Annotated in this window: 43 protein-coding genes and 1 tRNA gene; 34 read left to right on the top strand and 10 right to left on the bottom strand. The window is 70.9% G+C overall.

What is annotated here, in order from left to right; all coding sequences use genetic code 11:
• Positions 1 to 34: 34 nt before the first annotated feature.
• The 12 genes from hisI (at position 35) to DEI84_RS13920 (ending at position 16,138) form a co-directional block, all read left to right on the top strand.
• Positions 35 to 463, top strand: coding sequence for a phosphoribosyl-AMP cyclohydrolase (gene hisI, locus DEI84_RS13975; protein ID WP_110891294.1), 429 nt, complete (start codon positions 35 to 37; stop codon positions 461 to 463).
• Positions 460 to 1,992 carry an anthranilate synthase component I gene (locus DEI84_RS13970; protein WP_110891293.1) on the top strand — a complete coding sequence of 511 codons (1,533 nt, stop codon included), beginning with the start codon at positions 460 to 462 and terminating at the stop codon, positions 1,990 to 1,992. The genes hisI and DEI84_RS13970 overlap by 4 nt, the downstream gene beginning before the upstream one ends.
• The gene (locus DEI84_RS13965; RefSeq protein ID WP_110891292.1) at positions 1,989 to 2,783 is read left to right on the top strand and encodes a Trp biosynthesis-associated membrane protein; all 795 of its coding nucleotides are present in this window, start codon (positions 1,989 to 1,991) and stop codon (positions 2,781 to 2,783) included. Before DEI84_RS13970 ends, DEI84_RS13965 begins: the two co-directional genes overlap by 4 nt.
• Positions 2,770 to 3,009, top strand: a complete 240-nt coding sequence (locus DEI84_RS13960; protein WP_110825049.1) for a DUF6704 family protein — start codon at positions 2,770 to 2,772, stop codon at positions 3,007 to 3,009. Before DEI84_RS13965 ends, DEI84_RS13960 begins: the two co-directional genes overlap by 14 nt.
• Positions 3,010 to 3,013: 4 nt before the next feature.
• Positions 3,014 to 3,811 (top strand): indole-3-glycerol phosphate synthase TrpC, encoded by a 798-nt coding sequence (gene trpC, locus DEI84_RS13955; protein ID WP_110891291.1) that lies wholly within the window; start codon positions 3,014 to 3,016, stop codon positions 3,809 to 3,811.
• Positions 3,812 to 3,854: 43 nt separating this feature from the next.
• Complete coding sequence (gene trpB / locus DEI84_RS13950) at positions 3,855 to 5,069, top strand: tryptophan synthase subunit beta (RefSeq protein WP_110825217.1); 1,215 nt, start codon at positions 3,855 to 3,857, stop codon at positions 5,067 to 5,069.
• Complete coding sequence (trpA, locus tag DEI84_RS13945; protein ID WP_110891290.1) at positions 5,066 to 5,860, top strand: tryptophan synthase subunit alpha; 795 nt, start codon at positions 5,066 to 5,068, stop codon at positions 5,858 to 5,860. Before trpB ends, trpA begins: the two co-directional genes overlap by 4 nt.
• 96 nt (positions 5,861 to 5,956) lie before the next feature.
• Positions 5,957 to 6,946: a prolipoprotein diacylglyceryl transferase gene (gene lgt / locus DEI84_RS13940; RefSeq protein WP_110891289.1), complete on the top strand. Its 990-nt coding sequence runs from the start codon at positions 5,957 to 5,959 to the stop codon at positions 6,944 to 6,946.
• A gap of 304 nt (positions 6,947 to 7,250) precedes the next feature.
• On the top strand, positions 7,251 to 11,768 hold the full coding sequence (gene gltB / locus DEI84_RS13935; RefSeq protein ID WP_110891295.1) for a glutamate synthase large subunit: 4,518 nt from the start codon (positions 7,251 to 7,253) through the stop codon (positions 11,766 to 11,768).
• A gap of 59 nt (positions 11,769 to 11,827) precedes the next feature.
• The gene (locus DEI84_RS13930) at positions 11,828 to 13,285 is read left to right on the top strand and encodes a glutamate synthase subunit beta (RefSeq protein WP_110825044.1); all 1,458 of its coding nucleotides are present in this window, start codon (positions 11,828 to 11,830) and stop codon (positions 13,283 to 13,285) included.
• Between the two features lie 99 nt (positions 13,286 to 13,384).
• Positions 13,385 to 14,830 carry a pyruvate kinase gene (gene pyk / locus DEI84_RS13925; RefSeq protein WP_110891288.1) on the top strand — a complete coding sequence of 482 codons (1,446 nt, stop codon included), beginning with the start codon at positions 13,385 to 13,387 and terminating at the stop codon, positions 14,828 to 14,830.
• 168 nt (positions 14,831 to 14,998) lie between these two features.
• Positions 14,999 to 16,138 carry a VIT1/CCC1 transporter family protein gene (locus tag DEI84_RS13920; protein WP_110891287.1) on the top strand — a complete coding sequence of 380 codons (1,140 nt, stop codon included), beginning with the start codon at positions 14,999 to 15,001 and terminating at the stop codon, positions 16,136 to 16,138.
• Positions 16,139 to 16,171: 33 nt separating this feature from the next.
• Here DEI84_RS13920 and DEI84_RS13915 read toward each other — a convergent pair whose 3' ends face one another.
• On the bottom strand, positions 16,172 to 16,711 hold the full coding sequence (locus DEI84_RS13915) for an HdeD family acid-resistance protein (RefSeq protein WP_181419531.1): 540 nt from the start codon (positions 16,709 to 16,711) through the stop codon (positions 16,172 to 16,174).
• Positions 16,712 to 16,816: 105 nt separating this feature from the next.
• Between DEI84_RS13915 and DEI84_RS13910 the strand changes: the two genes are divergently transcribed.
• The 3 genes from DEI84_RS13910 (at position 16,817) to DEI84_RS13900 (ending at position 18,178) form a co-directional block, all read left to right on the top strand.
• A tRNA-Leu gene (locus DEI84_RS13910) sits at positions 16,817 to 16,896 on the top strand.
• A 100-nt stretch (positions 16,897 to 16,996) separates the two neighbouring features.
• Positions 16,997 to 17,602: an ANTAR domain-containing response regulator gene (locus DEI84_RS13905; protein ID WP_110825040.1), complete on the top strand. Its 606-nt coding sequence runs from the start codon at positions 16,997 to 16,999 to the stop codon at positions 17,600 to 17,602.
• A 108-nt stretch (positions 17,603 to 17,710) separates the two neighbouring features.
• Complete coding sequence (locus tag DEI84_RS13900; RefSeq protein WP_110891286.1) at positions 17,711 to 18,178, top strand: GNAT family N-acetyltransferase; 468 nt, start codon at positions 17,711 to 17,713, stop codon at positions 18,176 to 18,178.
• 13 nt (positions 18,179 to 18,191) lie between these two features.
• On the opposite strand, the gene DEI84_RS13895 is transcribed toward DEI84_RS13900, so the two are convergent.
• Positions 18,192 to 18,623: a PaaI family thioesterase gene (locus DEI84_RS13895; RefSeq protein ID WP_110825038.1), complete on the bottom strand. Its 432-nt coding sequence runs from the start codon at positions 18,621 to 18,623 to the stop codon at positions 18,192 to 18,194.
• Between the two features lie 85 nt (positions 18,624 to 18,708).
• On the opposite strand from DEI84_RS13895, the gene polA reads away from it, so the two are divergent.
• The 7 genes from polA to DEI84_RS13865 all read left to right on the top strand — a co-directional run bounded on the left by polA (position 18,709) and on the right by DEI84_RS13865 (position 29,435).
• The gene (gene polA, locus DEI84_RS13890) at positions 18,709 to 21,381 is read left to right on the top strand and encodes a DNA polymerase I (protein ID WP_110891285.1); all 2,673 of its coding nucleotides are present in this window, start codon (positions 18,709 to 18,711) and stop codon (positions 21,379 to 21,381) included.
• A 78-nt stretch (positions 21,382 to 21,459) separates the two neighbouring features.
• Positions 21,460 to 23,139: a DUF885 domain-containing protein gene (locus DEI84_RS13885; RefSeq protein WP_110825036.1), complete on the top strand. Its 1,680-nt coding sequence runs from the start codon at positions 21,460 to 21,462 to the stop codon at positions 23,137 to 23,139.
• A gap of 194 nt (positions 23,140 to 23,333) precedes the next feature.
• Positions 23,334 to 24,791 (top strand): 30S ribosomal protein S1, encoded by a 1,458-nt coding sequence (gene rpsA / locus DEI84_RS13880; protein ID WP_110825035.1) that lies wholly within the window; start codon positions 23,334 to 23,336, stop codon positions 24,789 to 24,791.
• Between the two features lie 118 nt (positions 24,792 to 24,909).
• The gene (gene coaE, locus DEI84_RS13875; protein ID WP_110891284.1) at positions 24,910 to 25,512 is read left to right on the top strand and encodes a dephospho-CoA kinase; all 603 of its coding nucleotides are present in this window, start codon (positions 24,910 to 24,912) and stop codon (positions 25,510 to 25,512) included.
• Positions 25,509 to 26,576, top strand: a complete 1,068-nt coding sequence (locus tag DEI84_RS15770; protein ID WP_181420470.1) for a hypothetical protein — start codon at positions 25,509 to 25,511, stop codon at positions 26,574 to 26,576. Before coaE ends, DEI84_RS15770 begins: the two co-directional genes overlap by 4 nt.
• A gap of 22 nt (positions 26,577 to 26,598) precedes the next feature.
• Positions 26,599 to 28,164: a class I adenylate-forming enzyme family protein gene (locus DEI84_RS13870; RefSeq protein WP_181420469.1), complete on the top strand. Its 1,566-nt coding sequence runs from the start codon at positions 26,599 to 26,601 to the stop codon at positions 28,162 to 28,164.
• Complete coding sequence (locus tag DEI84_RS13865) at positions 28,161 to 29,435, top strand: acyltransferase (protein ID WP_110891282.1); 1,275 nt, start codon at positions 28,161 to 28,163, stop codon at positions 29,433 to 29,435. Before DEI84_RS13870 ends, DEI84_RS13865 begins: the two co-directional genes overlap by 4 nt.
• A 45-nt stretch (positions 29,436 to 29,480) precedes the next feature.
• On the opposite strand, the gene DEI84_RS13860 is transcribed toward DEI84_RS13865, so the two are convergent.
• On the bottom strand, positions 29,481 to 30,824 hold the full coding sequence (locus DEI84_RS13860) for an MFS transporter (RefSeq protein WP_110891281.1): 1,344 nt from the start codon (positions 30,822 to 30,824) through the stop codon (positions 29,481 to 29,483).
• Between the two features lie 143 nt (positions 30,825 to 30,967).
• Here DEI84_RS13860 and uvrB point away from each other — a divergent pair, with 143 nt between their 5' ends.
• The 11 genes from uvrB to DEI84_RS13805 all read left to right on the top strand — a co-directional run bounded on the left by uvrB (position 30,968) and on the right by DEI84_RS13805 (position 45,225).
• A complete protein-coding gene (uvrB, locus tag DEI84_RS13855) occupies positions 30,968 to 33,058 on the top strand; it encodes an excinuclease ABC subunit UvrB (RefSeq protein ID WP_110825030.1) in 2,091 nt (696 codons plus the stop codon).
• A complete protein-coding gene (locus tag DEI84_RS13850; RefSeq protein WP_110891280.1) occupies positions 33,048 to 34,025 on the top strand; it encodes an SDR family NAD(P)-dependent oxidoreductase in 978 nt (325 codons plus the stop codon). The genes uvrB and DEI84_RS13850 overlap by 11 nt, the downstream gene beginning before the upstream one ends.
• A gap of 48 nt (positions 34,026 to 34,073) precedes the next feature.
• The gene (uvrA, locus tag DEI84_RS13845) at positions 34,074 to 37,097 is read left to right on the top strand and encodes an excinuclease ABC subunit UvrA (protein ID WP_258365883.1); all 3,024 of its coding nucleotides are present in this window, start codon (positions 34,074 to 34,076) and stop codon (positions 37,095 to 37,097) included.
• The gene (gene uvrC, locus DEI84_RS13840) at positions 37,098 to 39,206 is read left to right on the top strand and encodes an excinuclease ABC subunit UvrC (RefSeq protein WP_110891279.1); all 2,109 of its coding nucleotides are present in this window, start codon (positions 37,098 to 37,100) and stop codon (positions 39,204 to 39,206) included. It begins immediately after the preceding gene.
• A 109-nt stretch (positions 39,207 to 39,315) separates the two neighbouring features.
• Positions 39,316 to 40,203 carry an RNase adapter RapZ gene (gene rapZ / locus DEI84_RS13835; RefSeq protein WP_110891278.1) on the top strand — a complete coding sequence of 296 codons (888 nt, stop codon included), beginning with the start codon at positions 39,316 to 39,318 and terminating at the stop codon, positions 40,201 to 40,203.
• A 78-nt stretch (positions 40,204 to 40,281) separates the two neighbouring features.
• Positions 40,282 to 41,262, top strand: coding sequence for a DNA-binding protein WhiA (gene whiA, locus DEI84_RS13830; protein ID WP_110825026.1), 981 nt, complete (start codon positions 40,282 to 40,284; stop codon positions 41,260 to 41,262).
• A gap of 217 nt (positions 41,263 to 41,479) precedes the next feature.
• Complete coding sequence (gap, locus tag DEI84_RS13825) at positions 41,480 to 42,484, top strand: type I glyceraldehyde-3-phosphate dehydrogenase (RefSeq protein WP_110825025.1); 1,005 nt, start codon at positions 41,480 to 41,482, stop codon at positions 42,482 to 42,484.
• Positions 42,485 to 42,488: 4 nt separating this feature from the next.
• Positions 42,489 to 43,706, top strand: coding sequence for a phosphoglycerate kinase (locus tag DEI84_RS13820; protein ID WP_110891277.1), 1,218 nt, complete (start codon positions 42,489 to 42,491; stop codon positions 43,704 to 43,706).
• Entirely contained in the window at positions 43,703 to 44,482 is a 780-nt protein-coding gene (gene tpiA / locus DEI84_RS13815; protein ID WP_110825215.1) for a triose-phosphate isomerase, read from the top strand. The genes DEI84_RS13820 and tpiA overlap by 4 nt, the downstream gene beginning before the upstream one ends.
• Positions 44,483 to 44,609: 127 nt before the next feature.
• The gene (secG, locus tag DEI84_RS13810; RefSeq protein WP_110825023.1) at positions 44,610 to 44,861 is read left to right on the top strand and encodes a preprotein translocase subunit SecG; all 252 of its coding nucleotides are present in this window, start codon (positions 44,610 to 44,612) and stop codon (positions 44,859 to 44,861) included.
• Position 44,862: 1 nt separating this feature from the next.
• The gene (locus tag DEI84_RS13805; protein WP_110825022.1) at positions 44,863 to 45,225 is read left to right on the top strand and encodes an RNA polymerase-binding protein RbpA; all 363 of its coding nucleotides are present in this window, start codon (positions 44,863 to 44,865) and stop codon (positions 45,223 to 45,225) included.
• Between the two features lie 258 nt (positions 45,226 to 45,483).
• Here the strand turns inward: DEI84_RS13805 and pgl are convergent, their stop codons facing one another.
• From pgl to tkt, 6 genes are all read right to left on the bottom strand, one after another.
• Positions 45,484 to 46,254, bottom strand: coding sequence for a 6-phosphogluconolactonase (gene pgl, locus DEI84_RS13800; protein WP_110825021.1), 771 nt, complete (start codon positions 46,252 to 46,254; stop codon positions 45,484 to 45,486).
• Between the two features lie 119 nt (positions 46,255 to 46,373).
• Positions 46,374 to 47,318: a glucose-6-phosphate dehydrogenase assembly protein OpcA gene (locus tag DEI84_RS13795; protein ID WP_110891276.1), complete on the bottom strand. Its 945-nt coding sequence runs from the start codon at positions 47,316 to 47,318 to the stop codon at positions 46,374 to 46,376.
• A complete protein-coding gene (gene zwf / locus DEI84_RS13790) occupies positions 47,315 to 48,853 on the bottom strand; it encodes a glucose-6-phosphate dehydrogenase (RefSeq protein WP_110825019.1) in 1,539 nt (512 codons plus the stop codon). Before zwf ends, DEI84_RS13795 begins: the two co-directional genes overlap by 4 nt.
• A gap of 18 nt (positions 48,854 to 48,871) precedes the next feature.
• Positions 48,872 to 50,470, bottom strand: a complete 1,599-nt coding sequence (locus tag DEI84_RS13785; RefSeq protein WP_110891275.1) for a glucose-6-phosphate isomerase — start codon at positions 50,468 to 50,470, stop codon at positions 48,872 to 48,874.
• Between the two features lie 2 nt (positions 50,471 to 50,472).
• Positions 50,473 to 51,585, bottom strand: a complete 1,113-nt coding sequence (gene tal, locus DEI84_RS13780) for a transaldolase (RefSeq protein WP_110825017.1) — start codon at positions 51,583 to 51,585, stop codon at positions 50,473 to 50,475.
• Positions 51,586 to 51,736: 151 nt separating this feature from the next.
• A complete protein-coding gene (tkt, locus tag DEI84_RS13775) occupies positions 51,737 to 53,833 on the bottom strand; it encodes a transketolase (protein ID WP_110891274.1) in 2,097 nt (698 codons plus the stop codon).
• 437 nt (positions 53,834 to 54,270) lie between these two features.
• On the opposite strand from tkt, the gene DEI84_RS13770 reads away from it, so the two are divergent.
• Complete coding sequence (locus tag DEI84_RS13770) at positions 54,271 to 55,200, top strand: heme o synthase (protein WP_181420468.1); 930 nt, start codon at positions 54,271 to 54,273, stop codon at positions 55,198 to 55,200.
• Between the two features lie 588 nt (positions 55,201 to 55,788).
• On the opposite strand, the gene DEI84_RS13760 is transcribed toward DEI84_RS13770, so the two are convergent.
• Positions 55,789 to 56,754 carry a heme A synthase gene (locus DEI84_RS13760; protein ID WP_110891271.1) on the bottom strand — a complete coding sequence of 322 codons (966 nt, stop codon included), beginning with the start codon at positions 56,752 to 56,754 and terminating at the stop codon, positions 55,789 to 55,791.
• Between the last annotated feature and the right edge of the window lie 189 nt (positions 56,755 to 56,943).

Below are 56,943 nucleotides of genomic sequence, written 5' to 3'. Positions count from 1 at the left end.
CGCCGACCGCGCCGGGCCGTAGGCTGGTGGTCTCATGACCGACAGCACCAGCACCAGCACCGGAGCGGTCCTCGACCGCGCGCGCTTCGGTGCGGACGGACTGCTCCCCGCCATCGTGCAGGAGGAATCGTCGAAGGACGTCCTCATGCTCGGCTACATGGACCGGGAGGCCCTCCGCCGCACCCTGACCGAGGGTCGGGTGACCTTCTGGTCGCGGTCCCGGCGCGAGTACTGGCGCAAGGGCGACACGTCCGGGCACGCCCAGTACGTCCGCGGTGCGGCCCTCGACTGCGACGACGACACCCTGCTCGTGACGGTGCACCAGGTGGGGGCCGCCTGCCACACCGGTGCGCACAGCTGCTTCGACGTCGACCCGCTCGACCCGGTGACGGCGTCCGCACCGGCCGACGCGCCGACCGGCCCCGGCGACGCCGCCGAGCCCGCGGCCGGGTCCGACCGGTGAGCGACGCACCCCGCACCACCAGCCGTGCAGACTTCGACCGGCTGGTCGCCGAGGGGCACCGCGTCGTCCCCGTCGTCCGTGCGCTCTTCGCCGACAGCGAGACGCCCGTCGGTGTCTACCGGAAGCTCGCCGACGGTCGCCCCGGGTCGTTCCTGCTCGAGTCCGCCGGACAGGGTGGGCTGTGGTCGCGCTGGTCCTTCGTCGGCGTGCGGAGCTTCGGCGTCCTGACGCAGGAGGGTGACCGGGCGGCCTGGATCGACACCGGCCTGTCGGCGGAACGTGCCGTCGGGTCCCTCGACGGCGCTCCGCTGGAGGTCCTCGCCCGCCTGCACGAGCGGTGGGCCACCCCCCGCGTGCCCGGGACCCCGCCGCTCGTCGGCGGCACGGTGGGGTTCATCGGGTGGGAGGCCGTCCGCCAGCTCGAGCACCTGCCCGACGCCCCGCCGGCGGACTTCGACGTGCCCGGCCAGGCGCTGTCCTTCGTCGCCGAGCTGGCCGCGCTCGACCACCGCACCGGGCTCGTGCTGCTCGTCGCGAGCGCCCTGCACGACGGCACGGACGACGCCGACACGCTGTGGTCCGACGCCCAGACCCGACTCGACCGGATGCAGGCCGACCTCGTGCAGCCGAGCGTCGCCACCGTCGCCGAGGCGTTCGACATCGCCGAACCGACCGCACGCTCCCGGTCCACCCGGGAGGAGTACGCGGCGGCGATCGAGCGGTCGAAGCGGTACATCCGCGACGGCGACGTCTTCCAGGTGGTCATCTCGCAGCGGTTCGACCACGACGTGACGGCCGACCCGCTGGACGTCTACCGCGTGCTGCGGACGCTCAACCCGAGCCCGTACATGTACTTCCTGTCCCTGGCGGGCACCGACGGCGAGCCCTTCTGGATCGTCGGCGCGTCGCCGGAGGCGCTCGTGAAGGTCCAGGACGGCCGGGCCATGACGCACCCGATCGCCGGCTCCCGACCCCGCGGTGCCACCACGGAGGAGGACGTCCGCCTGGGTGAGGAACTGCTGCAGGACCCGAAGGAACGGGCCGAGCACCTCATGCTCGTCGACCTGGCCCGCAACGACCTGCAGAAGGTGTGCGAGCCGGGCACGGTCGCGGTGACCGAGTTCATGACGGTCGAACGCTTCAGCCACGTCATGCACCTCGTGTCGAGCGTCGAGGGGGCCGTCCGGCCCGGGGCGTCCGCGATCGACGTGTTCCGCGCGACCTTCCCGGCCGGCACGCTCTCCGGGGCACCAAAGCCGCGGGCACTGCAGATCATCGACGAGCTCGAACCGGCGGCGCGCGGTGCCTACGCGGGCGTCGTCGGCTACTTCGACTTCGCCGGGGACGCCGACGTCGCGATCGCGATCCGCACCGCCCTGATCCAGGACGGCGTCGCCCGGGTGCAGGCCGGGGCCGGGCTCGTCGCCGACTCCGACCCGACGAGCGAGCACCTCGAGTCGGTCAACAAGGCCGCGGCGCCGCTGCGTGCCGTCGCGACCGCGAACCGGATGACCGGGGTGCTCCGGTGAAGCGCTCCCGACCGCTCGTGGTCGTCGTCGGGCTCGCGGTCGCGGGCCTCGTGATGCTCGCGTGGACGCAGACCTGGTTCACCGTGCACCTCGACCACTCCGCGGCGGTCGTGAAGACCGTGGCCGCCGACGGCGCGACGGTCGTGCCGCAGTACACCGCGGTCGCGATCGCGAGCCTCGCGCTGTTCCTCGCGTTGACGATCGCCGGTCGTGTCGTCCGGGTCGTGCTCGCGGTCGTCCAGGTCCTGCTCGGCGTGGCCGTCGTGGTCACCGGGATCTCCGCACTGTCCGACCCGGTGGCCGCCGCACGCAGCGCCGTGGGGTCCGTCGCCGGCGTGAGCGACATCGGCGCCGTCCGGCAGGTCGTCACACGCGTCGACGTCAGCATCTGGCCCGTGGTGGGGATCACCGGCGGCGTGCTCGCAGCACTCCTCGGCGTCGCCGTGCTCGTCCTGCAGCGGTCCTGGCCCGGTCCGAGCCGGAAGTACGGCGACGCCGCCACGCCCGGGTCGGCGTCGGCAGCGGACGTCTCCGGCTCCCATGCGTCGGACGGCACCGGCACGTCGGACGGCGCCGGCACGTCAGACGGGACCGGCGCCTCCCGGACCGGGTCCCGGGCGCCCGTCGTCCGCGACGCCGTCGTCGACTGGGACGACCTGAGCGCGGGTCTCGACCCGACCGCGGGGGACACTGCCGACGGGCGGGTCCGGACCACGGACGCGGTAGGATCGTCGGAGCGTCGCCCGACCGGCGGCGCCAGCGACAACGAGGAGCACCGTGAGCAACACTGAGCCCGCAGAACTCGGCGAAGGCCACTCGCCGGCGGCCTGGACGGCCGTCGTCATCATGCTGATCGGCTTCGCCGCCGGGACGCTCTTCTTCTGGTTCGACATGGCCTGGGGCGTGTGGGCATCCGCCGCCGTCGTGGTCATCGGTCTCGTCGTCGGCGCGGTCATGGGCAAGGCCGGCTACGGCGTGAACGGCCCGAAGTTCGTCCCCAAGCACCACGGCGAGTGAGCGCGTGCCTGCCGCGCCCTCCGAGAACCTCCTCCTGACCCTCGTCGCCGGCGCGCTCGAGGACGCCGCGGCCCGTCGCCTGGACCGGCCGTACGCGGACGTCGAGCGTGACCTCGACCGGGTCGCGTCCCCGCTCGACGCCCTCACGTTCCTCGCGCCGGGGGACCGCGTCAAGGTCCTCGCCGAGGTCAAGCGGGCCAGCCCGTCCCGCGGGTCGATGGCGCCCATCGAGGACCCCGCGTCGCTCGCCGCCGACTACGAGCGCGGCGGAGCCTCGGCGATCAGCGTCCTGACCGAAGGGCGCAGGTTCCTCGGGTCGCTCGCCGACCTCGAGGCGGTCAAGGCCCGGGTGTCGGTGCCGGTGCTCCGCAAGGACTTCATCGCCGACCCGTACCAGGTGCTGGAAGCGCGTGCGGCGGGGGCCGACCTCGTCCTGCTGATCGTCGCCGCGCTCGAGCAGCCCGCCCTGGTCGAGCTGCACGGCCTCGCCGAGGAGCTCGGCATGCGGGTCCTGGTCGAGGCGCACTCGGCGGACGAGGTCTCCCGTGGGCTCGACGCCGGTGCTCGCATCCTGGGTGTCAACGCCCGCGACCTCACCGACTTCTCGCTCGACCGTGACCTGTTCGGCTCGCTCGCCGACCGCATCCCAGACGGGGTCGTGCGCGTCGCCGAGTCCGCCGTGAAGACCCCCGCCGACGTCGCCCACTACCGGTCCGCCGGGGCGGACGTCGTCCTCGTCGGGGAGGCGCTCGTCACCGGCGCCGACCCCGCCGCCACGCTCGCGTCGTTCATCGACGGCTGACAACCCGTCCGGCCCCGTGCCGGGCACTCCCGGGAGCACCACCGTGACCTCACTCCGTGACCTGCAAGGCCCGTACTTCGGCGACTTCGGCGGGCGGTTCGTCCCCGAGTCGCTCGTCCTGGCGCTCGACGAGCTCGAAGCCGCATTCCGGGAGGCCTGGGCCGACCAGTCCTTCCGGGACGAGCTCGACACGCTCCACCGCGAGTACACCGGGCGGCCGTCGATCATCACCGAGGTGCCGCGGTTCGCGAAGCACGCCGGTGGTGCCCGGGTGGTCCTGAAGCGCGAGGACCTCAACCACACCGGCTCGCACAAGATCAACAACGTCCTCGGGCAGGCGCTCGTCGCGCGCCGACTCGGCAAGACCCGCCTGATCGCGGAGACCGGAGCGGGACAGCACGGCGTCGCGACCGCGACGGCGGCGGCCCTCTTCGGCATGGACTGCGTCGTGTACATGGGCGCCGTCGACACCGAGCGACAGGCGCTCAACGTGGCCCGCATGCGGCTCCTCGGCGCGCAGGTCATCCCGGTGGAGACCGGCTCGCGCACGCTGAAGGACGCCATCAACGAGGCCCTGCGGGACTGGGTCGCGAACGTCGACTCGACGCACTACCTGCTCGGGACCGTCGCCGGCCCGCACCCGTTCCCGGAGATGGTGCGACAGTTCCACAAGGTCATCGGCGAAGAGGCGCGTCAGCAGGTCCTCGACCGCGTCGGGCGCCTGCCGGACGTCGTCGCTGCCTGCGTCGGCGGTGGGTCGAACGCCATGGGCATCTTCGAGGCCTTCCTCGACGACGAGTCCGTCCGGCTGTACGGCTTCGAGGCCGGGGGCGACGGGGTGGAGACGGGTCGGCACGCCGCGAGCATCACCCTCGGTCGCGAGGGCGTCCTGCAGGGTGCGAAGTCCTACCTGATGCAGGACGAGGACGGGCAGACGATCGAGAGCCACAGCATCTCGGCCGGGCTCGACTACCCGAGCGTCGGACCGGAGCACGCCTACCTGGCCTCGATCGGTCGGGCGACGTACGAGCCGATCACGGACACCGAGGCGATGGAGGCCTTCCGCCTGCTGAGCCGGACCGAGGGCATCATCCCCGCGATCGAGTCCTCCCACGCCCTGGCCGGGGCGATCAAGCTCGGCAAGGAGCTCGGACCCGACGGCGTCGTCCTCGTGAACCTGTCCGGCCGCGGCGACAAGGACGTGGCCTCCGCCAGTCGGTACTTCGGCATCCTCGACGAGACGGCGGTGCAGTCGTGAGCACGAACAAGACCGTCGCCGCGACCATCGACCGCGCGAACGACGAGCGGGCCGGTGCCGTCGTCGGGTACCTCCCGGCGGGCTACCCGGACCTGCAGACGAGCATCGACGCCGCCGTGGCCCTCGCCGAGAACGGCGTCGACGTCATCGAGCTCGGGCTGCCGTACTCCGACCCCGTGATGGACGGCCCGGTCATCCAGCGCGCCGCGGAGGAGAGCCTGGCGAACGGCTTCAAGGTCGCGCAGGTCTTCGACGCGGTGCACGCGATCACCGAGCGCGTCGACACCCCCGTCCTCGTGATGACGTACTGGAACCCCGTGCTGCGGTACGGCGTGGACCGCTTCGCGGACGACCTCGTCGCGGCCGGGGCGGCCGGACTCATCACGCCGGACCTGATCCCGGACGAGGGCCGGCAGTGGATCGACGCCTCGGAGCGCACCGGGCTCGACCGGGTGTTCCTCGCGGCCCCGTCCTCCACGGACGCCCGGATGAAGCAGGCCGTGGACCGGAGCCGCGGCTTCGTCTACGCCGTCTCGACGATGGGCGTCACCGGTGCCCGCTCCGGCGTCGACAGCGCGGCCCGCACCGTCGTCTCGCGGCTCCGCGACGCGGGTGTCGAGCGCACGTGCGTCGGCCTCGGGATCTCGACCGCCGACCAGGTCGCCGAGGTGCTCGAGTACGCGGACGGAGCGATCATCGGCTCCGCGTTCGTCCGGGCACTGGCGGACCTCGGCGTCTCCGGCGTCGCGGAGCGTGCCGCCGACCTGTCGTCGGGTTCCGCGCGGCGCTGAGCCGGGTCGACCCGCGCTACAGTGATCGGGGCCGACCGGCCCCCGGCACCACCAGGACCGGCGACCACCAGCCCCGTGAAAGGCGACAGCACCCACATGTCCCTCCTGAGCATCCCGAGCCCGAGCACGGCGTGGCAGTACTTCGACCTGACCGCCTGGCTGCAGAGCACGTTCGGCATCTCGATGCCGCTGGACTTCCGGATCCACGCGTACGCGATCTGCATCCTCGTCGGGATCGTCATCGCGGTGCTGCTCACGAACTCCCGGCTGAACGTGCGCGGTGCCGAGCGCTGGATCATCATCGACATCGCCATCTGGGCGGTGCCGGCGGGCATCATCGGGGGCCGCCTGTTCCACGTGCTCACGCACGTCGACGACTACTTCGGTCCCGGGATCGACCCGCTCTCGGTGTTCTACGTGTGGGAGGGCGGACTCGCGATCTTCGGCGCGCTGATCCTCGGGTCGCTCGGCGCCTGGATCGGCTGCCGGCAGACCGGCCTGCGGTTCTCGGCGTTCATCGACGCCGCCGCGCCCGGCGTCCTGCTCGCCCAGGCCGCCGGCCGTCTCGGCAACTACTTCAACCACGAGCTGTTCGGCATGCCGACGAGCCTGCCGTGGGGCCTGCAGATCGAGGCGACCAACCCGGCGTACCCGGCAGGCCTGCCCGAGGGCGTCCTGTTCCACCCGACCTTCCTGTACGAGATCATCTGGAACGTCGTCGGTGCCGTGGTCATCCTGCTCCTCGATCGGAAGTTCCGCCTGCAGTGGGGTCGTGTGATGGCCCTGTACCTCATCTGGTACGGCGTCGGCCGCTCCGTCCTCGAGTCGATCCGCGTGGACACGAGCGAGACCTTCGGCGGGGTCCGGACCAACGTCTGGATGTCCTTCGCCGCGATCCTGCTGGGCCTGCTGGTCTTCTGGGTGCAGTCCCGTCGTCACCTCGGCAAGGAGCCGAGCCCGTACCTGCCGGGTCGCGAGCCGCGCTCGAAGTCCGATGTAGACTCGGACGACACCTACTCGGAGCACGACACCACGACCGGTGTCGCCGATCCGGAGCCGGTCGCCAGCGCAGCCGACCGACACTGAGGTCCCGACCTCTCCCGAACCCAGCACCACACCGCGATCGCGGTCCGCCACAAGCGGGCCCCACTCCTCGCACGCCGCCCGGACACCTCCTGGCGGCGAGCACGGGCACCAGTCCCGCCCGCTCGGGCGGAACGCACCACCGGGCCACCGCTGTCCCTGTTCCACTTCCTCGTGAGGACGGTTCCCCATGGCGCTCCTGCCATCTCAGCCCTCTGCAGTCCCGAACGGCGCGACGGACTCGTCGTCCCGGACCGGGCTCCGCTCGCCGCACCGACGCTTCTCGGCGGTCCCCGACGCCGCCGGGATGTACGACCCGGCGAACGAGAAGGACGCCTGTGGTCTCGCGATGGTCGCGACGCTCCGCGGGACGCCCGGCCACGACATCGTCGACGCCGCGCTCGGCGCGCTCCGCAACCTCGAGCACCGCGGTGCCGTCGGGTCGGACGCCGGCACCGGTGACGGCGCGGGCATCCTCTGTCAGGTCCCGGACGCGTTCTTCCGCGAGGTCGCGCCGTTCGCCCTGCCGGACGCCGGCCAGTACGCGGTCGGCACCGCCTACCTGCCGCTCGACGCCGACGCCCGCGCCACCGTCAAGGCGACCGTCGAGGCACTCGCGGCGGACGAGGGGCTCCGCGTGCTCGGCTGGCGTGAGGTGCCGGTCCGGCCCGAGGTCCTCGGCACCCTGGCGCGTGCGGCGATGCCCGCCTTCGAGCAGGTCTTCGTCGTGTCCACGCACACGGACGAGCACGGCGCGCCGCGTTCCGGCATCGAGCTCGACCGCCAGGCGTTCCGCCTCCGGAAGCGTGCGGAGCAGGACAGCGAGCTCTACTTCATGTCGCTGTCGAGCCGCACCATGGTCTACAAGGGCATGGTCACGACGCTCCAGCTCGAGCCGTTCTACCCCGACCTCAGCGACGAGCGCTTCGCGTCGCGTCTGGCGATCGTGCACTCGCGCTACTCGACGAACACCTTCCCGTCGTGGCCGCTCGCGCAGCCGTTCCGCTCCCTCGCCCACAACGGTGAGATCAACACCGTGCGCGGCAACCGGAACTGGATGCGGGCCCGCCAGTCGCAGCTCGAGAGCGAGCTCCTCGGCGACATGGCACCGCTGCTGCCGATCGTGAGCCCGGGTGCGAGCGACTCCGCCTCGTTCGACGAGGTGCTCGAACTCCTCACCCTGACCGGTCGGTCCCTCCCGCACGCGATGTCCATGATGGTGCCGGAGGCCTGGGAGAACCAGGTCGACATGGACCCCGAGCTCCGCGCCTTCTACGAGTACCACTCGATGCTCATGGAGCCGTGGGACGGCCCCGCCGCGATCACGTTCACCGACGGCACGCTCGTCGGCGCCACGCTCGACCGCAACGGCCTGCGTCCCGGACGCTTCCTGGTGACCGACGACGGGCTCATCGTGATGGGCAGCGAGACGGGTGTCATCGACGTGCCCGCGTCGAAGGTGGTCCGCAAGGGCCGTCTGCGCCCGGGCCGGATGTTCCTCGTCGACACCGAGAACGGCCGGATCATCGAGGACGACGAGGTCAAGCGCGAGCTCGCCGCGTCCGGACCCTGGTCCGAGTGGCTCGAGTCCGGTCGCATCAACCTGGCCGACCTGCCCGAGCGCGAGCACATCGTGCACACCCCGGCCTCGGTCACCCGGCGGCAGCGCGCCTTCGGGTACACCGAGGAAGAGGTCCGGATCCTGCTCCGCCCGATGGCGCAGACCGGGGCCGAGCCGCTCGGCGCGATGGGCTCCGACACCCCGATCGCGGTCCTGTCGCAGCGTCCGCGACTGCTGTTCGACTACTTCACGCAGCAGTTCGCCCAGGTGACGAACCCGCCGCTCGACTCGATCCGCGAGCAGGTCATCACCTCGATGGGGCTCGGCCTCGGGCCGGAGCGCAACCTGCTCACCGCCGGGCCCGAGCACGCGAAGCAGATCGTGCTCGACTTCCCGGTGATCGACAACGACGAGCTCGCGAAGATCCAGCACTTCGAGACGGCGTCCGGGCGGCACCTCACCGTGACGGTCCGCGGGCTCTACCGCGTGGACGCCGGCGAGACGGCCATGGAGCAGCGGATCACCGCCGTGTGCGACGAGGTCGACGCGGCGATCGAGTCCGGCAAGCAGTTCATCGTCCTGTCGGACCGTGACGGCAACGCCGAGTACGCGCCGATCCCGAGCCTGCTGCTGCTCGCCGCCGTGCACCACCACCTCATCCGCACCGAGCAGCGCATGAAGGTCGGTCTGATCGTCGAGGCCGGCGACGTCCGCGAGGTGCACCACGTCGCGACGCTCATCGGCTACGGCGCGTCCGCGATCAACCCGTACCTGGCGATGGAGACGTGCGAGAACCTCGTGCGCTCGGGCATGATCACCGGGCTCACGCCGGAGCAGGCCGTCAAGAACGTGATCAAGGCGCTCGGCAAGGGCGTCCTGAAGATCATGTCGAAGATGGGCATCTCGACGGTGTCGAGCTACGCCGGCGCCCAGGCGTTCGAGGCGGTCGGTCTGAGCCAGGAGGTCGTCGACCGGTACTTCACCGGCACGTCGTCGATCCTCGGTGGAGTCGACGTCGACGTGATCGCGGCGGAGAACGCCGAGCGACACGCCCAGGCGTACCCGCAGGACGGCGCCGTGCTCTCGCACGAGCGCCTGCAGACCGGCGGCGAGTACCAGTGGCGCCGTGAGGGCCCGCCGCACCTCTTCAACCCGGACACCGTCTTCCGGCTGCAGCACGCCACGCGGGCCCGCCGGTACGACGTGTTCCGCGAGTACTCGAAGGCCGTCGACGACCAGTCCGAGCAGCTCATGACGCTGCGCGGCCTGTTCGGGTTCTCGCACGGCACGCGCAAGCCCGTACCGCTCGACGAGGTCGAGCCGATCGCGGAGATCGTCAAGCGGTTCAACACCGGCGCGATGTCGTACGGGTCGATCTCGCAGGAGGCACACGAGACGCTCGCGATCGCCATGAACCGCCTCGGCGGTCGCTCGAACACGGGCGAGGGCGGCGAGGACGTCGAGCGTCTGCTCGACCCCGAGCGGCGCAGCGCCATCAAGCAGGTCGCGTCCGGCCGGTTCGGCGTGACGAGCATGTACCTGACCCACGCCACCGACATCCAGCTCAAGATGGCGCAGGGCGCGAAGCCCGGCGAGGGCGGGCAGCTGCCCCCGCAGAAGGTCTACCCGTGGGTGGCCCGGACGCGGCACGCCACGGCGGGCGTCGGCCTCATCTCGCCGCCGCCGCACCACGACATCTACTCGATCGAGGACCTCAAGCAGCTGATCTTCGACGTCAAGCGCGCCAACCCCTCGGCCCGCGTGCACGTCAAGCTCGTCAGCCAGTCCGGCATCGGCGCGGTCGCAGCGGGCGTGACGAAGGCACTGGCCGACGTCGTGCTCGTCTCGGGTCACGACGGCGGCACCGGCGCGAGCCCGCTCAACTCGCTCAAGCACGCGGGCACCCCGTGGGAGATCGGTCTGGCCGAGACCCAGCAGACGCTCATGCTCAACGGCATGCGCGACCGTGTCACGGTGCAGGTCGACGGCCAGATGAAGACCGGGCGCGACGTGCTCGTGGCGGCCCTGCTCGGTGCCGAGGAGTACGGCTTCGCGACGGCGCCGCTCATCGTCGAGGGTTGCATCATGATGCGCGTCTGCCACCTCGACACCTGCCCGGTGGGCGTCGCCACCCAGAACCCGGAGCTCCGGGCGCGGTTCTCGGGCAAGCCCGAGTTCGTCGTGAACTTCTTCGAGTTCATCGCGCAAGAGGTGCGCGAACTGCTCGCCGAGCTCGGGTTCCGCAGCCTCGACGAGGCCATCGGACGCGCCGACGTGCTCGACGTGGACCGTGCGGTCGCGCACTGGAAGGCGTCCGGGCTCGACCTCGAACCGGTCCTCAAGGGGCCGGACTTCGGGGCGGACGAGCCGCGCACCCGGCGCCGCGCGCAGGACCACGAGCTCGAGCAGCACTTCGACAACCGGCTCATCGCCGAGGCGTCCGACGTGCTCGAGCACGGCGGCACGCTGACGCTCGACCTGCCGATCCGCAACACGGAACGCGCGGTCGGGACGATGCTCGGCCACGAGGTGACGCTCCGGCACGGGGAGAACGGCCTGCCGACCGGTTCGATCGACATCACCCTCCGCGGTTCCGCGGGTCAGTCGCTCGGCGCGTTCCTGCCGGCCGGCATCACCCTGCGGCTCGTGGGCGACAGCAACGACTACGTCGGCAAGGGGCTGTCCGGTGGCGAGATCGTCGTCCGCCCGGCGGCGGACGCGGGCTTCGACCCGTCGGAGAACGTCATCGCCGGCAACGTCATCGGCTACGGCGCGACCCAGGGCAGCATTTTCATCCGCGGCATCGTGGGGGAGCGCTTCCTGGTCCGCAACTCCGGTGCCACCGCGGTCGTCGAGGGCGTGGGCGACCACGCACTCGAGTACATGACCGGCGGGCTCGCGCTCATCCTGGGCGAGACCGGCCGGAACCTCGGCGCGGGCATGTCGGGAGGCACGGCCTACGTCCGCGGACTCCGTCGCGAGCTCGTCAACACCGATGCGCTCGCGTCCGGTGAGCTCCGCCTGGAACCGCTCGACAGCGCCGACGTCGCGATCGTCACCGACCTGCTCCGCCGGCACGCCGACGAGACCGGCTCGACGATCGCCGCCGGGCTGCTCGACTCGGGCGACCTGTCCGAGTTCGTCAAGGTGCTCCCGCGTGACTACGCGGCGGTGCTCCAGACGCGTCAGCAGGCCGTCGACGAGGGCCTCGACCCGGACGGCACCGTCGTCTGGAACCGCATCCTGGAGGTCACCGGTGGCTGACCACGCGCGCACCCGCCTCCACTCCCGCTCGACCCGCACCCTCACCCAGGAGGTGACCCGTGGCTGACCCCAAGGGGTTCCTGAAGGTCCAGGAACGTGAACTGCCGGCCCGCCGTCCCGTCCCGCTGCGGCTCATGGACTGGAAAGAGGTCTACGAGCAGCAGGAGTCCGGCGCGCTCAAGCGACAGGCCGGGCGCTGCATGGACTGCGGCGTGCCGTTCTGCCACCAGGGCTGCCCGCTCGGCAACCTCATCCCGGAGTGGAACGACCTCACGTGGCGCGGCGAGGGTCGCCAGGCCATCGAGCGTCTGCACGCGACGAACAACTTCCCGGAGTTCACGGGGCGACTGTGCCCGGCTCCGTGCGAGGCGTCCTGCGTGCTCGGCATCAACCAGCCGCCGGTGACGATCAAGCAGGTCGAGGTCTCGATCATCGACGAGGCGTACCAGAACGGCTGGGTCACGCCGCACCCGCCGGAGCGCCTCACCGGCAAGACCGTCGCGGTCGTCGGTTCCGGTCCCGCAGGGCTCGCCGCCGCGCAGCAGCTGACCCGCGCCGGGCACACGGTCGCCGTGTACGAGCGGGACGACCGCATCGGTGGTCTGCTCCGCTACGGCATCCCGGACTTCAAGATGGAGAAGCGGCAGATCGACGCCCGCCTCGCCCAGATGCAGGCCGAGGGCACCCGCTTCCGTGCCGGTGTCGAGATCGGTCGGGACATCACCTGGGACGACCTGAAGTCGCGGTACGACGCGGTCGTGGTCGCCACCGGGGCGACCGTGCCGCGCGACCTCCCGATCCCGGGTCGTGACCTCGCCGGCGTGCACTTCGCCATGGACTACCTCGTCCAGCAGAACAAGGCGAACGCGGGCACCGTGGTCGACAACCAGGTCACGGCCGAGGGCAAGCACGTCGTCGTCATCGGCGGCGGTGACACCGGCGCGGACTGCATCGGCACCGCCCACCGCCAGGGTGCGCTCAGCGTGACGAACCTGGCGATCGGCAAGCAGCCGCCGCTGGAGCGCCCGTCGGACCAGCCGTGGCCGATGTTCGCCACGGTGTTCGAGGTCACGAGCGCGCACGAGGAGGGCGGGGAGCGCATGTTCCTGGCCACCACGGTGGAGTTCCTGGCGAACGAGGCCGGCGAGGTCCGTGCGCTCCGCGTCGCCGAGACCGAGTACGTCGACGGCCGCCGTGTCCCGAAGGCCGGCACCGAGCGTGAGATCCCCGCGGACCTCGTGCTCATCGCGATGGGCTTCACCGGTCCGGAGACCGACACGATCGAGCCGCAGCTGGGGCTCCCGACCACCGTGTCGGGCGCGGTGTCCCGCCAGGCGGACTACACCACGAACGAGCCGGGCGTGTTCGTCGCCGGCGACGCCGGTCGTGGGCAGTCCCTGATCGTCTGGGCGATCGCCGAGGGGCGTGCCGCCGCGGCGAAGGTCGACGAGTACCTCGAGGGGTCGACGATCCTGCCGGCTCCGGTCAAGGCGACGGACCGGGCGATCTCGGTCTGATGGTCCCCACCTCGTAGACGGGAGGCCACCGGCACTCGATAGGGTGCTGGTGGCCTCTCGTCGTTCCGCGAAGCCACCTCCACCACACGAAGGAATCCATTGAGACGCGCAAAGATCGTTTCGACGCTCGGACCTGCCACCTCCGACTACGAGGTCGTCAAGCAGATCATCCAGGCCGGGGTCGACGTCGCCCGCCTGAACCTCAGCCACGGTGACTACAGCGTGCACGAGGCCAACTACGAGAACGTGCGTCGCGCCGCCGAGGAGCTGGGCAAGCCCGTCGCGATCCTCGTCGACCTGCAGGGCCCGAAGATCCGTCTGGCCAAGTTCGCCGACGGCCCGCACGAGCTCGCCGTCGGCGACGTCTTCACGATCACGACGGAGGACGTGCCGGGCACGAAGGACGTCTGCGGGACCACGTTCAAGGGGCTGCCGCAGGACGTCAAGCCGGGCGACCCGCTGCTCATCGACGACGGCCGTGTGCGCCTCCGCGTCCTCGACACCGACGGCGTGCGCGTCCGCACCGAGGTCGTCGTCGCCGGCACCGTCTCGAACAACAAGGGCATCAACCTGCCCGGTGTCGCGGTGAACGTGCCCGCGCTGAGCGAGAAGGACGAAGCCGACCTCCGCTGGGGCATCCGCATGGGCGCGGACCTCATCGCGCTCTCGTTCGTCCGCAACGCCGCCGACGTCGAGCGTGCGCACCAGATCATGGACGAGGAGGGCAAGCGCCTCCCGGTGATCGCCAAGGTCGAGAAGCCGCAGGCCGTCGACGCGCTCGAGGAGATCATCGACGCGTTCGACTCGATCATGGTCGCCCGTGGTGACCTCGGCGTCGAGCTCCCGTTGGAGGCCGTCCCGATCGTGCAGAAGCGCGCGGTCGAGCTGTCCCGCCGCATGGCCAAGCCGGTCATCGTCGCGACCCAGATGCTCGAGTCGATGATCTCGTCCCCGATCCCGACACGCGCCGAGACGTCCGACGTCGCGAACGCCGTCCTCGACGGTGCCGACGCCGTCATGCTCTCCGGTGAGACGAGCGTCGGTGAGTACCCGGTGGAGACCGTGCGCACGATGGCCCGCATCGTCGAGTCGACGGAGGACCACGGCCTCGAGCGCATCGCCCCGCTCGGCACGAAGCCCCGCACGCTCGGTGGCGCGATCACCCTCGCAGCGGTCGAGATCGCGGAGTTCACCGAGGCGTCGTACCTCTGCGTGTTCACCGAGTCCGGTGACTCGGCCCGCCGCATGTCCCGCCTGCGCCACGGGCTGCCGATCATCGCCTTCACCCCGAACGAGACGACGCGTCGTCGTCTGGCGATGACGTGGGGCGTGCGGTCCTACCTGGTGGACCGGAAGACCCACACCGACGAGCTCTTCTCCCAGGTGGACGACGTCCTCATCGGCAACGGCCTCGCCGTCCCCGGCGACCGGGTCATCGTCACGGCCGGCTCGCCTCCCGGACTCGAGGGCTCGACGAACGACCTGCGCGTGCACCGGGTGGGCGACGCGCACGCCGAGGCGGCACCCGCCTACGTCCGCGACTGAGCACGGTCGCGTCGGTCCGTGACCGACACGACCCGGAAGGCCGTCACCCACCAGGGTGGCGGCCTCCGCCGTCCCGGCCGGGAGGCACGACACCCGTCGGGCGCGGTCCGCACGCGGGTACCGTGGTCCCGTCCACACCGACCGGCACGAGTACGCGAGGAGCGTCGCATGGGTGATCCGAGCCTCCGGACCGACACCGCGTCCCGGTCCCGCGCCGACGTGCAGCGGTGGCGCCGGTACCTCGCCGACGAGCGTGCCGAGGCGGCCGTCTACCGGAACCTCGCCTCGCGACGCACCGGCGAGGAGCGCGAGATCCTCGTCGCCCTGGCCGAGGCCGAGGGGCGTCACGAGCAGCACTGGCGCGACCTGCTCGGGGACGACGTCGGACGACCGCTGCGGGGGAGCCTCCGCACCCGGGTGCTCGCCGCGCTGGCGGCGCGGTTCGGGTCGGTCTTCGTGCTCGCCCTCATGCAACGCGCGGAGGACCGCTCGCCGTACGCGGACGATGCTGACGCGACCGCGCAGATGGCGGCCGACGAGCGGATCCACGGCGAAGTCGTCCGCGGGCTGGCGAACCGCGGGCGGATGCGCCTGTCCGGCACCTTCCGCGCGGCGGTGTTCGGCGCCAACGACGGACTGGTGTCGAACCTCGCGCTCATCATCGGTGTGAGCGCCTCCGGGGCGGACCGGCACGTCGTCCTGCTCAGCGGCATCGCGGGCCTGCTGGCCGGTGCGCTGTCCATGGGGGCGGGGGAGTACGTGTCCGTCCGGTCACAGCGGGAGCTCCTCGACGCATCGACCCCGCATCCCGAAGCACAGCGCGCGGTCGCCGACCTCGACGTGGACGCGAACGAGCTCGCGCTGGTCTACCGAGCGCGCGGGATGTCCGAGGACGAGGCCGCAGCCCACGCCGACGAGGTCCTCGCCGCCCTGCTGGCCGGCCCCGCGACCGGCGGGGTGCCGGTGGTGCGGAGCCGCTCCGCGCTGCCCCGCCCGGTCCGCACCGAGGGGGCCGACGAGCACGAGGCGGTCGGCACGGGCACGAGCGCTGCGCTCTCCAGCTTCTGCTTCTTCGCCTCCGGTGCGGTCATCCCGGTCCTGCCGTACCTGGTCGGGCTCGACGGCTGGGCCGCGATCGGGGTGGCCTCGGCGCTCGTCGGCCTCGCGCTGCTCGGCACCGGTGCCGTGGTCGGTGTGCTCAGCGGAGCGTCGCCGCTCCGACGGGCGCTCCGACAGCTGGGGATCGGCTTCGGCGCCGCCGCCGTGACGTACGTCCTCGGTCTGCTCTTCGGGACCGGTTCGGCCTGACGCAGCCCCGCCGCCGGGCTGCGTCGATCCGGTTCAGCGCCGGGCGGAGGCGCGCGCGGGCAGGAGGAGCAGCGCCGCGCTGCCGACGCCGACGAGGGCGATGCCGGCCAGGACGGTGAAGACCTCGAGGGCGAGCGTCGGGGCGAGCAGCACCGCGACGCCGCAGAGCAGCGACAGCAGCCCGCTCACGACGGACGGCACCCGGGAGGAACCGGGGTGACCGACGAGTGCACCGACGAGCGCCGCGACGCCCTCGACGAGGAACCCGACCCCGGCCAGGACCGCGTAGACGACGAGCGGTACCGCGGGGTCGACGAGCGTGACGAGTCCGGCGACCCCGACGAGGGACCCGACGACGCCGGAGGTCCAGCGCCAGACGGTCGACGTGCCGTGTCCCCGCGCGGCCGCGAAGACCCGCATGGCCCCGGAGACGACGAGGTACACCCCGAAGAGCAGCGCGACGAGCACCAGTGTCGGCCGCGGCCACACGACGGCGACGATGCCGGCGACGATCGCGACGGCGCCGGTGACGATGACGAACGCCCGGAACGTGCGGACGGCGCGTGAATCCACCGTGGCTCCTCCTGACTGGACTGCCGGACCTCCGACCGTACCGTGCGGCGAGGGCGTCGGTCCGGGCGGGGCGTCGTCGCGGTGGCTGCTACGCTGGCTCCGCTCGCGAGTGTGGTGGAATGGTAGACACGGGGCACTCAAAATGCTCTGCCTCTGGCGTGCGGGTTCGAGTCCCGCCACTCGTACTCGGTCCGCTCGGCCGGTCCCGTCAGGTGCCCGATCGGACCCGCTGGGGATCGCGTCCGGATGCCGCCGTCCGATCGCGCGTCTAGTAGGCTCTTCGTCGTGAGTGACACAGAAGCAACCGCAGCCGCACCCCGTCGCGTCGTCGTCGCCGAGGACGAGTCGCTCATCCGTCTCGACATCGTCGAGATCCTCCGCGACAACGGGTTCGACGTGGTCGGTGAAGCCGGAGACGGCGAGACCGCGGTGCAGCTCGCCACCGACCTGCGTCCCGACCTCGTGATCATGGACGTCAAGATGCCGCAGCTCGACGGCATCTCCGCGGCCGAGAAGCTGTCGAAGAACCACATCGCCCCGGTCGTCCTGCTCACGGCGTTCAGCCAGAAGGAACTCGTCGAGCGTGCGACCGAGGCCGGCGCGCTGGCCTACGTGGTGAAGCCCTTCACGCCGAACGACCTGCTCCCCGCGATCGAGATCGCCCTCTCGCGGTACCAGCAGATCATCACGCTCGAGGCCGAGGTCGCGGACCTCGTCGAGCGCTTCGAGACCCGCAAGCTCGTCGACCGCGCCAAGGGCCTGCTCAACGAGAAGATGGGTCTCACCGAGCCCGAGGCCTTCCGCTGGATCCAGAAGGCGTCCATGGACCGCCGGCTCACGATGCACGACGTCGCCAAGGCGATCATCGAGCAGCTCAGCGCGAAGAAGTAGTCCCACCAGCCACCCCACGGAAGGCGCCGTCCGGAGCGGACGGCGCCTTCCGTGCGTCCGGCGTCATGCGGTCCTCGCTCCGGCGGCGCCAGCTGGCAGGCTGGGCACATGGACGACGTGGTGATCCGGGCCTCCCGGTCCGAAGACATGGCGACGGTGGCCGACCTGCGGTGGCGGTGGCGGGTGGACGAGGACGGCACGGCCCCGGCCGGGACGCCCGGGGCGTTCCGCGAGGCCATGGCGGCCTTCGCGCTCGCGCACCCGGAGACGCACCGGTGCGTGGTCGCCGAGCTCGACGGGGTCGTCGTCGGCATGGCCTGGCTCGCGATCGTCGCCCGACCACCGACCCCGGACCGCCCGGAGCGGTGCACGGCCGACGTGCAGACGGTGTACGTCGCACCCGAGGCCAGGGGCCGCGGTGTCGCGCAGCGGCTGGTCCGTGCGGCACTCGACCTCGCCGAGGAGGTCGGTGCGGAGCGGACGACCGTGCACTCGAGCGTCGCCGGCGAGACGCTGTACCGGCGGCTCGGGTTCGGGGACGCCCGACTGCTGCTCCAGGCGCCGCCCGAGGACTGACCGACCGCGGGGGTCAGCGAGCGTCGCGGATGATGTTCGTGATGCGTACCGTCGAGCAACGACGGCCCTCGTCGTCGGTGAGGACGATCTCGTGCGTCGTGAGGGTGCCGCCGAGGTGGATCGCGGTGCACGTGCCGGTCACACGGCCGCTCGTCGCGCTGCGGGAGTGCGAGGCGCTCAGCTCGATGCCCATGGCGTACCGACCCGGGCCGGCGTGGATGTTCGCCGCCATCGAGCCGAGGCTCTCGGCGAGGACGACGTACGCGCCACCGTGCAGGAGCCCGACCGGCTGGCGGTTGCCCTCGACGGGGATGCTCGCGACGGCACGCTCGGCGGAGAGCTCGGTGAAGACCATGCCCATCTTCTCCGCGAGTTCGCCCATGCCGCGGTCGGCGTACTCGGCGAGGCCCTCGGGGGAGCCGGTGGTGGTGGTCGCGTCGGTCATGCGTGCTCCTCGGGCGGTGGTCCTGCCCGCCGTCCTCGGAGCCGGCCCGGGGCCGGCCGTCGGGGGCCGTCGGTAGGCTGTCCGGGTGTCGGACTCCGCAAAGCCTACCCTCATGGTCATCGACGGCCACTCGCTCGCGTTCCGGGCGTTCTACGCCCTCCCGGTCGACAGTTTCGTGAACCGCGAGGGGCAGCACACGAACGCCATCCACGGCTTCATCTCGATGCTGCTCATGCTCCTCCAGCGCGAGAAGCCGACGCACCTGGCGGTCGCGTTCGACATCTCCCGGTTCTCGTTCCGCACCCGGGAGTACGAGGACTACAAGGGCACGCGCTCCGAGACCCCCGCGGAGTTCAAGGGCCAGATCCCGCTCCTGCAGCAGGCGCTCGAGGCGATGGGCATCACCACCGTCACGAAGGAGGACTTCGAGGCCGACGACATCCTCGCGACCCTCTCGAAGCAGGGCGCCGACCAGGGGTACCAGGTGTACGTCGTGTCCGGCGACCGCGACTCGATCCAGCTCGTGAACGACGACGTCACGCTGCTGTACCCGTCCGTGCGCGGGGTCTCCGAGCTCACCCGCTACGACCGCGACAAGGTGTACGAGCGCTACGGCATCGAGCCGCACCAGTACCCGGACATCGCCGCCCTCGTCGGTGAGACGAGCGACAACCTGATCGGCATCGACAAGGTCGGCGAGAAGACCGCCGTCAAGTGGATCACGCAGTACGGGTCGCTCGACGGCGTGCTCGAGCACGCCGACGAGATCAAGGGCGTCGTCGGCAACAACCTGCGCGAGCAGAAGGACCGGGCGATCCGGAACCGGAAGCTGAACCGGCTCGTCACCGACGTCGAGTTGCCGGTCGGTCCCGCCGACGTCGCCCTCCGACCGCTCGACGAAGCCGCGGTCCGCGAGCTGTTCGCGACCCTGCAGTTCCGCACGCTGCTCGACCGCGTCTTCAAGGTGGTGGGCGGCGGGGACGCGGCCGACGCCGTCACCACCGACGGCACCGTCGAGGACGCCGGTCCCACGCCGCCGCCGGTGAAGACCCTCATCGACGAGGAACTCGGTCACTGGCTCGAGCGGAAGGACGCCGCGGACGCCGAGAACGGCTACGGCGTCGCGGTCGAGGTCATCGACGGTCGTCTGAGCGCGATCGGCATCGCCACCCACGACGACGCCGTCCTCGTGCCGGGCGGCAGCGGGGCGCTCGACTACGAGCAGTTGGCCGCGTGGTTCGCCTCGGACGCCCCGAAGCACTTCCACGACGCGAAGGCCGCGATCAAGGCGCTCGGGACCGCGGGGTTCACGGTCGCGGGCGTCGCAGGGGATGCCCGCATCACCGGTTGGCTCGCGAACCCCGGCAAGCAGGGGCAGCCCCTCGCGGACCTCGTGTACCAGGAACTGGGCGAGGAGCTGCCGACCGCCGACCCGAACCAGCTCGTCCCCGAGACGGAGCCGGTCAACGTCGGCGTGCACGCCTGGTACGTGCTCCGCGTCACCACGGCCCTGCGTGCCCGCATCGACCCGAGCTCGCTGACGGTGCTCGACGACATCGAGCTCCCGCTGACGGCGGTGCTCGCGCGGATGGAGACCACCGGCGTCGGGATCGACCGACCGGTGCTCACCGGGCTCTCCCACGAGCTGGGGGAGCGCGCCGCCGACCTCGCGCAGCAGGCCTTCGCGGAGATCGGGCACGAGGTCAACCTCGGGTCGCCGAAGCAGCTGCAGGAGGTCCTGTTCACCGAGCTCGCGATGCCGAAGACCCGGAAGACGAAGACCGGGTTCTCCACGGACGCCGCGAGCCTGGCCGACCTGCAGGAGCAGCACCCGCACCCGTTCCTCGGACTGCTGCTGCAGCACCGCGACGCCACGAAGCTCCGGCAGATCGTCGACACCCTCGACGCCGCGGTCGTCGACGGTCGCATCCACACCCGGTACGAGCAGACCGGCACGAGCACCGGACGTGTCTCCTCCACGGACCCGAACCTGCAGAACATCCCGGTGAAGACCGCCGTCGGGCGCCGCATCCGGTCCGCGTTCGCCGTCGCCGAGCCGTACACGACACTGCTCACGGCCGACTACTCGCAGATCGAGATGCGGATCATGGCGCACCTGTCCGGGGACGCCGGCCTGATCCAGGCGTTCAACGAGGGCGAGGACCTGCACCGGTTCGTCGGCGCCCGCGTCTTCGGCGTCGAACCGTCCGACGTCAGCCCCGAGATGCGCACCAAGGTCAAGGCGATGTCCTACGGCCTGGCGTACGGCCTCAGCGCGTTCGGGCTCTCGAAGCAGCTCCGCATCGAGCAGAGCGAGGCCCGCACGCTCATGACGGAGTACTTCGCCCGCTTCGGCGCCGTGCGGGACTACCTCCGGAACGTGGTGGAGCAGGCCCGCGAGGACGGGTACACCGAGACGATCTTCGGCCGTCGTCGACCGTTCCCGGACCTGAAGAGCCCGAACCGGGTGCTCCGCGAGAACGCCGAGCGTGCCGCCCTGAACGCGCCCATCCAGGGATCCGCGGCGGACATCATGAAGATCGCGATGCTCGGGGTCGACGCGGACCTGCGCGACGGCGACCTCGGCTCCCGGCTGCTGCTGCAGGTGCACGACGAACTCATCCTCGAGGTCGCGCCCGGCGAGCAGGAGCGCGTCGAGGAGATCCTCCGGACCCGCATGGGCGGTGCCGCCGAGCTGAGCGTGCCGCTCGACGTGTCGGTCGGCGTCGGCCGGAACTGGGAGTCCGCGGCGCACTGACCGCGGCGCACCGCCCGTCGGACCGCCCGCCGCTCGCCTCCGGTGACCGGGGGAGCGGGGCTGGGTAGGGTCGACGACATGAGCGATGACCGTCCCGTCCGCCAGCCGTCCGCCGTCGACCAGGTCGCCGAGCAGTGGGTCACCACGCTCGTCGAGCTCGACCCGACGGTCGCCACGTACATCGGTGTGCCCGGGCGCACCGACTCCTACGGCGACACGTCCCCGGCGGGTGCCGCAGCCCTGGCCGACGCCGCTCGCGCCGCCCGCCGTGCACTGGACGCCGCCGACGCCCGCGACGACGTCGACCGGGTCACGAAGGCCGACCTCGGATCCGAGCTCGACCTGACCGTCGAGTCGTACGAGCGGAGGCTGCACCTCCGGGACCTCAACGTCATCCAGAGCCCCGCGCAGTCCCTCCGGGACGTGTTCGACCTCATGCCGACCGCCACGACGGACGACTGGCAGGACGTCGCCGGACGTCTGCAGGCCCTCCCGGACGCCCTCGAGGGGTACCGGGAGACGCTGCTCGAGGGCACCCGCGAGGGCGTCACCGCCGCGAAGCGCCAGGTCGAGCTCATCGCCGAACAGGCCGGCCGGAACGGCGCACCGGACGGGTTCTTCCGGCAGCTCGTCGACGGCGCCGCGCTCGAGGGCGGGGCGCCGGTCCCGGAGCAGCTGCGCGCCGAACTGACGCGCGGGGCCGAGGTCGCCGCGGCCGCCTACCGGTCCTTCGGCGCCTTCCTGCAGCACGACGTCCTGCCGCTCTCGACCCCGGTCGACGCGGTCGGTCGCGACGACTACGCCCTGCACTCCCGCCGGTTCCTCGGCGCCGTCGTCGACCTCGACGAGACGTACGAGTGGGGCATCGAGGAACTCGCCCGGATGCGCGACGAGCAGGAGCGGATCGCGGACCGCATCGAGTCCGGCGCGAGCGTCGCCCGCGCGATCGAGGTCCTCGACGCCGATCCGTCGCGGGTCCTGCACGGCACGGACGCCCTCCGCGCCTGGATGCAGGAGACCAGCGACGAGTCGATCCGGGCGATGGACGGCCGGTACTTCGACATCGCCGACCCGATCAAGCGCCTGGAGTGCCGGATCGCGCCCACCCAGGAGGGCGGGATCTACTACACCGGCCCGTCGGACGACTTCTCGCGCGCCGGGCGGATGTGGTGGTCCGTCCCGCAGGGCGTCACGGAGTTCGGCACCTGGCGGGAGAAGACGACGGTCTACCACGAGGGCGTCCCGGGGCACCACCTGCAGATCAGCCAGGCCGTGTACAACCGCGGCGAGCTCAACACCTGGCGGCGCCAACTCGCCGGTCCGTCCGGACACGTCGAGGGCTGGGCGCTGTACGCCGAGCGGTTGATGGAGCAGCTCGGGTTCCTCGACGACGACGGCGACCGTCTCGGCATGCTCGACGGTCAGCGGATGCGCGCGGCCCGCGTGGTCCTCGACATCGGGGTGCACCTGCAGAAGACCAACCCCGACGGTGGCGGCTGGACGTGGGAGTACGCGCTCGACTTCATGGGGCGGAACGTCAACATGGACCCCGCGTTCGTGCAGTTCGAAGTCGCGCGCTACTTCGGGTGGCCGGGTCAGGCCCCGTCGTACAAGGTCGGGCAGCGGGTCTGGGAGTCGATCCGGGACGACGTGGCCGCCCGCGAGGGGTCGTCCTTCGACCTCAAGGCGTTCCACCACCGCGCCCTGGCACTCGGCGGCGTCGGGCTCGACACGCTGCGGAGTGCGCTCGTCGGCTGACCGTGACACGCCCGGTTGTGGGCGCCGGTCCCGCTGGATATACTTGTGCGGCGCAATCCGCGCCAACAACACACACCGCCACGGTGGCTCGCACCGGGTCCGACAGGTCGCACGACCTGCAGGACCGGATCGCGGACCGGGGGTCGCTCCCTCGCCGCCTGGCCCGACTCATGTCCGTTCGGAGCAATCTCTACATGACAACCACCACGACCAAGGCTCCCAAGCAGGTCGCCATCAACGACATCGGCTCGGCTGATGACTTCCTGGCCGAGGTCGAGAAGACCCTGAAGTTCTTCAACGACGGAGACCTCATCTCCGGCACCGTCGTGAAGATCGACCGCGACGAGGTCCTCCTCGACGTCGGGTACAAGACCGAGGGTGTCATCCCCTCGCGCGAGCTCTCGATCAAGCACGACGTCGACCCCAACGAGGTCGTCAACGTCGGTGACGAGGTCGAGGCCCTGGTCCTCCAGAAGGAGGACAAGGAAGGCCGCCTGATCCTGTCGAAGAAGCGTGCACAGTACGAGCGTGCATGGGGCGACGTCGAGAAGATCAAGGAGTCCGACGGTGTCGTGACCGGTACGGTCATCGAGGTCGTCAAGGGCGGTCTCATCGTCGACATCGGCCTCCGCGGCTTCCTCCCGGCCTCGCTCATCGAGCTGCGCCGTGTCCGCGACCTGACGCCGTACCTCGGTCAGGAGCTCGAGGCGAAGATCCTCGAGCTCGACAAGAACCGCAACAACGTGGTCCTCTCGCGCCGCGCCCTGCTCGAGCAGACGCAGTCCGAGTCGCGCACCACGTTCCTCAACAACCTCCACAAGGGCCAGGTCCGCAAGGGCGTCGTCTCGTCGATCGTCAACTTCGGTGCGTTCGTCGACCTCGGCGGCGTCGACGGTCTCGTCCACGTCTCCGAGCTCAGCTGGAAGCACATCGAGCACGCCAGCGAGGTCGTCGAGGTCGGTCAGGAAGTCACCGTCGAGATCCTCGAGGTGGACCTGGACCGCGAGCGCGTGTCGCTCTCGCTCAAGGCCACGCAGGAAGACCCGTGGCAGGTCTTCGCCCGCACCCACGCGATCGGTCAGATCGCGCCGGGCAAGGTCACGAAGCTCGTGCCGTTCGGTGCGTTCGTCCGCGTCGCGGACGGCATCGAGGGTCTCGTGCACATCTCGGAGCTCTCGAACAAGCACGTCGAGCTCGCCGAGCAGGTCGTGTCCGTGGGCGACGAGGTGTTCGTCAAGATCATCGACATCGACCTCGACCGTCGCCGCATCTCGCTCAGCCTCAAGCAGGCCAACGAGGGCGTCGACCCGGAGAGCACCGAGTTCGACCCGGCGCTCTACGGCATGCCGACCGAGTACGACGACAAGGGTGACTACAAGTACCCCGAGGGCTTCGACCCGGAGACGAACGAGTGGCTCGAGGGCTACGACACCCAGCGCGAGGAGTGGGAGCGTCAGTACGCTGCCGCCCAGGCCCGCTGGGAGGCCCACAAGGCCCAGGTCGCCAAGTCGCTCACCGAAGAGGCGCAGGGTGGCTTCGACCTCCCGGCCGCTGCCTCGTCGTCGTTCACGAGCGAGACGACCGGCGCCGGCACCCTCGCCGACGACGCGTCCCTCGCGGCACTCCGTGAGAAGCTCAGCTCGACCAACTGAGCACCGCTCGATCGACTGATCGAGTCGCACTGACCGGAGCCCGGTCCTGATCGTCCCGCACGGGGCGGTCGGGCCGGGCTTCCGGCGTTCGTGGAGCCGTCCGTGCCACGCTGTCGTCGTGCGCATCATCGGACTCACGGGCGGCATCGCCGCGGGCAAGTCGACGGTCTCCGGGCGGTTCGCGGAGCACGGCGCGGTGGTGGTGGACGCCGACCAGCTCGCGCGGGACGCCGTCGCTCCGGGCAGTGCTGGCCTCGCCGCGGTGCGGGAGCGGTTCGGTCCCGCGGTCGTGACGGAGGAGGGCGAGCTCGACCGTCCGGCGCTCGGCGCGATCGTGTTCGCGGACGCCGCCGCCCGGAAGGACCTGGAGGGCATCACCCACCCGGAGGTGTGGCGTCTCGCGCAGGAGCGGTTCGACGCCGCCGGGGCCGCGGACCCCGACGCCGTCGTCGTCTACGACGTGCCGCTCCTGGCCGAGGCGGCCGGCGCACGCCCCCTGCGCTTCGACGCCGTCGTGGTCGTCGACGCCCCGGCCGCGGTCCGGGTCGAGCGGCTCGTCGAGCACCGTGGCATGGCGCGTGCGGACGCCGAGCGGCGGGTCGCCGCCCAGGCGTCGGACGCGGACCGTCTCGCCCTCGCCGACCACGTCGTCGACGCGACCCGCTCGGTCGAGGACACGATCCGCTCGGCGGACGAGGTCTGGGCCCGACTCGTCCGATGAGGGCTCATCACCGCCTGCTGGTCGTCGCGGTCCTCGTCCTGGTCGCGATCGGTCTGGCCTCGTTCGTCGGCGCGAACGTGCTCGGCGGGCAGCGGGTCGCCGAGGGCGGGCGGCCGGGGTTGCCGCACCGCACGCTCGGCCCCGAGGAGACGCCGCAGGACGTCTTCCACCGCTTCCGTCTGGGCTCCATCGACGGCGAGCGGTTGTCGCCGAACCGGAACGGCTTCGCCGCCCGGACCACACCGGACGGTCCGCTGCTGCTGTTCCTGCCGGCCACGCGGTCGAAGCCGGCCGAGTACCAGCGCTTCCTGACGACGGCGCTGGGCGACGGGTACCACGTGCTCGGCCTCGACTACTGGAACCTCGGCAAGACACTGTCCGCGACGTGCGAGGCCGATGCGCGCTGCTACGGACAGGTCCAGCGGAACCGGTTCGACGGCACCCGGAGTTCGGAGTACAGCCGCGTCACCCCGGCGGGCTCGATCGTGTCGCGGTTCCGGGACGCGGTGGCGCACCTGGACGAGGTGGACCCCGACGGCGGCTGGGGGCGGTTCGTGCAGGCCGACGAGGACATCACCTGGGGGGACATCGTCGTCGCCGGCCACTCACAGGGCGGAGGCGAGGCCGCGTACATCGCCCACATCCGGCCCGTCCTCGGTGCCCTGATGTTCGCCGCGCCGGTGGAGTCCGTCGGTCCGGTCCACGCGGCCTGGATGGACCGCCCCGGCCGGACCCCGGCGACCCGCATGTACGCGCTCGACGACGTCCGCGACTCCTACCGACCGCGGATCGCCGGTTCGTGGACGGCGCTCGGGCTCGCGGGACGGGGCGGCGCCGGTGGCACGGGCGAGCCCTGGCGGACCCGGACCGCTCCGCCACGTCCCGGGGCCGACCCGCACGCGATCCTGACCAGGCTGCCCGGCGGTGATGCCCGCCACGCGCACTCCCGGGTGGTCAAGGACACGACCCCGCTCGACGAGCACGGCGACCCGCACATGCTCGCGTTGTGGCAGTGGTTGCTGCACCGGTTCCCCACGCCCGACGTTCCCTCCGCGCGGTCATAGGCGACGGAAATACGATGGGACGGTGCAGCACGACGGCGGTCCCTCCTCTCCCACCTCCCCGGGCGTCCCCGACAGCGGGGACGACCCGGCGACCGCGAGCGGTGGGCCGCCGACGCTGCCCGGGCTCGCCGACCTCGTCCGCCGCCGAGCCGAGCAGGACGGCGACCGCTCGTACCTCGAGGACGCCCGCTCGGACCGCGTCCTCACGTACCGTGCGCTGCACGACGCCGTGACCGCCTGGTCGCGCACCTTCGACGCGATCGGGATGCCGGCCTCCGGCGGTGTCCTCGTCGACGTCGGCGACCCGCTCGCCTTCGCCGTCGTCCACCTCGCCGCGGTCGCCTCCGGGCGCCGGTCGGTCCCGGTCGACACCGGCCAGCCGGCCACCGAACCCGCTCGGCTCGCAGCCCTCCTGGGGGGTGCGGTCATGGTCGTCTCCGACCGTCCGGAGGACGCGACCGTCCCCGGAGCGCCGGCCGCCGGTGTGGACGCGGCCACGTACCTCCCGACCGGGGTGCGTGACGGCGACGTGGCGGAGGGGGTGCCGGACGCTCCCGGACAGGGCTCGGTCGTCCTGTTCACCTCCGGGTCGACCGGGACGCCGAAGGGCGTCGAGCTGCCGGAGTCACAGCTGCTCGCCGTCGCCCGCGCCGTGGCGGAGCACAACCGGCTGACCGAGCACGACCGCGGGTTCAACTCGCTGCCGCTGTTCCACGTCAACGCCGAGGTCGTGGGCCTCCTCGCCACCCTCGTCGCCGGCGCGACGCTCGTGCTCGACCGCCGGTTCCGACGGACCGGCTTCTGGGAACTGCTCGAGGAGCGCCGGATCACCTGGCTCAACGCGGTGCCCGCGGTCCTCGCGGTCCTCGCCAAGACCGGTCCGTTGGCGTTCCCTGGGACGCTCCGCTTCGTCCGGAGCGCGTCGGCCCCGCTGCCCGACACGGTGCGCGCCGCCCTCGGGGACGTCCCGCTCGTCGTGAGTTGGGGCATGACCGAGGGAGCCAGCCAGATCACCGCGACGCCGCTCGGCGCACCGGCGCGGCCCGGTTCCGTCGGACTGCCCGTCGGTTCCGAGGTGCAGGTCCGCGGCGAGGACGGCGCGGTGCTGCCGGCCGGCGAGATCGGTGCGCTCTGGGTACGGGGACCGGGCATCGTCCGGTCGTACCTGGGTGGACGCGCGGCCGACCGGTTCGACGCCGACGGGTGGCTGTCGACCGGGGACCTCGGGTCGATCGCACCGGACGGCTGGGTGTCCCTCGCGGGCCGCTCCGACGACGTCATCAACCGCGGCGGCGAGAAGGTCTACCCGTCCGAGGTGGAGGACGTCCTGCTGCGTGACCCTCGCGTGCTCGAGGCCGTCGTGGTCGGGCGGCCGGACGACGTGCTCGGTGCCGTCCCCGTGGCCTACGTCATCGCGCAGGAGGACGTCGACACCGCGGGCCTGCTCGAGGACCTCGCGGCGCTGGCGGAGTCCGCCCTGACCCGGTTCCGTCGGCCGGCCGAGATCTCCCTGGTGCCCGACCTCCCGCGCGCCCCCACCGGCAAGGTCCAGCGGGCCCGCGTCCGAGCCATGGCCGAGTCACGGTGAGCGCGCGTCCCACACCGACCGGGCACGACGCCGCGAGCGCAACGACCGGCACGAGTGCGACCGCCACCGATGCGGCCGGCACCACTGCGGCCGGCGCCACTGCGGCCGACACCACGGGCACGACGACGGGTGTGCAGACGCCGACGCGGACGGCGTCCGGGCGCCCGCGCCACCTGTACGAGGTCGACGTGCTGCGCATCCTCACCTTCGCCTGCGTCATCGGCGTCCACACAACGAGCCACACGGTCGCCTCCGACGACGTCGGGCTCTACGCCGTGCTCGGCCTGCTGCACTTCACCCGGCTGGTCTTCTTCTCGCTGACCGCGTTCGTCCTGGTGTACAGCTGGTCCCTCCGCCCACGGCCGCTCGCGCAGTTCTGGCCCCGCCGCTTCCTGCTCGTCGGCGTGCCGTACCTGGCCTGGTCGTTCGTGTACGTCGTGGCGGCCTGGCTCATCGACGGGACGACCCGTGGGGACGTCCCGGCACTCGTGACGACCGCAGCCGAGGGGATCGTCACCGGGACGGCCTGGTACCACCTGTACTTCCTGCTCGTGACGATGCAGGTGTACCTGCTCCTGCCGGTGATCGTCTGGCTGGTCAGGGTCACCCGACGGCACCACGTCACGCTCCTGGTGGTCTCGTTCGTCGTCCAGCTGGCCGTCTTCGCCGCCTACAAGTACGAGCCGCACTCGATCGACTGGTTGCACGGCTACCAGAAGCAGTTCTTCTTCTCGTACGTGTTCTTCATCGTGGCGGGTGCCGTCGCCGCGGACCACGCCGATGCGTTCCTGCGCTTCATCCGCGAGCACCGACCAGCCGTCCTGTGGGCGTTCGCCGGGGCCGGTGCCGTCACGCTCGGGGTCTGGTGGGTGCAGGTCGGCCTCGGGCAGTCCCTCTACGCCGCCGGCACTCCGCTGCAGCCCGTCCAGGTGCTGTGGAGCACCGCGGTCTTCGTCGGGTTCCTGACGATCGGCGCCGCGTGGGCGGACCGCCGCCGCGCCGACGGCCCACTGGCCCGGGTCGTCGACTACGCCTCGGACCGGTCGTTCGGGATCTTCCTCAGCCACCCGTTCGTGATCTGGATCCTGCTGTACGGGGACAGCTGGCTCGAAGCCGTGGTGCCGAAGCCGTGGCTGACGCTCGTGACCGTCGTGCTCGTCCTCGTGCTGTCGGTCGCGGTGACCGAGGTGTTCCGGTGGACGCCGCTCAGCGTGCCGCTCACCGGTCGCCCGTCGCGCGCACGACGGCGCGTCGCGCGCACCGCCGCCTGAGCAGCCCTACCGGTCAGGGGTGCTGTGGGCCTCCCGGCCGTGCGGTCAGTGGGTCCCGCCGCGCTCCGCTGCCGGGACACCGGTCTCGAGCACCCCGTCCGTCATGGTGAGCCGCTGGGGCTTCATCACCCACGCCACGACGGCGGCGGCCGCGAGGAGGGCACAGGAGATCCCGAACGGGATCTGCCAGCCGGAGGCCTCGATGAGCGTGCCGAAGACGATGGGAGAGACGACGCCCGCCACGCCGAAGCCGGTGTTCATGAAGCCGGAAGCCGTGCCCGACCACTGCGGCGCGACGTCCATCGGGATCGCCCACAGGTTCGCGTTGCAGAGCTCGAGGAAGAAGAACGACAGCGCGAGCGACACCGTGGCCACGGTGAGGCTCTGTCCGGCGACGAGCAGGGGCAGCAGGCACACGAGTGACCCGCCGAGCCCGACGACCAGGACCACCCGGCGCGCGTGACGGCTGTCCCCGCCGCGGTGGATGATCCGGTCGCTCAGCATGCCGCCGACGGTGTCGCCGACGACGCCGGCGAGCAGCACCGCGGTGGTGAACCACGCGAAGGCGGTGATCTCGAGGTCGTACTCGTCGCTGAGGAAGGTCGGGATCCAGGTCAGGAACACCCAGAGCGTCCAGCCGTAGCCGAAGTCGACGAACGAGACCGGCAGGATCTGCTTCGCGAGGGCCCGCCACGGCACCGGCGGCCGGGTCGCCCGGGTCTCCACGGGCGGGAGCTCCGCCAACTCGGTCGCGGTGATCCCCCGGGCGTCCTCGGGGCGGTCCCGGAAGGCGACGAACCAGACGATGCCCCAGGCGACGGACAGGAGGGCCGTGGCGAAGAAGGCGAGTCGCCATCCGCTGATGGCGATGAAGTACGCCACGAGGAGGGGCGCGAGGGCGTTGCCGAGGCGGGCGGCCGAGTGCACGACGCCCTGCGCGAAGCCGTTCCGGTCGCGCGGGATCCACCGGCTCATCGCCTGGGTCGCGGACGGGAAGGCGGCCGCTTCGCTGAGGCCGAGGAGGAGCCGTGCGGCGAGCAGCGTCCAGAACCCGACCGCGAGACCGGTCCACAGCGTCGCGACGCCCCACACCACGGTGATGACGAAGAGCGCGCGGCGCGGACCCGCCTTCTCGCTGATCGTCCCGCCGAACACCTGGAGCAGCGCGTAGGGGAGTGAGAAGGCCGCCACGACGTACCCGGCGGCGGACTCGGTGAGCCCGAACTCCTCGGTGATGTGCGGCAGGGCCGTGGAGATGTTCGTCCGGTCGATGTACGAGATCGCGTACATGAAGCAGAGCAGGACGAGCACCCGGCCGCGGATGCGTCCGCGGAACGGGGTGCCCTTCGTCGGGATCGGTGCTGGCGCCGCAGCGGGGGCCGTGGTCATGGGGCCTCTTCGGTCGGGTTGCTGAACGGACCGGAGGCTACGACCGTCGCCGATCAGGACCCTCGGAGTCCGCTATCAGGTGACAGTACGCCGTGGGCGAGCAGAACCGTCCGATGTCGGCAGCCGCGCCTACTGTGGACAGCATGGGAGTCGCCGTCAAGCCCACGCGTGCCATCCGTCCGTTCGAGGTCGTCAGTGAGTACTCGCCGAGCGGTGACCAGCCCGCGGCGATCGCCGAGCTCGCGGGCCGCATCAACGCCGGTGAGACGGACGTGGTGCTGCTCGGCGCCACGGGTACCGGCAAGTCGGCGACGACGGCGTGGCTGATCGAGCAGGTGCAGCGGCCGACACTCGTGCTCGCGCACAACAAGACGCTGGCCGCGCAGCTCGCGAACGAGTTCCGTGGGCTCATGCCGAACAACGCCGTCGAGTACTTCGTGTCGTACTACGACTACTACCAGCCCGAGGCGTACGTCCCGCAGACCGACACCTTCATCGAGAAGGACTCCTCCGTCAACGCCGAGGTCGAGCGGCTCCGGCACTCGACGACGAACTCGCTCCTCAGCCGACGGGACTCCGTCGTGGTGTCCACCGTCTCGTGCATCTACGGCCTCGGCACGCCGGAGCAGTACATGAACGCCTCGGTGGCGCTGCACATCGGCCAGACCATCTCGCGCGACCAGCTCGTGCGGAAGTTCGTCAGCATGCAGTACCAGCGCAACGACGTCGACTTCGCCCGTGGCACCTTCCGGGTCCGCGGCGACACGCTCGAGATCATCCCGATGTACGAAGAGCACGCGATCCGCATCGAGATGTTCGGGGACGAGATCGAGGCACTGTCCTCGCTCCACCCGCTGACGGGCAACGTCATCGACGACCTGCCGGCCGTGTCGATCTTCCCGGCGTCGCACTACGTCGCGGACACCGACGTCATGCACCGGGCGATCAGCTCCATCAAGGAGGAACTCGCCGAACGACTCGCCGAGCTCGAGGGCCAGGGGAAGCTGCTCGAGGCCCAGCGGCTCCGGATGCGCACGACGTTCGACATCGAGATGATGGAGCAGATCGGCTTCTGCTCGGGCATCGAGAACTACTCCCGGCACATGGAGGGCCGCGGCCCCGGGGAAGCGCCGCACTGTCTCATCGACTACTTCCCGGACGACTTCCTCCTCGTCATCGACGAGTCGCACGTCACCGTGCCGCAGATCGGCGCGATGTACGAGGGCGACGCCTCCCGCAAGCGCACCCTCGTGGAGCACGGGTTCCGGCTGCCGAGCGCGATGGACAACCGCCCGCTGAAGTGGGAGGAGTTCCTCGACCGTGTCGGGCAGAAGGTCTTCCTGTCCGCCACCCCGGGCAAGTACGAGCTCGGCATCACGGACAGCGTCGTCGAGCAGATCATCCGTCCGACCGGCCTGGTCGACCCCGAGATCGTCATCAAGCCGAGCGACGGCCAGATCGACGACCTGCTCGAGGAGATCAAGCAGCGGACCGAGAAGGACGAACGCGTCCTCGTCACCACCCTCACCAAGCGGATGGCGGAGGAACTGACGGACTTCCTCGGGAACGCCGGCGTGCGTGTGCGGTACCTGCACTCGGACGTGGACACCCTGAAGCGCGTGGAGCTCCTGACCGAGCTGCGCCAGGGCGTGTACGACGTCCTCATCGGCATCAACCTGCTCCGCGAGGGTCTCGACCTGCCCGAGGTCTCCCTCGTCGCGATCCTCGACGCCGACAAGGAGGGGTTCCTGCGGTCGTCGACGTCGCTCATCCAGACGATCGGTCGCGCGGCCCGCAACGTCTCGGGTCAGGTGCTCATGTACGCCGACAAGATGACCGACTCGATGAAGCAGGCCATCGAGGAGACCGACCGGCGGCGTGAGAAGCAGGTCGCCTACAACCTCGAGCACGGCATCGACCCGCAGCCGCTCCGCAAGAAGATCGCGGACATCACCGAGGTCCTGAACCGCGAGAACGACGACACCCGCGAGCTCCTCGAGCGTCGCGGTGGCGGCGTGCGGGACGGTCGACGTGCCCCCACGCCGTCCCTCCGTCGCGAGGGCATCGCGGGCGAGGGCGCGACCCAGCTCGAGGCGACGATCGCCGACCTGAACGACCAGATGCTGCAGGCCGCGGCCGAACTGAAGTTCGAGCTCGCGGCCCGGCTCCGCGACGAGGTGCAGGACCTCAAGAAGGCGCTGCGGCAGATGGAGTCCGCAGGCCATGTCGTCTGAGCCGGGGGAGCCGTCGGCGTCGGACGACGCCCGTCGCACGGTGGTGGTGACGGGCGCCAGCGCGGGCCTGGGGTACCAGGCCGCCGAGCAGCTGGCCGCCGCCGGACACCGGGTCGTCCTCGCGACCCGGAACCCCGAGAAGGCGACCGCGGCGGAGCAGAGCATCCGGGCCGTCGTCCCCGACGCGACACTCGAGCACGTGCACCTCGACCTCGCCGACCTCGGCTCCGTACGGTCCGCGGCCGACTCGCTCGCGGCGCTCGGACCCGTGCACGCGGTCCTCAACAACGCCGGGGTGGTCGGCTCGCGCGAGCGACGCTCCACCGCCGAGGGCCACGAGCTGCAGATCGGCACGAACCACCTCGGCCACTTCGCGTGGACCGGTCTCGTGCTCCCGCTGCTCACCGCCACGGGTGGTCGGGTCGTCCACCTCGGGTCCATCTCGCACCGCTGGGTGACACTCGACCGCCACGACCCGCTCGGAGCCGGGCACTACAACGGCTACCGGCAGTACGCGCGGAGCAAGCTCGCCGTGATGCTCTTCGGGTTCGAACTCGCGCAGCGGCTCGCCGACGCCGGGTCGCCCGTGACGAGCGTCGTGGCGCACCCCGGCCTCGCGCTCGACTCGTTGACCGGACGGCGCACGGCGACCGGCCGTCCGGGTACCCACGGCGTCGGGACACCGGGTCCTGTGTCCTCGGGCGGCGAGCCCGCCTGGATCGGGCCGGGCCAGCGCTGGATCGCGCAGGGCAAGGACGCCGGTGCGGTGCCGCTCGTCCACGCCGCCGTCGGCACCGACGTCCGGTCCGGCCAGTACTGGGGTCCGGCCGGCTGGTTCCAGCTCCGCGGGCCTGCGGCCGTCGTCCCCGCCGAGCCGCGCGCACACGACCGCGGCGAAGCGGCGCGGCTGTGGGCCGCGAGCGAAGACGCCTCTGGGGTCGCGTTCGCTCTCGACGCACTCGGCTGATCCGCACCGGCGGACGATTGTCGGAGCGGCTTCGTAGAATCGTCTGCGATGACCATCACCTCTGACCGCGGAACCGCCATGTCCGACCCGGATGACTTCGACGAGCCGTCGGACCTGCACCTGCCCGGTGGGACGGCTCCGCACGACACGTCGACGCTGAGCGTCCGTGGCGCACGCGTGCACAACCTCCGCGACGTCGACCTCGAGATCCCGCGCGACTCGCTCGTCGTCTTCACCGGACTGTCCGGCTCCGGCAAGTCCTCGCTGGCGTTCGACACGATCTTCGCCGAGGGGCAGCGGCGGTACGTGGAGTCGCTGTCCGCGTACGCGCGCCAGTTCCTCGGCCAGGTCGACCGGCCGGACGTCGACTTCATCGAGGGCCTGTCGCCCGCGGTGTCGATCGACCAGAAGTCGACGAACCGCAACCCGCGGTCCACGGTGGGCACCATCACCGAGGTCTACGACTACATGCGTCTGCTCTGGGCGCGCATCGGCATCCCGCACTGCCCCGTCTGCGGTGAGGTGATCAGCAAGCAGAGCGTGCAGCAGATCGCCGACCAGCTCATGACGCAGGAGACCGGCACCCGGTTCCAGGTGCTCGCGCCGATCGTGTCGAAGAAGAAGGGCGAGTTCGTCGACCTCTTCCAGGAGCTCGCCGCGTCCGGCTACGCGCGCGCGATCGTCGACGGGGAGCGCATCCAGCTGAGCAACCCGCCGACGCTCAAGAAGCAGGTCAAGCACGACATCTCGGTCATCATCGACCGGCTGGTGGCGAGCGACGACATCCTCGGCCGTCTGACCGACTCCCTCGAGACGGCGCTGCGGCTCACGAACGGCACCGTCGCGATCGACCTCGTCGACCACGAGGGCCCCGGTGCGGTCCGGACCTACTCCGAGAACCTCTCGTGCCCGAACAACCACCCGCTCGCGCTCACCGAGATCGAGCCGCGGACGTTCTCCTTCAACGCGCCGTTCGGCGCCTGCCCCGAGTGCTCCGGCCTCGGCACGCGGATGTCGGTCGACCCGGACCTCGTCCTCGGCGACCCGGAGGCCTCCCTGGCCGACGGCGTCCTGCTGCCCTGGACCGGGACGAGCGGGCTGTACTCCTACTTCGAGAAGCTGCTCGCCGGTCTCGGCAAGGAGCTCGGCTTCCGCCTGGACACGCCGTGGAACCAGCTGCCCGCGTCGGTGCAGGCCGCCATCCTCACCGGCAAGGACTTCGAGGTCTCGGTGTCCTGGAAGAACCGCTTCGGCCGCGAGATGCGGTACACGAGCGGGTTCGAGGGCGTCATGCCCTACATCGAGCGCAAGTTCGCCGAGGCCGAGACCGACTCGCAGCGACAGCGGTTCCAGGGCTACCTGCGCGAGGTGCCGTGCCCCGTGTGCGACGGCACCCGCCTCAAGCCGGAGGTCCTCGCGGTGACGGTGGACGGCCGCAGCATCGCCGACGTCACGGACATGGCCCTCGACGAGGCCTACGGCTTCATGGCCGACATCACGCTCACCGCCCGGGAGGCGCACATCGCCGCCGCCGTGCTGCGCGAGATCCGGGCGCGGCTCGAGTTCCTGCTCGAGGTCGGCCTCAACTACCTGACCCTGGCGCGCGGAGCCGGCGGTCTCTCCGGCGGCGAAGCACAGCGCATCCGGCTCGCGACCCAGATCGGGTCCGGTCTGACGGGCGTGCTGTACGTCCTCGACGAGCCGAGCATCGGGCTGCACCAGCGCGACAACCGCCGGCTCATCGACACCCTGGTCAAGCTCAAGGACCTCGGCAACACCCTCATCGTCGTCGAGCACGACGAGGACACGATCCGCACCGCGGACTGGGTCGTCGACATCGGCCCGGGCGCGGGCGTCAACGGCGGCAACGTCGTGCACTCGGGCTCCTACGCGGACATGATCGAGAACCGCGAGTCGATCACGGGTGACTACCTGGCCGGACGTCGGGCGATCGAGATGCCGTCCGAGCGCCGCAAGGTGAACCGCAAGCGCGTCATCAGCGTGCAGGGTGCGCGGGCGAACAACCTCAAGGACGTGGACGTCGACTTCCCGCTCGGCGTGTTCACGGCGGTCACCGGCGTGAGCGGCTCGGGCAAGTCGACGCTGGTCAACGACATCCTCTACAAGGTGCTCGCCAACCAGCTCAACGGTGCCCGGCACATCGCCGGCAAGCACACCCGCGTGAAGGGCCTCGACCAGCTCGACAAGGTCGTGCACGTCGACCAGGCGCCGATCGGCCGGACGCCGCGGTCCAACCCGGCGACCTACACGGGCGTGTTCGACCGCATCCGGCAGCTGTTCGCCGAGACGCAGGAGGCGAAGACCCGCGGGTACCAGCCCGGGCGCTTCAGCTTCAACGTCAAGGGCGGTCGCTGCGAGAACTGCTCCGGCGACGGCACGATCAAGATCGAGATGAACTTCCTGCCCGACGTCTACGTCGCGTGCGAGGTCTGCGGCGGTGCCCGGTACAACCGCGAGACGCTGCAGGTGCACTACAAGGGCAAGAACATCTCCGAGGTGCTCGACATGCCGATCAGCGAAGCGGCCGAGTTCTTCGAGCCGATCTCCGCGATCCACCGCTACATGGCGACCCTCGTCGACGTGGGCCTCGGGTACGTCCGGCTCGGACAGAGTGCCACGACGCTCTCCGGCGGCGAGGCCCAGCGCGTGAAGCTCGCCACCGAGCTCCAGCGCCGTTCGAACGGCCGCACGGTGTACGTGCTCGACGAGCCGACCACGGGTCTGCACTTCGAGGACGTCCGCAAGCTGCTCCTCGTGCTGCAGAGCCTGGTCGACAAGGGCAACACGGTGATCACGATCGAACACAACCTCGACGTCATCAAGTCCGCCGACTGGCTCATCGACATGGGGCCCGAGGGCGGTTCCGGCGGCGGTACGGTGCTCGCGACCGGCACGCCGGAGCACGTCGCCGACGTCCCCGAGAGCCACACCGGGGTCTTCCTCCGGGAGATCCTCGACGCCCAGGACGCCCGCGTCGGCAAGCAGCGGTCCGTGCAGGGCCGTCAGGGCGAGGTGCGCGGCGCCGCGGCGGCGAAGGCGGGTGCTCGGTAGGTGGCGGACACCGTCGCATGGCGTCCGAAGGCCGGTGAGATCCCGACCGACCCGGGCGTGTACCGGTGGCGCGACGAGGCCGGCCGGGTGCTCTACGTCGGCAAGGCGAAGAACCTCCGCGCGCGGCTGAGCAACTACTTCGCGCCGTTGCCGACGCTGCACGAACGCACCCGGCGCATGGTGCTGACGGCGCGCAGCGTCGAATGGACCACGGTCGGTTCCGAGATCGAGGCGCTCCAGCTCGAGTACACTTGGATCAAGGAGTTCGACCCGCCCTTCAACGTCAAGTTCCGGGACGACAAGTCCTACCCGTACATGGCGATCACGATGGCGGACGAGGCGCCGCGGGTCATGGTCACGCGCAACCGCAAGATCAAGGGCGCGAAGTACTTCGGGCCCTACCCGAAGATCTGGGCGGTGCACGACACGATCGACCTCATGATCAAGGTGTTCCCGATCCGGACCTGCTCGGAGTCGTCGTACAAGCGCGCGATGCAGACCGGCAAGCCGTGCTTCCCGGGGCAGATCGGCAAGTGCGGCGGGCCGTGCTCGCAGCGGGTCACGATCGAGGAGCACCGGGCGCTGGTCGAGGAGTTCGTCCGCTTCATGGGCAGCTACGACCGGCGTGTGATCACGCAGCTGCGGCAGCGCATGGCCGCCTCGGCCGACGCCATGCAGTACGAGCAGGCGGCGCGCTACCGGGACCAGGTCGAGGCCCTCGAAGCCGTGCTCGAGAAGTCCGCCGTGGTGCTCAAGGACTCGGTGGACCTCGACCTGTTCGGCATCGCCGAGGACGAGCTCGCCGCCGCCGTGCAGCTGTTCTCGGTGCGGGGCGGCCGGATCCGCGGTGTGCGCGGTTGGGTGGTCGACAAGGAACTCGACATCAGCACCGGGGACCTCGTCGAGCAGATCGTCCAGGGCGTGTACGCCGGGACGGACCTGCCCGCCGGTGCCGGTGGTGAGGAACCGCCGCGCGAGGTCGTGGTGCCGGTCCTGCCCGACGACGCCGACGCCCTGCAGCAGTGGCTCAGCGACCGCCGGGGTGGTCGTGGCACGAAGCTCAGCACCGCCCAGCGCGGGGACCGTGCCGGTCTGGCCCGGACCGCCTCGCAGAACGCCCAGCAGGCGCTCATGCTCTACAAGACCAAGCGCTCGGCCGACTACACAACCCGTGCTGCGGCCCTCGCCGACATCCAGGAGGCCCTCGGCATGACCGAGGCGCCGCTGCGGATGGAGTGCTACGACATCTCGCACCTGCAAGGCACCAACGTCGTCGCCTCGATGGTCGTCTTCGAGGACGGGCTGCCCCGCAAGGACCAGTACCGCCGCTACACGATCGCCGAGACGACCGACGACACGGACAGCATGTACCAGGTCCTCACACGGCGGCTCGCCCGTCTCGACGAGGACGCGGCCCTGCCCGACGTCCCCGATGCGACCGTGGACGACGTGGTCGAGGGCACGAAGCCCACGAAGCGCTTCGCGTACCGGCCGCAGCTCCTCGTGGTGGACGGTGGGCAGCCGCAGGTCGCGGCGGCGAAGCGCGCGCTGGACGAGGCCGGGGTGACCGACATCGCGCTCGTCGGGATCGCGAAGCGGCTCGAGGAGCTCTGGCTGCCCGACGACGACTTCCCGGTCATCCTGCCCCGCAACTCCGAGGCGCTCTTCCTCATCCAGCGCCTGCGTGACGAGGCCCACCGCTTCGCGATCACGCACCAGCGCACGCGGCGCAAGCGGGACGTCAAGTCGCAGCTGTCGGAGGTCCCCGGGCTCGGGCCGAGCCGTGTCGCGGCGCTGCTGAAGCACTTCGGCTCGGTCACCCGGTTGCGGCAGGCCACCGCGGAGGAGGTCGGCGAGGTGCCCGGTGTCGGGCCCGCGACCGCGGCCGCCGTGGTGCGCAAGCTCACCACCGTCCCGGTGAGCGCCCCGGAGTCGGCCAGTGCTCCCACCCCGGCCAGCGCACCCACCCCAGCCAGCGCACCCACCCCGGCCAGTGCTCCCACCCCGACCGGCGCACCGGACACAGGTGCCGAACCGGTCGGCGCCCGGTCGGGAGGCCCGGTGCGCGTCCCCGACGCGGGGCCCGACGGGCCGCAGCGGCCCGCATGACGTCCGCACGGGCCTCCCGGCCGGACGGTAGCCTGGTCTCCGACCTGGGCCGGCGCTCGCACCGGCCGGGCGACCCGCCCGGCCCGACCACGACGGAGCTCCTTCGCAGATGACCGACACCACCTCCCAGCAGCAGCACGACGTGCTCATCGTCACCGGCGTGTCCGGTGCCGGCCGGTCCACCGTGGGGAAGGCGCTCGAGGACCTCGGCTGGTACGTGGTCGACAACCTGCCCACCCAGATGCTCGGACCGCTCACGGACCTCGCCGACCGCGCGGGGGAGTCGATCCCGAAGATCGCGACCGTGGTCGACGTGCGTGGCGGCCGCTTCTTCACCGAACCGGAGCACGCCGTCCAGCAGGTCCGCGAGAGCACCAGTGCGCGGGTCCGCGTGCTGTTCCTCGAGGCCACCGACGAGGTCCTGGTCCGACGGTTCGAGCAGGTCCGCCGTCCGCACCCGCTGCAGGGCGAGGACACCCTGCTCGACGGCATCGCCCGGGAACGGGCGCGGCTGCTCGGGCTGCGGGAAGCGTCGGACATGGTCATCGACACCTCCGACCTGAACATCCACCAGCTCGCGAACGCGGTCACGGAGCGGTTCGCCGAGGACCGGTTCGTCGGTGTCCAGGTCACCCTGATGAGCTTCGGTTTCAAGTACGGTCTGCCCGCGGACGCCGACATGGTGGCCGACGTGCGCTTCATCCCGAACCCGTACTGGGTCCCGGAACTCCGCCCGCACACCGGCCTCGACGCGCCCGTCTCCGACTACGTCCTCGAGCAGCCGGGAGCCCGCTCGTTCGTCGAGCGCTACGCCTCCGTGCTCGAGCCGGTGTTCGAGGGGTACCAGCGGGAGAACAAAAGACACGCTACGATCGCCATCGGCTGTACCGGCGGCAAGCACCGTTCGGTCGCCATCGTCGCCGAGCTGGCGAGCCTCCTCCGCGGGATGCCCAACGTCGCCGTGCGTGTGAAGAACCGAGATCTCGGCCGGGAGTGACCGTCCCACCGGCTGTCTCCACACGCGTGCGCCCCGGGGCCGCGGAACCCCACCCCGAAGAACGTAAGGAATGATGCCGTGCCGTTGACTGCCGAGGTGAAGGACGAGCTGGCCAGGGTCGTCGTCAACCGGAACACGGTCCGCGCCGCCGAGCTCGCGACCGTCCTCCGGTTCGCGGGAGGGCTGCACGTCATCTCCGGCCGGATCGCGGTCGAGGTCGAACTCGACACCCGGATCATCGTGCACCGTGTCCGGAAGGACCTCGCCGAGCTGTACGGCGTGCGCAGCGAGGCCTCCGTCGGGTCGACCGCCTCGTCCCGACGCGGCACCCGCTACCTCGTCCGCGTCCTCGAGGCCGGCGAGACGCTCGCCCGCCAGACCGGACTCATGGACGCCCGCCGTCGCCCGGTCCGCGGCCTGCCGAACCGCCTGACCACCGGCACCCGCGAGGACCTCGCCGCCATCTGGCGCGGCGCCTTCCTCGCCTCCGGCACCCTCACCGACCCGGGCCGGGCCGCCGCGCTCGAGGTCACCTGCCCGGGCAACGAGGCCGCGATGGCGCTCGTCGGTGCCGCCTCCCGCCTCGGGATCGCTGCGAAGGGCCGGGAGGTCCGGGGCGTGCACCGGGTCGTCATCCGCGACGGCGAGGCAATCGGCCAGATGCTCACCGCGATGGGCGCCGCCCGGACGACCGCCGACTGGGAGGAGATGCGCCAGCGCCGCGAGGTCCGTGCCACCGCCAACCGGCTCGTGAACTTCGACGACGCGAACCTCCGCCGTTCGGCGCAGGCCGCCGTCGCCGCCTGCGCCCGCGTCGAGCGTGCCCTCGAGATCCTCGGCGACGACGTGCCCGACCACCTGCAGTACGCCGGGACCCTCCGGCTCGAGCACCGTGACGCCTCGCTCGACGAGCTCGGCCAGCACGCGGACCCGCCCATGACCAAGGACGCGATCGCCGGCCGGATCCGCCGACTGCTCGCGATGGCCGACAAGCGCGCGTCCGACCTCGGCGTGCCCGGCACCGAGGCGAGCGTGCCCGAGGAGCTCGAAGGCGCCTGAGCCCGGTCGTCCTCCGGACCCCCTCGGCCACCGGACACCGACCCGCACGGGTCGACGTCATGCAGGTGGTCCGAGGGGGTCCGACTGCTAGGGTCGTTCCGGCGACGTTACGGGGCGTATCGTCCACCACACGTGGGCCGGCCGTCGTCCCCGACGACGCCTCCACACTCCGAAAAGCAGCGCCTCCCGAGGCGCTCCACACCCAACAGGAGCTCCATTGACCGTCAAGATCGGTATCAACGGCTTCGGCCGGATCGGCCGTAACTTCTTCCGGGCCGCTCTGGCCAAGGGCAGCGACCTCGAGATCGTGGCGGTGAACGACCTCACCGACAACGCCGCGCTCGCGAACCTGCTCAAGTACGACTCGATCACCGGCAAGCTCGGCGTCTCCGTCGAGCTCGACGGCGACAACATCGTCGTCGACGGCAAGGCCATCAAGGTGCTCGCCGAGCGCGACCCCGCCAACCTCCCCTGGGGTGAGCTCGGTGTCGACATCGTCATCGAGTCGACCGGGTTCTTCACCAAGGCCGCCGACGCGCAGAAGCACATCGACGCCGGTGCCAAGAAGGTCATCATCTCCGCCCCGGCGACCGGTGACGACGTCACCATCGTCCTCGGCGTGAACGAGGACACCTACGACGCGGCGAACCACCACATCATCTCCAACGCCTCGTGCACCACGAACAGCCTCGCGCCGCTCGCCAAGGTGTTCCACGACGCGTTCGGCATCGAGCGTGGTCTCATGACGACGGTCCACGCCTACACCGCCGACCAGAACCTGCAGGACGGACCGCACAAGGACCCGCGTCGCGCCCGTGCCGCCGCCCTGAACATCGTCCCGACCTCCACGGGTGCGGCGAAGGCCATCGGCCTGGTCCTCCCGGAGCTCGCCGGCAAGCTCGACGGCTTCGCGCTCCGCGTGCCGGTGCCGACCGGTTCGATCACGGACCTGACGCTCGAGACCAAGTCGGACGTGACGGTCGACGAGATCAACGCCGTCTACAAGGCCGCGGCCGAGGGCCCGCTCAAGGGGATCCTGCTCTACAGCGAGGACCCGCTGGTGTCCACCGACATCACGACGGACCCGCACTCCTCGATCTACGACTCGGGCCTGACCAAGGTCATGGGCAACCTGGTCAAGATCACCTCGTGGTACGACAACGAGTGGGGCTACTCGAACCGCCTGGTCGACCTGACCGAGTTCGTGGGCGAGAAGCTCTGACCTGATGGCTCTCCGCACCCTCGAGGACCTCGGCGAGCTCGCCGGCAAGCGCGTCGTCGTCCGCTGTGACCTGAACGTCCCGCTCAAGGACGACACGATCACGGACGACGGCCGCGTGCGGGCGTCGCTCACCACGCTGAACACGCTGATCACCGCCGGTGCGCGTGTGATCGTCGTGTCGCACCTCGGTCGACCCGACGGCACTCCGGCCCCCGAGTACTCGCTCGCGCCGGTCGCCCAGCGGCTGTCCGAACTGCTGGCGAAGCCGGTCACCTTCGTCGGCGAGACCGTCGGCGACGAGGCGACCGCGGCCGCCGAGGCCCTCGAGGACGGTGACGTCCTGCTGCTCGAGAACCTCCGGTTCAACCCGGAGGAGACCTCGAAGGACGCCGCCGAACGCGCCGCCTTCGCCGACCGCATCGCCGCACTCGGTGATGCGTTCGTCTCCGACGGCTTCGGCGTCGTGCACCGCAAGCAGGCCTCGGTGTACGAGCTGGCCGCTGCGCTCCCGAGCGCGGCAGGACAGCTCATCGAGCAGGAGCTCACCGTGCTCGAGCGTCTGACGAAGGACCCGGAGCGCCCGTACACGGTCGTGCTCGGCGGGTCGAAGGTCAGCGACAAGCTCGGCGTCATCGACCACCTGCTGCCCCGCGTCGACACCATCTGCATCGGTGGCGGCATGCTCTTCACCTTCCTCGCGGCGCAGGGCCACGGGGTCGCGAAGTCGCTGCTCGAGCAGGACCAGCTCGACACCGTGCGCGAGTACCTCTCGCGCGCGACCGAGCTCGGCGTGACGATCGACCTGCCGACGGACGTCGTGGTGGCCTCCGGGTTCGCCGCGGACGCCGAGCACGAGACGGTCGCGGCCGACGCGATCGAGTCCTCGTCCTTCGGTACCGACGGCATCGGCCTCGACATCGGCCCCGAGACCGCGGAACGGTTCGCCGCAGCGGTCTCCTCGTCGAAGACGGTGTTCTGGAACGGCCCGATGGGCGTGTTCGAGTTCCCCGCCTTCGCAGCGGGTACGAAGACCGTCGCGCAGGCGCTGACCGAGGTCGACGGTCTCGGCGTCGTCGGCGGCGGCGACTCGGCAGCTGCCGTCCGCTCGCTCGGGTTCCGCGACGACCAGTTCGGGCACATCTCCACCGGCGGCGGAGCGAGCCTCGAGTTCCTCGAGGGCAAGTCGCTCCCCGGCCTCGAAGCGCTGGGGTGGACGGCATGACCCGCACGCCGTTCATCGCCGGCAACTGGAAGATGAACCTGGACCACCTCCAGGCCATCGCCACGGTGCAGAAGCTCGCGTGGACGCTGAAGGACGCTCGGCACGACCACGCCGACGTCGAGGTGGCGGTCTTCCCACCGTTCACGGACCTGCGGAGCGTGCAGACGCTCATCTCGGCCGACAAGCTGCCGATCGCCTTCGGCGCGCAGGACCTGTCACAGTACGACTCCGGCGCGTACACCGGCGACGTGTCCGGCGCGTTCCTCGCCGCGCTCGATGCGCAGTACGTCATCGTCGGGCACTCCGAACGTCGCACCATGCACGGTGAGACGGACGAGGTCGTCGCGGCGAAGACGGCGGCGGCGGTCAAGCACGGCCTCGTCCCGGTGGTGTGCGTCGGCGAGACCGGTGAGCAGCGCGAACAGCGCGGCGCCGGTGTCGTGCCGGTCGAGCAGCTCGGGGTCGTCCTCGGTGCGGTGCAACCCGCCGAGATCGTCGTGGCGTACGAACCGGTCTGGGCGATCGGCTCCGGCCAGGCGGCCACGGCCGAGCAGGCCCAGGACGAGTGCGCCGCACTGCGCCGTGGGATCGCAGCGGCGTGGGGCGACCAGGCCGCAGCCGACACCCGCGTCCTCTACGGCGGCTCGGTGAAGTCGGGCAACATCGCCGGCTTCCTCCGTGAGCCCGACATCGACGGCGCACTCGTCGGTGGCGCATCGCTCGACGTGCAGGAGTTCGCGGCGATCGCGCGCTTCCAGCAGCACGTGGGTCTCTAGAACGACCGCACGAGGCGCGACGGGTCCGCCCGTCGCGCCTCGTGCTGTGCACACACCCCGTCCGGGTCCGGAGCGCAGCCCGCGTGACCGGTATACTCGGATGGCTGACTGACACGAAAGGTACGTCGTGGCGATACTCTCCGTCGTGCTGCAGGTCCTGCTCGCGATCACGAGCCTCCTGCTCACGCTCCTCATCCTCCTGCACAAGGGTCGCGGTGGCGGCCTCTCCGACATGTTCGGCGGTGGTGTGACGAGCAACCTCGGGGCATCCGGCGTCGCCGAGCGCAACCTGAACCGCATCACCGTGATCCTCGGGCTCCTCTGGATCTCGAGCATCATCGTGCTCGGTCTCATCAACAAGTTCACGGCAGGGAGCTGACATGGCATCCGGAGGAAGCGCCATCCGTGGGTCGCGCGTCGGCGCCGGCCCGATGGGCGAGCAGGACCGTGGCGTCCAGGCCGAGCGCGTCGCGATCTCGTACTGGGACGCGATGGGCAACGAGGTCGTGCGGTACTTCGCCGCGAACCTCCCCGACGAGGAGATCCCGGAGACGGTCGACTCGCCGTCCACCGGTCTCCCGGCCGGTCGCGACAAGGAGAACCCGCCGCAGGTCGCGAAGACCGAGCCCTACAAGACGCACCTGGCGTACGTGAAGGAACGGCGGACCGAGGAAGAGGCAGCGCAGCTCCTCGAGGACGCGTTGCAGCAGCTCCGTCAGCGCCGCGGCACCGCCGCCAAGTAGCAGCAGACGTCCGAAGGCCCCCGCTCCGTCAGGAGCGGGGGCCTTCGTCGTCCGGGGAGTTCGGGCCCCGTCGAGGTCGCATGACATGCCGCGCGCCGTCCGCCGAGGTCGCACAGCGTGCCGCCTACGGGCGCATGGCGCGGCAGTTCATGCGACCTCGACGAACGGCCACCAGCCCGCCCCGCCGATGGCGACCCCACGACGGACGGGAGGCCCGGTACCAGCTGGTACCGGGCCTCCCGTCCGTCGTGCGGTGCGTCAGTAGGTCGACGCGATGAGGTTCTCCGGGACGTCGCGTGCGGCGTCCTGGTCGACGAAGAAGACGGTGCGCTTGCGGCCCTGCACGCCGCCGACCGGGACCTCGTCCACGGCGGCACCGGCGAGGGCGAGGCCGAGCACGGATGCCTTCTCGGCGCCGGACAGGATCACCCAGACGCGCTGCGACGCGTTGATCACCGGGTAGGTGAGCGTCAGGCGCTGTGCCGGGGGCTTGGGCGAGTCGTCGACGGGCACGACCATGCGGTCGGTCACGCGGAGCTGCGGGAACTCCGGGAACAGCGACGCGGTGTGCCCGTCCGGACCGACCCCGAGCAGGGTGATGTCGAAGCGGGGCGCGTCGGCGGAGTCGGGAGCGGCGTCGTGCAGCTCGCGCTCGTACTGCGTCGCGGCCTCGTCGATGGTGAGGCCGGCGTCCGACGACGCCATCGGGTGGATGTTCTCGGCCGGGATGCTCACGTGGTCGAGGAAGTCCGTCTGCGTGCCGGCGTCGTTCCGGTCCGCGTCACCCGCGGGCACCCAGCGCTCGTCGACCCACCAGACGTGGACCTTCGACCAGTCGACGCTCTCCTGCGCCTGCGACTGCCCGATCGCCGCGAGGACGAGCGTGGAGACCGAACCACCGCTGATCGCGATGTCGGCCCGTCCCTGCTCGTCGAGCACGTCGATGAGCTTCGTGATGAAGCGTGCGGCGACGGAGGCGCCGAGGGCCTGCTTGTCGGGGTGCACCAGCACCCGCCGTTCGTTGGTCACGTGACTCCCGTGTTCGTGGTGCGGTCACCGGTGTGACCGCGGTCGGTCCGGCCGGCCGTCCGACCTGCCGACCTGACGGGCAGGGCGGGGGAGGACGGACGGTCGGACCGTGGCGGTGGTCAGCCCGCGATGCGTTCGCGGAGCTTGGCCACCCCGTGCTTGACGACGTCTCCGAAGAGGACGTCCGGGTCGAGTCTACGGAGTTCCTCGGCCAGGCAGTCGCGCAGGTTGCGGCGCGGCAGGGACAGGTCGTGCGTCGGCTGGCCGGGCATCGAGAGCGTCGCCACGTCGACCAGCGAGCGCTCGAGCTCGATGGTGCCGGAGTCGCGCACGAGCTTCACGCCGTGGATGCCGCTCGAACCCGTGGCACGGGGCGAGGTCGTGACGTCGACCGGCACCTTGAGCTGCAGCCCGAGCCAGGCGGCGAGGAGCACCGTCGACGGGCTGTCGAACGCGCCGGAGACCTCCACCGCGGCGATCGGCTCGAACGGCGGCTGGTCGAGTGCTGCGGCCAGCTGGTTCCGCCACAGCGTCAGGCGGGTCCAGGCGAAGTCCGTGTCGCCGGGCGCGTAGGAGTCCGCGAGCGCCATGATCGCGCCGTTCGGGTCCTTCTGCGCCGCGGCGTCGGTGATCCGGCGCTGGGCGATCCGGCCGAGCGGCGAGACCGACGGCTTCTCCGGCGCGGCTTCCGGCCACCACGCCACGACGGGCGCGTCGGGCAGGAGGAGCCCGGTGACCAGGCTCTCCTCGTCCGCAGCGGTCTCGCCGTAGGCGCGGAGGACGATGACCTCGCTGGCACCCGCGTCACTGCCGACGCGGATCTGCGCGTCGAGACGGCCGGGGGACGCGATGTCGCCCTCGTTCTTCGACACGATGACGACGCGCATCGGGTGCTCGCGGGACGCCTGGTTCGCGGCCTCGATCGCCTCTTCCTCGCGGCCGAGAGCGGTCGAGACGACGAGGGTGAGCACGCGACCGAGTGCGACGGCGCCGCCCTCCTCGCGGATGTGCACCAGGGTCTTCTGGATCTTCGAGACCGTGGTGTTCGGCAGGTCGATCTTCATGGACGCCTCCAGGTCCGACCGTCGCGTGCGAGGAGCTCGTCGGCCGAAGCCGGGCCCCACGTGCCGGGACGGTACTGTTCGGGCTGGCCCTGTGTCCGCCAGAACTCCTCGATCGGGTCGAGGATCTTCCAGGACAGCTCGACCTCCTGGTGCCGCGGGAACAGCGGCGGGTCACCGAGGAGCACGTCGAGGATGAGCCGTTCGTAGGCCTCGGGGGAGGCCTCGGTGAACGCGTGGCCGTAGCCGAAGTCCATCGTGACGTCGCGGACCTGCGTCCCGACGCCGGGGACCTTCGAGCCGAAGCGGAGCGTGACGCCCTCGTCCGGCTGCACGCGGATGACGAGCGCGTTCTGGCCGAGGGGCGACTGCTCGATGCCGAACACGTCCTCCGGCACGCGCTTGAACACGATCGCGATCTCGGTGACGCGGCGGCCGAGTCGCTTGCCGGCACGCAGGTAGAACGGAACCCCCTGCCAGCGGCGGGTCGCGATGTCGAGACGGATGGCCGCGAAGGTCTCGGTCGTGGACTCGGGGTTCATGCCCGCTTCCTCGAGGAACCCGAGCACCTTCTCGCCGCCCTGCCACCCGCCGGCGTACTGCCCGCGGCTGGTCGCCGTGGACAGGTCCTCGGGCAGGCGGACCGCGGAGAGCACCTTCTCCTTCTCGGCACGGAGGTGTCCGGCCTTGAACGAGACGGGCTCCTCCATCGCCGTGAGGGCGAGGAGCTGCAGCAGGTGGTTCTGGATGACGTCCCGCGCCGCACCGATGCCGTCGTAGTAGGCGGCACGTCCGGCCACGCCGATGTCCTCGGCCATCGTGATCTGCACGTGGTCGACGTAGTTCGAGTTCCAGATGGGTTCGTACATCTGGTTCGCGAACCGGAGCGTCAGGAGGTTCTGGACGGTCTCCTTGCCGAGGTAGTGGTCGATGCGGAACACGTCGTCGGGCGCGAAGACGCTCTCGACGATCGCGTTCAGTTCGCGGGCCGTGCGGAGGTCCGAACCGAAGGGCTTCTCGACCACGACCCGGCTCCACGACCCGTCGCGCTTCTCGGTCAGCCCGGACAGCTTGAGCTGCTCGGTCACGACCGGGAACATCTTCGGCGGGATGGACAGGTAGAACGCGTGGTTCCCGAGGGTCCCGCGTTCGGCGTCCAGGGTGTCGACCGTCTCCTTGAGGAGCGTGAACGCCTCGGGGTCGTCGAAGGACCCCTGGACGAAGCGGATGCCCTGTTCGAGCTGACGCCAGACGTCCTCGTCGAACGGGGTCCGCGAGTGCTCCTTGACGGCGTCGTGGACGAGCTGGGAGAAGTCCTGGTCCTCCCAGTCACGCCGAGCGAACCCGACCAGCGCGAAGCCGGGCGGCAGGAGCCCCCGGTTGGCGAGGTCGTAGACCGCGGGCATCAGCTTCTTGCGGGAGAGGTCTCCCGTGACTCCGAAGATGATGAGGGTGCTGGGACCCGCGATCCGGTTCAGTCGACGGTCCGTGGGCAGCCGGAGCGGGTTGTGCTCCGGGGTGATCGCCACCGGTGACATGTCGGTGAACTCCTTTGATCAGGTGGTGACTGCAGCCGTGATGACCGCCGTCGCTGCGGAGAGGTCCCGCGTCGACAGGGTCAGCACCGGGCGGCCGTGTTCGGCGAGGACACTCGCGTCGCCGGCGGCCTGGGCTCGGATGAGCCGACCGAAGGTGAAGGGGCGGCCGGGGACGGCCAGGTCGTCCTGCTCGTCGGAGACGATCTGCAGGAAGACGCCGTTCGCGGGACCGCCCTTGTGGTACTGGCCCGTGGAGTGCAGGAACCGGGGCCCGTACCCGAAGGTGACGGGCCGGCCCGTGCGCTCGGCGAGGAGGTCGCGGAGGGCCTCCAGGCCGTGGCCGGCCGAACGGTCGACGTACGCCTGCACGGCCAGGTAGCCGTCCTCGCTGACAGCAGCCAGGAGGCTCGACACGGCCTGGGTGAGCGTCGCGCCGGTCTCGAGTCCGCCGGTCGCGGAGACCGCGACGCCGTCGTCCTCGAACGCGGGGGCCGTCGTCTCGGCGGCGGGCGCGTCGAGCAGCGCCCGGGCCGCGACCTTGGCGGCCTCGACGTCGGGCTGGTCGAACGGGTTGATCCCGAGCAGGCGCCCGGCGACCGCGACCGCGTACTCCCAGACGAGGAACTGCCCGCCGAGCGTGCCCGTGATCTCGACCTCGCCGGCGGCGACGTGTCGTTCGTCCTCCCGGGAGCCCACCAGCCGGACGACCTGCAGGTCGGGCAGACCCGCGGTCACCTCGGGGGAGTCGACGTCGAGGACGACCGGCAGCAGCCCGCGGCCGTCCTTGCCGGTCGACTCGGCGATGAGCTGTTCGACCCAGTCGCCGAAGCCGAGGATGTGCGTCCCGTCCGCGACGATCCCGATCTTGTCCCGGAGGGGAGCCGTCCCGCCGAGGACTGCTCCGAGCACGAGCCCGGGGTTCTCGTCGGTGTCGACCGCGAGGAGCACCGAGATGGCGTCGGCCTCGTCGAGTAGTTCGGCGATGTCGGCTCCGGCCAGACCGGCGGGGACGAGCCCGAACGCGGTGAGCGCGGAGTACCGACCGCCGACCGTGGGGTCGGCGGTGAAGACCCGGTGACCGGCCTCGAGTGCCGTCGCCTCGAGCGCGGAGCCCGGGTCGGTGACGACGACGATCCGTCCGGCGGGGTTGATCCCGGCGTCCTGGAACGCCTGCTCGAACACCCGGCGCTGCGAGTCCGTCTCCACCGTCGAACCGGACTTCGACGACACGACGAGCACCGTGCGCTCGAGGTCGGTCAGCGCGGCGCGGACCTGCGCGGGATCGGTGGAGTCGAGGACGACGAGCGGGACCCCGGCCGTGCGGGTGATGACCTCTGGCGCGAGCGACGAGCCGCCCATGCCGGCGAGCACCACCCGGTCCACGCCCTGGGCGAGCAACTGCTCGCGCAGCGCGGCGACCTCGGCGACGAGTGGACGGGAGACGGAGACCGCCTCCACCCAGCCGAGGCGCTTCGACGCCTCGGCTTCCGCGGCGGGGCCCCACAGGGCGGCGTCCTGCGCCGTGATCCCGGACGCCACCAGGTCGGTGACGAGGCGCGGGACCACCGTGTCGATGGCCCGCGCCGCGTCACCGCTGGCGGCGATGGAGACGGTCACTCCTACTTGGCGTTCTCGAGCGCGGTCTGGACCGTGTCGACGAGCTCGCCCCACGAGACGTTGAACTTCTCGACGGCTTCCTTCTCGAGCAGCGCGACGACGTCGTCGTAGTCGACACCGACGGCAGCGAGCTGGTCCATGACCTGGTTCGCGTCGTCGAAGGTGCCGGCGATCGCGTCGCCGTGGACCTCGCCGTGGTCGAACGTCGCCTCGAGGGTCTTGCCCGGCATCGTGTTGACGGTGTTCGGGGCGGCGAGCTCGGTCACGTAGAGCGTGTCGGGCAGCGACGGGTCCTTGACGCCGGTCGAGGCCCACAGCGGGCGCTGCGTGTTCGCGCCGGACTCGAGCAGGCCGAGGGCACGCTCGGTCGCGAAGGCCTGGGTCCAGACCTGGTAGGCGAGCTGGGCGTTGGCGATGCCCGCCTTGGACTTGAGCGCGGTGGCCTCGTCGGAGCCGATGGCGTCGAGACGCTTGTCGATCTCGGAGTCGACGCGCGACACGAAGAACGACGCGACCGAGTGGATCTTCGACAGGTCGTGGCCGGCGGCCTTGGCCTTCTCGAGCCCGCCGAGGTAGGCGTCGATGACGGCGCGGTAGCGCTCGAGCGAGAAGATCAGGGTGACGTTGACCGAGATGCCCGCACCGATGACCTCGGTGATGGCCTCGAGGCCGTCGACCGTCGCCGGGATCTTGATGAGGACGTTCTCCTTGCCGACCTTGTCGAACAGGAACTTCGCCTGCTCGATGGTCTTCGCCGTGTCGTGCGCGAGACCCGGCTCGACCTCGATCGAGACGCGGCCGTCGAAGCCGTTCGAGGAGGCGTAGATCGGGGCGAAGATGTCCGACGCGTCGGCGACGTCACGCGTCGTGATCTCGAAGATCGCGTTGGTCACGTCGGTACCGGCCGCGGCCAGCTCCTTGACCTGCGCGTCGTAGCGCTCGCCCTTGGCGAGGGCCGAGGCGAAGATCGTCGGGTTGGTGGTGACGCCGACGACGTTGCGGTCCGCGATGAGGTTCTCGAGACGGCCGGTCTCGAGGAGCTCGCGGGACAGGTCGTCGAGCCAGATGCTCACGCCGACGGCGGAGAGGGCTTCGGTGGGAGTGGTGTCAGTCATTCGCTTCTTCTCTTCTTCGTTTCGTTCGTCGGCTGCTCGAGCCGGGGTCTGTGCGGGGGACGTGCCCCCGGGACGGGAGGTCCGTGGCGGAGTCGCCGCGGGCCTCCCGTACGGAAGGGCCGGGCCCGGAGTCCGGGCCCGGCCCAGGGGGTCAGGAGGCTGCTGCGATCGATTCCTTGGCCGCCGAGACGACGTGCTCGGTGGTGAAGCCGAACTCCTCGAACAGCTTCTGGTAGTCGGCCGAGGCACCGAAGTGCTCGATCGACACGCTGCGACCGGCGTCACCGACGATGTCGCGCCAGCTCATCGCGATCCCGGCCTCGACCGAGACGCGGGCCTTGACGGCCTTCGGCAGGACCGACTCGCGGTACGCCTCGTCCTGCTCGTGGAACCACTCGAGCGACGGAGCCGAGACGACGCGGGCGTTGATGCCCTCGCCCTTGAGCTGCTCACGCGCGTCGAGCGCGATCTGCACCTCGGAACCGGTGCCGATGAGGATGACGTCCGGCGTGCCGTTCGGGGCCTCGGCCAGGACGTAGGCGCCCTTGGCGACGTTCTTCGCGGAGGCGAGCGTCTCGCCGGAGGCGTCGCCCTCACCACGCTCGAAGACCGGGAGGTTCTGACGGCTCAGCGCGATGCCGGCCGGGCGGTCCTGGTGCTTGAGCATCTCGAGCCAGGCGTACGCGACCTCGTTGGCGTCAGCGGGGCGGACGACGTCGAGACCCGGGATCGCACGGAGGGCGCTGATCTGCTCGATCGGCTGGTGCGTCGGGCCGTCCTCGCCGAGGGCGATGGAGTCGTGCGTCCAGACGTAGATCGCCGGCGCCTTCATGAGCGCGGCGAGACGGACCGCCGGACGCATGTAGTCGCTGAAGATGAGGAACGTGCCGCCGAAGGGACGGGTGTTCCCGTGCAGGACGATGCCGTTGAGGATCGAGCCCATGGCGTGCTCGCGGATGCCGAAGTGCAGGACGCGGCCGAACGGGTCGGTGGTCCAGGTCTTCGTCGTGGCCTCGGCCGGACCGAAGGACCTGCCGTCCTCGATCGTGGTCAGGTTCGACTCGGCCAGGTCGGCCGAACCGCCCCAGAACTCGGGCATGAGCGGCGCGATGGCGTTGATGACCTTGCCCGAGGCGGCACGGGTCGAGACGGCCTTCTCGGAGCTGAAGACCGGCAGCGCGGCCTCGAGGCCCTCCGGGAGCTCCTTCGCCTGGACGCGGTCGAAGAGCGCCTTCTTGTCGGCGTTGGCCGCGGCCCACGCGTCGAAGGACTTCTGCCACTCGGCGTGCTCGGCCTGGCCCTTGGCGATCGCGCCACGGGTGTAGTCGAGGACCTCGGGGTCGACGTCGAAGGTCTTCTCGGGGTCGAAGCCGAGGACCTCCTTGAGGCCCTTGAGCTCGTCGGCGCCGAGTGCCGAGCCGTGGATCTTGCCGGAGTTCTGCTTGGTCGGCGACGGCCAACCGATGATCGTCTTGAGGACGATGAGTGACGGCTTGTCGTGGACCTGCTTCGCGGCCTCGACGGCGGCGTGGAGCGCTTCGGCGTCCTCGCTGTACTCGCCGGTCTTCTTCCAGTCGACGACCTGGACGTGCCAGCCGAGCGCCTCGTAGCGGGCGTGGACGTCCTCGGAGAACGCGATGTCGGTGTCGTCCTCGATCGAGATCTGGTTCGAGTCGTAGAAGGCGATGAGGTTGCCGAGTTGCTGGCGGCCCGCGAGGCTGGCGGCCTCGTTCGTGACGCCCTCCTGCATGTCACCGTCGCCGGCGATCACGTAGGTGTAGTGGTCGAACGGCGACTGGCCGGCCGGGGTCTCCGGGTCGAACAGGCCGCGCTCGAAGCGCTGCGCGTAGGCGAAGCCCACGGAGGAGGCGAGGCCCTGGCCGAGCGGGCCGGTCGTGATCTCGACGCCGTCGGTGTGGCCGTACTCCGGGTGGCCCGGGGTCTTCGAGCCCCACTTGCGCAGGTGCTGCAGGTCGTCGAGCTCGAGGCCGTAGCCGTGCAGGTAGAACTGCACGTACTGGAGGATCGAGGCGTGGCCTGCCGAGAGGATGAAGCGGTCGCGGCCGATCCACGTGGAGTCGCTCGGGTCGCGGCGCATCACCTTCTGGAACAGGAGGTGAGCCAGCGGCGCGAGGCTCATCGCGGTGCCGGGGTGACCGTTGCCGGCCGCCTCGACAGAGTCGGCGGCGAGGACGCGGGCCGTGTCGACGGCCTTCCGGTCGATGGCGTCCCAGGTGAATTCAGCCACTTGGATGTTGACCCTTCATTGATGCGACATGTGCGAGGGCTCGTGCCATCGCACGGACATGTTGCCGACCCGGGGCTCCGTCGCGGTGCCGTTGCCGGCAGCCGACCGGCTCGAACGCGGCCGACGTCATCGGGGCACGCTGCGGGAGGGCCTCTCCAGCATAGTGAACCGGCACTCAGAAGGTGTCCAGGCGACCGGCGAGGCTGGATGGTCATCGGGCGGCGGACCGACGACCGGGCGTGTCCGGCCGTCGGGGTAGTGGATGGCGGGATCGGGACGGGCGGCGGCGGGACATCGTCGTGGCGCCGTCGATCGCGTAAACTGTCGGTGAGCCGCGACCATTCCGCGGACACGCATGCCCGGACGCCGACGGTGCCGTCCACCCGAGCGTGCGGACTGCAGCGAAACAGACTGAGGTTCCCTTGCCGACTGCCACCGTGACCAGGCCAGACACCGTTCGTCGGTCGATGCTGTCCCGCAAGGTCCGGGCGTACGTCTCGCTCACCAAGCCGCGCGTCATGGAGTTGCTGCTCGTCACGACCGCACCCACGATGTTCCTCGCGGAACGGGGTGTGCCCGACCTGTGGCTCGTCTTCTGGACGATGCTCGGCGGCGCGATGTCGGCGGGCTCGGCCTCGGCCTTCAACTGCTACATCGACCGCGACATCGACCGGCTGATGAAGCGGACGAGCACCCGCCCGCTGGTGACCGGCGAGCTCTCCGACCGCGAGGCACTGCTCTTCTCGTGGGCACTCGGCATCGCGTCGACGGTGGTCCTCGTCGTCTTCGTGAACTGGCTCGCCGCCGCCCTCAGCATCGCCGCGATCCTCATCTACGTCTTCGTCTACACGCTCTGGCTCAAGCGCCGCACCCCGCAGAACATCGTCTGGGGCGGTTCCGCCGGGTGCATGCCCGTGCTCATCGGCTGGGCCGCCGTCACCGGGTCGCTGACGTGGGCACCGGTCATCCTGTTCATGGTCATCTTCCTCTGGACGCCGCCGCACTACTGGCCGCTCTCGATGAAGTACCGCGACGACTACGACGCCGCCGACGTCCCGATGCTCGCCGTCGTCCGCGGCCGCACGGTCGTCGGGCTCCAGGTCGTGCTGTACGCGTGGGCGACGCTGGTCTGCTCGCTGCTGCTCGTCCCCGTGGCGGCCATGGGCCCGCTGTACAGCGTGGTCGCCCTCGCGGCCGGCATCTGGTTCGTCGTCGAGTCGCACATGCTGTACAACCGGGCGATCCAGCACATGGAGCAGGTGCAGCCGATGCGGGTGTTCCGCAGCTCGATCACCTACCTGACCTTGCTCTTCATCGCCGTGGGCATCGACCCGCTGCTGCCGCAGGTCTTCACCTTCACGATCTGAGGCGCGTCACGACGGCCCCGGTCTCCTCGGAGACCGGGGCCGTCGCCGTCGACCGACGCCGGCGGGGCGGGGGAAGGACCCGCGAGCTGCACGCAGGTCCGTGCTGCTCTCCACGAGGGAGACGGTGGCGCGGTCCGGGTCTGCGGGGCCAGGGGGTGCGGCCGGTTCGCACGCGGTCCGTCCATCCCGGCTCGGTCCGGCCCGGCCAGGCTCGGTCCGAACCCGCGGGTCGGCCCGCGTCCGGCTTCCGTCAGGGTGAGGACAGGAGGCACGCGACGGCCAGGATCACGACCGTCCGGCTCAGGACGGGAGGCACGGGCCAGGCAGGAGCACGCCACCCGTCCGGCTCAGGGCGGGACGCACACGTCGGCCCGGAGCGTGTCAGCGGTCCGGCTCAGGACGGCAGGCGCGGGTGGGTTCGAGGGTCCCATCGGTCCGGCTCGGGACGGGCGCTGCGCGCCGACGCCGCCACCCGACTCGGGACGGGAGCGGTCGCTGACACCGGTACGGGCCTCCCGTCCGGCTCGGGGCGCCGGGATCGTCCCGCGGAGGACGTCCTGCCCGGCACCGACCTTCAAGCGCCGACCGTCAGGCGCGGACGGCCTGCCGTCCGGCACTCGACCGCGTCGAGAGCACCACGGCGGTCATCGCCGCGACGAGCAGCCCGGCGAGCACCATGTGGGCGCCGACCAGCCCGACCGGCAGCCCGGTCTTCGCCTGGGTGAGCCCAACGGCGATCTGGACGAACTCGACGACGAGGAGCAGGAGCGGAGTCCGGCTCGACATCCGCAGCCGCACCGCACCGATGACCAGGACGAGGGTGAGCGCGAACGTGACGTAGGCGGGGATCGCGTGGAGGTGCTGCAGGAGCTCGGTGTCGAAGCCGGTCCGGTGCAGTGCGCCGCCGTCGACGCGCTCGCTCGCCCCGGCGTGCGGTCCGCTGCCGGTCGTGAGGATCCCGACGAGGACCGTCACGGCGACGGCAACCACAGCACCTCGGACGACGCCGGAGTACCACGAGGGGACGATCCGGTCGCGCACCCGCGGGCCGTTGACCGATCGGTAGACCAGTGCCGCGGTGACGCTCGTGAGCACCGCGGAGACGACGAAGTGCAGCCCGACGACGTACGGGTTGAGGTTCGTGATGACCGACACGCCGCCGATCACGGCCTGGACCGGGATCGCTGCGCCCTGGGCGAACGCCAGCCAGAACAGTTCCGGCCGGGTCTTGCGCATGCGGACGACGGCCAGGAACATCGCGATCGCGACGATGACGAGCACGAAGGTCAGCAGACGGTTGCCGAACTCGATGACACCGTGGATGCCCATCTCCGGCGTCGAGACGAGGGAGTCCGTCGTGCACTTCGGCCAGGTGGGGCACCCGAGACCGGACGCCGTCAGTCGGACGAGTCCGCCCGTGCCGATGAGCACGACCTCGACGACGAACGAGGCCCAGGCGAGGACGACGACGCGGTGGTCCACGGCCCGGGGGAGCGACCACCAGCGGGTCGAGGTCGGGGTGTCCTGCTCGACGGACGGTGCGACGCGAGTCACGAGGGTGGTGCCTTCCTGTTGTTCCGGGCCCTGGACCTGTAGGATTCGAGGGTTCAGCAGCAGTCAAGTCTAGGCAGGCGCCGGCTCCGAAAGGGCCGAGATCGCCGCTCGATGCCAGGACTGCGTGGAAGCATCGACGTTGCGAGGCAGCAACACCCGGTCCGTCGTGTCGGCGGTCCGCGGTGGAAT

Origin of the sequence: Curtobacterium sp. MCBD17_023 (genome assembly GCF_003224415.1) — a bacterium.
Lineage (GTDB): Bacteria > Actinomycetota > Actinomycetes > Actinomycetales > Microbacteriaceae > Curtobacterium.
Note: the sequence above shows the minus strand (reverse complement) of the source record. Positions and strands in the feature narration are given on the sequence as shown.

Bases quoted from the DNA above. Each gene is read 5' to 3' on its own strand.
- rpsA (WP_110825035.1), top strand. From the start codon at position 23,334: ATGACAACCACCACGACCAAGGCTCCCAAGCAGGTCGCCATCAACGAC.
- gltB (WP_110891295.1), top strand. From the start codon at position 7,251: ATGTACGACCCGGCGAACGAGAAGGACGCCTGTGGTCTCGCGATGGTC.
- uvrB (WP_110825030.1), top strand. From the start codon at position 30,968: ATGGGAGTCGCCGTCAAGCCCACGCGTGCCATCCGTCCGTTCGAGGTC.
- DEI84_RS13900 (WP_110891286.1), top strand. From the start codon at position 17,711: ATGGACGACGTGGTGATCCGGGCCTCCCGGTCCGAAGACATGGCGACG.
- DEI84_RS13820 (WP_110891277.1), top strand. From the start codon at position 42,489: ATGGCTCTCCGCACCCTCGAGGACCTCGGCGAGCTCGCCGGCAAGCGC.
- DEI84_RS13850 (WP_110891280.1), top strand. From the start codon at position 33,048: ATGTCGTCTGAGCCGGGGGAGCCGTCGGCGTCGGACGACGCCCGTCGC.
- DEI84_RS13885 (WP_110825036.1), top strand. From the start codon at position 21,460: ATGAGCGATGACCGTCCCGTCCGCCAGCCGTCCGCCGTCGACCAGGTC.
- DEI84_RS15770 (WP_181420470.1), top strand. From the start codon at position 25,509: ATGAGGGCTCATCACCGCCTGCTGGTCGTCGCGGTCCTCGTCCTGGTC.
- tpiA (WP_110825215.1), top strand. From the start codon at position 43,703: ATGACCCGCACGCCGTTCATCGCCGGCAACTGGAAGATGAACCTGGAC.
- lgt (WP_110891289.1), top strand. From the start codon at position 5,957: ATGTCCCTCCTGAGCATCCCGAGCCCGAGCACGGCGTGGCAGTACTTC.
- rapZ (WP_110891278.1), top strand. From the start codon at position 39,316: ATGACCGACACCACCTCCCAGCAGCAGCACGACGTGCTCATCGTCACC.
- DEI84_RS13795 (WP_110891276.1), bottom strand. From the start codon at position 47,318: ATGAAGATCGACCTGCCGAACACCACGGTCTCGAAGATCCAGAAGACC.
- DEI84_RS13805 (WP_110825022.1), top strand. From the start codon at position 44,863: ATGGCATCCGGAGGAAGCGCCATCCGTGGGTCGCGCGTCGGCGCCGGC.
- DEI84_RS13860 (WP_110891281.1), bottom strand. From the start codon at position 30,824: ATGACCACGGCCCCCGCTGCGGCGCCAGCACCGATCCCGACGAAGGGC.
- DEI84_RS13920 (WP_110891287.1), top strand. From the start codon at position 14,999: ATGGGTGATCCGAGCCTCCGGACCGACACCGCGTCCCGGTCCCGCGCC.
- tal (WP_110825017.1), bottom strand. From the start codon at position 51,585: ATGACTGACACCACTCCCACCGAAGCCCTCTCCGCCGTCGGCGTGAGC.
- hisI (WP_110891294.1), top strand. From the start codon at position 35: ATGACCGACAGCACCAGCACCAGCACCGGAGCGGTCCTCGACCGCGCG.
- uvrA (WP_258365883.1), top strand. From the start codon at position 34,074: ATGACCATCACCTCTGACCGCGGAACCGCCATGTCCGACCCGGATGAC.
- DEI84_RS13895 (WP_110825038.1), bottom strand. From the start codon at position 18,623: ATGACCGACGCGACCACCACCACCGGCTCCCCCGAGGGCCTCGCCGAG.
- zwf (WP_110825019.1), bottom strand. From the start codon at position 48,853: ATGTCACCGGTGGCGATCACCCCGGAGCACAACCCGCTCCGGCTGCCC.